This window comes from Microcoleus sp. B3-A4, assembly GCF_036705385.1.
Lineage (GTDB): Bacteria > Cyanobacteriota > Cyanobacteriia > Cyanobacteriales > Microcoleaceae > Microcoleus.
The window spans coordinates 1-57,671 of the sequence record NZ_JAUBUI010000008.1 but is presented as its reverse complement, the minus strand read 5'-3'; the positions used below and the strand labels follow the sequence as shown (position 1 = coordinate 57,671).

The window sequence follows — 57,671 nt, the reverse complement described above, 5'->3', positions numbered from 1 at the left end:
GGCGAGTTACACCTCGACATCAAAGTAGATATTCTCAAGCGCACCCACGGTATCGAAGTAGAAGTCGGCGAACCGCAGGTAGCCTACCGCGAGTCGATTACCAAGCGCCTGGAAGACGAATACACCCACAAAAAGCAATCAGGTGGTTCCGGTCAATTTGCCAAAATCGGCTATGTGATCGAGCCTGGTGAGGTTGGAAGCGGCTTCCAGTTTGAGTCAAAAGTGACTGGTGGTAGCGTGCCGAGAGAATATTGGCCAGCGGTCGAAAAAGGCTTTGAAAGCTGCATCGACAAAGGCGTCTTGGCCGGATTCCCTTGCTTGGACTTGAAATTCACGCTACTAGAAGGCGGTTTCCACCCCGTTGACTCGTCAGCAATGGCCTTTGAAATTGCTGCCAAAGCGGCTTATCGGCAGTCTTTGCCGAAAGCGGGGCCTCAGTTGCTCGAACCGATTATGAATGTCGATGTATTCACACCAGATGATTACATGGGCGACGTGATCGGCGACCTCAACCGTCGCCGGGGGATGATGAAATCTCAGGAGACAGGACAAACAGGAGCGCGGATCAAGGCAGACGTACCGTTGAGCGAAATGTTTGGTTACATTAGCGACTTGCGTACTATGACATCTGGGCGCGGACAGTTCTCAATGTCGTTCTCGCACTATGCTCCTTGTCCGAATAACATCGCTGAAGAAGTGATTAAGGCGGCAAAAGAGCGTCAAGCCGCGAAGTAGTGCATTTGACTCCTGGTAGATGCTATCTGGAGTCAAACAGAAAAATTAGATCCCCGCTTTTTGAAGAAATCGGGGATCTAATTTTTGTAAACTATCGGTTAGAATAAGTCAACAAAACATATTAGATAGTAGAACCACGAGCAGACTTCAACAACATCTTGATTTGTTCAAGACTTAATGGTGGTGAACTACGATGAATCATAGCGTGACAATTTGGGCAAACAGGACGCAAATCTTTTATAGGATCAATTTCATACTCTTCTGCAATTTCTGAAAGGGGTCTTAGATGATGTACATGAATGAAACCTTTTCCCCGTTGCCCAAAAGTTCTGCCAAAATCGAAACCACAAATAGAGCAACTTGAACCGTAATAATCAATACATTTTTGCCGAGCTTTAGGCTCTCGTTCATAGGCGTTGACTGAAACTTGCCGTACTGCTCCCTCACGAAATGTTTGTACTGAATCTACTTCATCAGGAAAGAATCTAGTAGTAGTTACAGATTCCTGAACCTGAAGCGGATTTTGCCAATCCCCCAAACATTTTAGGTAATCATCAAAACGGTCTTCCTCACCAAGATACACATTTATTGCAGCACGAAAGATAGCAAAGAGTTCGACAAAGTTATCAATCACTGGCTGAGCTGCATCTAGGTCTTTAATAGGAAGAACTAGGGATGGACTCAGAATATAAGTACCTTTCCAATCTTTTTCAGGAACCAATTGCAACTTGTTAATGTACTCATCATACTCTAACCCGTCAGCTTCTTCCTGAGTAAGAATAGGTGTAATAGTATGAGAGGTGATTTCATATCTGCCCTGTTTCAAAATCCGACTTACATCTTTCAAATTTTTATTCAAGACTTGGACAATCGGATTGCCTTCTAGCCCTCTTAATCCAAAAAAGTTCACAAATAAACTATCAGAAGTACACTCGAACCTTTGTTGGAAATACCAAGTTTTTGTACCTTTTATAGTTAAGCCAGCGGTTACTATTTCCACTGGCTTGGTTTTTTTTGCTCCAGATCGATGAGCTGGTGTAGTCACTATTCGACAATCTGAGAGTACATCTGTGCCATAAACTTGGTGAATTAGGTCACAAGCTTTTTTAATGAGTATTTTAAGCTTAGGGACAAGTAATTCTTTTAGCTTATCAGCACGCTCTCGATTGTCTTCGACTGAGAAGAGATATTGTTCAGCAGACCCTATCAGTGGCAAGTCAACGATTTGTGACAATTCGGTTTCCTCAACTGAATTCATATTTGCTCTCCGACATGACAAGTGCAACGAAAACTAATCGATATTTTAGCTTTTTTTCGACATATCCTGAAATAGGTCATGCTTCCCCAGCTCCTAAAACTTGTGCTGTGGTGAGTTTCAGCCTTGTAGGGTGCGTCAGGAGTGAATACTTACTGGACAAGGGAAACGCTTATGGACTGACGCACCCTACTATCGTCTTTTAAATGCCGAACAGCTTATGACTCAAATAAATCCCGATCGCACTGCTGGTACAATTGCGATCGACGTTTGCGCTCAATAAAACGGGCAGTATCTCTGTCAGATTTCGTCATCTCTGAGCGATCGCCCTGATGATACCCTGAATTTTTACGGACAAACGAAAGAACACGCGATCGCGATCGCCTTAGAAAATTTAGCCTCTCGCTACCGCCAGCAAGCCGAACAAGCTCAAAATATAGATTGGGACGCGGTGGAAATTTCAGATTCTGGAGAGCCAATTGAAAAGCGTTATCACGTAATTTTGCACTACGAACGAATTGCTAAGGAAGAATCTAAGTTTGAGGCAATGCACAATACAATGATGGGAAATACAGTAGTTGAAAATGCCAAAATTTCAATAATTGAGATCGATCCCGATATCGAAATCGAGGCCAGAGGGCTATCAAAATATTGAACCCTCGGGACTTAGGTGCAGATGGGCATCTTATTCTACGCATCAGCGATCGAAACGTGAGTTTGAGGCGGCGATCGACTAGAAGCGATCGCATAATTTCAAATCCCCAAAATTTCTTTTCTATTACTCCCCCGCAAAATCTGCCCTAAACTTCTCCACAACTCGATTCAACTCAACTGAATGAGAAGCTTTAAATAAAATCCGATCGCCCTTTTCGACAAATCCCAACAACCGCTTTGCTAAATCTTCCCGCCCATCCTTGGCTGTAATATCTCCTATCTCCACAAAAGGCAAACCCGCCGCACCCGCAGCCATCGCCGCTGCTTCCTCAAAATCAGCAAAAACAAACAAAGCATCCAGATGCAAATCTCGCGCCGCCGTTCCCACTTGTCGGTGAAATTCGATCGCCCTATCGCCCAATTCCTTCATCGTTCCCAAAACCGCAATCCGGCGCTTTCCCGGAGTATCTGCTAACAGTCTCAGGGCTGCCAACATCGACTCCAAACCCGCATTGTAAGTCTCATCCAGAATCATAATATCATCGGGCAAATCGTAGCGGCGCGCCCGTCCATCCGGTAACTGCACAGACAAACCTTGCTTTAAAACTTCCCAATCAATACCTAAAACTTTTCCTACCGCCAAAGCCGCCAAATAATTTACAGCATTGTGCCGTCCTGACAGTGGCAGCGGCAATTCCACACCTTCTACTAACATTGTATCAGGATTGAGCAATTCTCCGCACAAATCCCCGCATTCTAAACCATAAGTTAAAGTTTTTCCCTGCCAAACTTTAGCCGCAGTTGCGATTAATCTGTCACCATCGTGATTTAGAATAGCAATGCTATCAGCAGGCATTTCGGCTAAAAGTTCGCACTTAGCTTGGGCGATCGCATCTTCCGAACCCAGTCGCCCGATATGTGCCGTTCCTACATTAGTAATTACCGCCACAGTAGGACGCGCAATTTGCGATAGCAGCGCAATTTCGCCACTGCCGCGCATTCCCATTTCAATTACAGCATAATTGTGTGAAGGAGAAAGCTCCAGCAGAGTTTTTGGTACGCCAATTTCATTGTTGTAGTTATATTGAGTTTTAAGAACATTTCCCTTCGTTGACAAAACCGCCGCAATTAACTCTTTAACAGTAGTTTTACCTACAGAACCAGTAACAGCAACTATAGGTATACTGAATTGGTCACGCCACCAACGGGCGATCGACTGATAAGCTTTTAAAGTATCGTCAACGCGCAACAGGGGAAAATTAGGCAATTCCTCTTGCCAATCTCGATCGACAATCGCTGCAATCGCCCCCAAATCTCGGGCTTTTGCCACAAATTGATGGCCGTCAAAATTCTCTCCCCGCAGCGCCAAAAATACTTCGCCCCCCTCAAGAGTGCGCGTATCTGTGGCAATACCTATCCCTAAAGCTGTCAAAACGCCCTCAGACACAGCAGGCAAAGGTACAGTTAAAATTTCAGCAAGTTGGGCGATACTTACGCGACAGACCATAACCAGCACTCACATTTCAAATAATTATTTTCATAGCTAATCCTACCTCGCCCGACCTCACATTTAACTGATTGGGGGCTGCCGACCAGGATTGACCTTGACAATCCTAATATTAAATCGTCAGGCAACCAAGAAATTCTCCCGTACCCCTCACAATCTTTACCAATACTTTACAAAGTCTATGGTGATTTAAGGCCTTGCTAATTACCAACAATTCATGTCATGCTGGTGTTGGTAATTAGTTTAAATAAGCAAAAAATATCGATCGGCTTAAGCTGCTAACAGCTTCTACCCCTAGGCCCCACCCGGCTAAAAGCTCGGTTGACTCAATTGTTGCACTTCACCTGCCCATTCATTAAGCTAAGAGCGCTGAAAGCTCCTGCCCTAGCCTCGGAGGGTTAATCCACAGTGAACGACTACAATAGACAGAGTTACGAAGAAGAACAGCTACTTTACAAGCACTGGCTGGAGTTGGTACAACGAGAGCAGCCGGCAGAACTGATCGGCCGCTTTCGCACTTTGTTTATCGAGGGCGTCGGATATCCCGATCGCTCGATCGCCGACGCACTCGAAAAAATAGCACGCTCAGAAAACGCTCAACAAGAATTCAAATACATCCTCAACCGCTGCTGCCACATCCTGATCAACCGCTGGCAAACTTACCCCAGCAAGCAAGCGGCCATCCCTGAATTGATAGCTGTGTTTGAAGAAGCGCCCAAAATATTATTTGGATACAATCGATCGGGGGGGCGAGGCTCCATCCCCAAATTAGTAAATCAATTTATCGAAAGCGAACAGTACCTCACCCTCAAACGCTTAGCCAAAGTCATAACTCACAGCAATGAAGATAGCAGCAACAGCAAAACCCCTGCTAGCCTTGCCCTCGGAACCTTAATTCCCCGTTACCCTTACCTCTACAAACACTGCCTCCTCAGCGACGACAGCACCTACGAACAACAAAAAATCATTAAAAAAATCCAAGCTCAAAAGCAGCAGCAATTTGAGATCAACCTCTCACAATATGTTGCTCACCAAGTGAGAAAAGCCCAAATAGCCCGTCGAGAAACTTCCCTTTCCTTCGGCAGAAATATACAAGTTATAAAAAATCCGACCCTGTTGACCGACCCGGAACTATTCTTTGCCCTCAAACAATTTGTCGGTAAAGTAGAAGGAGCTAATACCTACAGAGAGCTAGCGGGCCGTTTCACGGCGAACGCCAGCACAAATCAGTCCTACCGTTCTTTTAAAGACGACTTGTACGAATACCTGATTTCTTCTGTCACCGATGAGCGCTACGGCAAACGTCTCTTTAACGAAAAATTGTATAAGCAACTACAAAATACCCTGCCCCACAGCGACGATCAAAAGTTTAATGAATTTTTAATGATCAGAACTTGCAGCCAGTTATTGAACTTTTTAGTAGTAGAGAGTCCTGTGCGGCCCAACCACTTTGTCTTCATCGACCTGATCTCAAACCTCGGGCCAACCCAAACCACAGGTTTGCTGCTGAAAATCGTACTAATTTGCGGCAAAGTCAAGCCCTACCTAGAAAAGCGGCTGGCAATTTTGTTCGGTCACTACGAATGCAGTACCCGAGAAGGCGTGGTGTGGTTAGTCAAAGCCCTGGAAAACGTAAACCTAGCTTTGAGTACCAACTTTGGCAAGGTGGATGTATCTTTCCTGCGGTAAGAGGGCGCGGCATAACTTTCTCTGCTTCCACAGCAGGCAAAACATCACACCGATCAACCAGGTTTCTGAATACCCTAAAAGTTTTACCTTTAATTAGAACTACTTAATTAACTCCTGAAACCTACTCAAAAGACATTATTCTATGTTAAAGTACCAAGTGTGAATCAGATTCAGTTGCAGGCTTTGTTCATTGCTACAGAATTGTCTAAAAACTTGCCCTTCTGTATCGGCAGGGGACTCTCCGAAACTGAAATCTTCGCACTGTCTAAATTTTGGAGTTATTCCTCATGTCGATATACGTCGGTAACTTATCCTACCAAGTTACCCAAGAAGACATCACCACCGTCTTCGCCGAATACGGAACTGTTAAGCGGGTACATCTACCTACCGACCGAGAAACCAGTCGCCCCCGCGGCTTCGGTTTTGTAGAAATGTCAACAGATGCAGAAGAAGATGCAGCGATTGCTGCTCTCGACGGAGCAGAGTGGATGGGTCGCGACCTCAAAGTTAACAAAGCTAAGCCCCGCGAAGATGAAGGCGGCCGGGGTGGCGGCAACCGGGGCGGCGGTGGCCCTGGAAAATTTGCTCGCGGAGGCGGCGGCGGCGGAGGACGTTATTAATTTCCTCTGATAAAGATTTGAGATTGGAGAGTTGAAATTGGCGATCGAGCTCACCTAGCTCGGAACCACTTCCGGCCGTTCCGAAAAACCTATGCTCTTCAAATTTCCATATCTACCGGATTAAATATACCAAAAAGCCAAGGGTTCGACCCTTGGCTTTTTGGTATGGGGGTTGACGGTATCAGCCTGAAACCAACTGGGCGAATCCGTTGCAGTACCGTCAGGATTCTAATCGTCAGGTTCGATGGTGCTGCTCAATCCGTGGTTATTGAGCGTTTCAGCGTAAAACTCAGCGTGTTCGAGAGCGCAAACAATCACCAATCCCATCCCGTTAGTATGGGCTTCCATCATCACATTTACCGCCTGTGGCTGAGTCAGACTCGGTACCGTCGCCATCAAAGTCTGCACCACGTACTCCATAGGATTGAAATCATCATTGTGCAGCAGAACGCGGTAGCGCGGTGCAAGCTTGCGGACTGTGGAAGGCTTTTGAATAATTTCGACAGACACTAATCTATACCTCCTGACTTGTAAAATGTTAAAATTTGTCAACAATCTTGAGCCGGATTCCTCCGCTGTGCAAGAGTATGTCACTTTCAGCTATTTTATTGAAATCTGAAAATTCAGACAAGGCAGCCCCTTGGTCGATCGCCAGTTGTGAACGCACCACCAAACCCAGAGGGGGCGTCCTGGGCCCTCCGCAACCACCTTCCTAGCGCCATAATATTAGAAAGGCGAGATCGGTTAAAAATAACAAACTACTACCTGTTGAGTCTCCAGAACTGAGGGAACCTTATATGAAACGCAAACCTAAATCCTACAACGACGACAGATTCAGCGGCGACCCATCCCGGGGAGATGAAGACTCCGGCTCATTTGGCGGACAGTCGCGGCGTCAACCTCAGTCCGGTAAACCCTCTTTCCTCAATTCTGCCACCCTAGGGATTTTAACAGCCGTCTTTATTCTGGGAATTGGGATTGGCATTGCCTTTAGCTCTACAGCTACAATTAGTCCTGAGAACGTAGCCTCCCGTGAATTTATCGATCGCAGCGCCCCGAACCCAGAACTTTGCGTGCAGTTTGGAGCAAGCGCGATGGTGACAGATATGCGCCTCTACGTCACCCTCAACCCCTTCAACGTCTACATCTCGCAGCCGAGTATGCGCCCCGGATGCGTCCTGCGAACCAATAACTGGGCAATTCTGGAACAAAGAAAACTCATAAGCCAAGACCAAGTGCGCGATTGCAAAAATCGCATGAACACCTTTGGCTTCACCGGCCCCCTGGAAGCTCAACCCGAAATTAACTGTATTTACCAAAACGACGGCGCTAAAAACCTGTTCCTCAACCAACCGGGTTCGATAGCTCCAACCACCGAAGGTCAAAATTTCTAAATCCCCGATATAGCGGTTTTCAGTTGAGTCAATTACAGATAGGGAGTAGGACTTAGGCTTTGCCTAAGTCCTTACTTTATTTCATAGAATGGAAAACTGCTCTAAGTAAATTTTGAACAAAGAGGTTCGAGGGAAGAAGGAAGTCTTCCCTCGAACTTCTTCGTTCTTCCTTCTTGCTTCAAAAACCGAACTGGGGGAAATCTTCCGTTAACTGAACTTGCAAAATTTGACCGGGTTGAATCGTAGCAGGTTGAGGAGCAGCCACGTAAGTTGTAGCAACACCACCGGCTGCTCCAACCAACAAACCGATACCGGAAAAGCCGCTCAGCAAGAACAAAGCTAACCCACCAATACCAGTATTTCGCAACAAACTGCGATCGGAAGGCTGAGCTCGTCGGCCTCCCACGGGTTCCGACCGAGCCAAGAGAGGAATATTGCGACCGTTGAAACTAATAGCTTCGACCACAAATCGACTGCCGAGGTTGGTTGTTTCAAACCTACCGATGACTGGCGTATTAGCAGGTACGATCGTATTACCGCGACTGTCGAGAATTCCCCCTTGCAGCAGCAGCACTTCCTGTCGGCTGGGCTTCGCTTGCAGCCGCAAAGCCCGATCGCCGGGGTATAGCAAACTTAGCTCCGTGCCCGCCGGCAACAAGACATTCGCCCCAGCCGCAGCCTGCAAAGGAGCATTCGATCGTCCGCGAGGAAGTGGTTCACCAAAGGTAAGCGTCCGCTGCTGGGTTGCAGCAGCAGCCGTTATTTGAGGCTCTAGGCGGGGTAGAGCAGCAGCTTGTACTCCACGGCGTTCCTCAAGGCGAACATTGACTAAAGGCAGTCTTAGCGGCCGGATTTGGTCATTTGGAGTTGACTGCGGCGAAAAATTGGTAGCGGGATTCCGGGAAGTAGGAGATTCAGGTCGATCGACAGTTGAGTTGGAATCTGTCACCGGCTGGTTTTGCGGTACTTGTATTGCAGGCTGGGGTTGAGTTTCGGAAGTTTCCATACTCGCAGTCGGTTCGATCGAAGGGCGTAACACCCAGCGATTTTCTACCCCAATTCTTTGGAATTGAACTTTCCCCCCGCTAAAACCCACTCCGGGAGCCAAATTGACCAGAATTCTCGCCCTTCCCGGTTGAACTTGACTAACCCCCACAGAACGCACTGTGCCTTCTGGGTATAGCTGAGTTGCATCTACTCCGATGTCCGTATTGGGTAAATCCACAGCAATCTGAGACGGGTTGAGTAGAGAATATGTGGGGGTTGTTCCCTCTGGAAGAGTAATTTCTAGCTGATTTGTCGCCGGATCGAATTTCCAACTTGTGACTGTAGAAGCATTTGCTGGTTCCAGTGTTGCCGGCACCGTCGCAACTGCGGCGACGACTGCTAGACTCAGACTCAGTGACTCGATCGCCAACAATCCCGCTGGTATAGAATTAACAGTCAATTTTTGTAAGTCTTCCCCAAATCGGGTGAGTAATTTTTTGTATGGCATGGCGGCTGGGTGAAATTTTTGATCTGAAATAGATTATGGATGAGAAAATTGTGCCTTCGGATGACGCTGAAAGTTTAGCATTATGGGGATATGAAAAATTTAACTAAATGGAAATTATTGCGATCGCGCTTCGTTCTTAACAACCAGTGGTGTCAGGTTAGACAAGATGAAATAGAATTGCCAAGCGGACAAATTATAGACGACTTTTTTGTTAATGTCCGACCCAATATCGCCCTAGTATTTGCCACGACAGAGCAGCAAGAACTTGTATTAGTGCGCCAATACAGGCACGGAGTAGGCGAAATTTTGCTGGAACTGCCTGCTGGATCTTTCAACCCTGCTGAAGAGAGCGGGAAATCGGCAGCAGCCAGAGAACTTGCCGAAGAAACGGGATATGTTGCTGAAGAAATTTTGGAACTAGCAACCTTATATGATAACCCTGTAAAAGACACCAATTCTATCTACCTATACTTTGCTAAAAATGTCAAGCTTGCCACCAAAATACAATTAGATATTACAGAAGATATTGAAGTAGTTTTAGTCCCCATTGCTGAAGTTTGGGTAAAAATAAAAAACCGAGAAATTTGTGTAGCAGGAAGCATAGCAGCTATTTTTTTAGGATTAGAATTTTTGAATAAACAGCGGTAAGGTGCTGTGAATGAAACCTTACACGCTGTTTACGGCGCTTTGTTCTTAACGAGAAAGAGTGAGAAAATCCCCAGCAGTCAGAGAATTATTAGCCCCAAAAACCTGAGCCAAAACCTGACCAGTCTCCGCAACTTGCAGCAGTGTGGCATTCGCCGTAAAGTTAATTTGCAAAGCCTCAAAACTCAAGCCACCAGCCAGGACAAACTTATCAGTTCCAACAGAAAAATTGAGCACAGTATCCAGACCGCTATTAGCGCTTAACACAAAGCGATCGCTCTCAATACCCCCAATCAAAGTATCATCTCCCCCATCACCAAACAGCCAGTCATCCCCTGCACCCCCATTGAGAATATCGCGATCTTTCCCTCCGTAAATCGTGTCATTACCATCATCACCATTGAGAGTATCTTGACCTTCATTGCCGTATAACAGGTCATCGCCACTGCCACCGTTGATGCAGTCTTGCTGCCCGTCTTCACCCACAGCGCCTCGCTCATTTTCCCCGCGATCGCCACTAATGGTATCGTTACCCTCATCGCCGCACAAAATATCGCTGCCCGAATCGCCGTAAAGCGAGTCATCGCCAGCATCTCCCTGTACTACATCGTCATCCTTGCCTCCGCGAAGCGTATCGTTAGCAACGCCCCCACTCAAAGAATCGGAACTCTCACCGCCGTTGAGTTGATCGTTGCCATCTCCTCCAAACAGCAAGTCGCGGCCGTCCACATCCGACACTAACTGGTTTTGCAAGCCACCGTAAAGCGAGTCGTCTCCCTCATCGCCGACAATCGTATCGGAACCGAGTTCGCCCCAAATCCCGTCGTTATCTTTGCCGCCGTAAACTAAGTCATTACCTTTGCCGGCAAAAATGCTGTCGTTACCGCTGCCGCCACCGATGATATCGCCGGTGTCGTTGCCGAAAATTAAGTCGGCTTCATCCGTGGCAATTGTGCTGCCTTGCTGAGTGCCGTAGTCGCCGAGTATGGTGTCGGCACCTTGATTGCCGTAGAGAGTATCCGAGTCTGTTTCGCCGAAAATGCGATCGCCCCCTTTGCCGGAAAACACCAAATCCCGTCCGTTGCCGCCCAGCAAGGTGTCGTCTTGTTCTTGGCCGTTCATTAAGTCGTTGCCATCACCTCCTGTCAGCAAGTCGAAGCCGTCGGGGTCGCTGTCTAGGGAGTTGAGGACGCCGCCGAACACAGAGTCGTCTCCGCTGTCGCCGGAAAGGGTGTCCGGGCCTTTGTCACCCCAAATCCAGTCGTTGTCGATGCCGCCGTAGGCGATGTCGCCAGCTTTGCCCGAGTAAACGGTGTCGCTGCCTTGAGTGCCTGCAATGGCGTCGCTGGAAGACCCGCCGAAAATCAGGTCGCCGTCGTTGTCTGTCAAGTCGATGTTGTTGCCGTTGTCGCCGACTATGGTGTCGGCACCGCGATCGCCGTACAATGTGTCGGAGTTGCGATCGCCAAAAATGCGATCGTTTTGTTTGCCGCCAAATACGGCATCGTCTTGTTTGCCGCTGTAAACGATGTCGTCGCCTTTACCTGCTGCGATGAAGTCTTGCTGTTGGTCGGCGTAGACGATATCGCTGCCGCCTTCACCTAACACTGTGTCGTCGCCACCAAAGGAGAGAAACAGTTGGTTAGTTTCGTTTCCTGTTAAGGAATCGTTTCTGAGAGTGGCTAGTATCGTGTTTTGGATGTCGATGAGTTGTGCGGCGTTGGAGTCGAAGTTGAGTATTTGCTCTGGCTGGGGTGGGATAAATGTGATCAGAGGGGGTTGGGGCAAGGGGTCGCAACCGCAACCGGTATCGGGTTCGGGTACTGGGTCGAATATAGGGGTTGGTTGCGGCGCTGGTGTTGGTTCCGGGGCTGGTGTTGGCGCGGGTGTCGCCGTCGGTATCGGCGCGGGTGTCGCCGTCGGTATCGGCGCGGGTGTCACCGTCGGTATTGGTTCCGGGCCTGGTATCGGCACGGGTGTCGCCGTCGGTATCGGCGCCGGTGTCGCCGTCGGTATTGGTGCCGGGTCTGGTATCGGCGCGGGTGTCGGCGTCGGTATTGGTTCCGCGCCTAGTATCGGCGCGGGTGTCGGCGTCGGTATTGGCGCGGGCGTTGGTATCGGCGCGGGTGTCGGCGTTGGTATTGGCGCGGGCGTTGGTATCGGCGCGGGTGTCGGCGTCAGTATTGGTGCCGGGTCTGGTATCGGCGCGGGTGTCGGCGTCGGTATTGGCGCGGGCGTTGGTATTGGCCCGGGTGTTGGTATCGGCCCGGGTGTTGCTATCGGCACGGGTGTGGGTATCGGCGCGGGTGTCGGTATCGGCGCGGATGTCGGCGTCGGTATCGGCGCGGGTGTTGGCGTCGGTATCGGTTCCTTAAGGGGAATGAGAGAGACAGTGGCGACTGCCGCACTGGTGGCGCCGAGGTTGTCTGTAGCGCTGTAGGTGAAGTTTGCCCCTGCGAAATTGCCGGACGCCTGGAAGAACAACTGGGTAATTTGCTCGGCTGTCAGGGTTTGACCAGCCGTGACCGCGACTCCCCCGGTTGCGGGGTCGCCCAAGAACAAGAGGCCTTGATTTGCCGGCGGCAGGGTGCTGATGGTGAATGTAACCACTGTGCCGTCTGAGTCTGTGCCTCCGAGCCCGCTAATTTGGACAACGCTGTTGGGCGCTAGCGCAGCGTTGCTACTGTTGGCTGATGGAAGTTTGTTGGGTGTTGCCTGCGCGCTTATGGCGGTGGTGACAGTGGCTCTGGACTCGGAACCGTTGTTATTGCTGGGTTTGGGGTCAAAAGTGGTCGATCGACTCTGGGAAGTATTGCTGATGGTACCCGTCGCTGGAACGACTACAGTTACCTCGCGGTTGATGTTGCTGCCGCTAGTCAAACTGAGAATTGTTGGGAAGGTGACAACCCCTGTCACGGGGTCGTAAGTGCCGTTATCGGATGCGCTGACTCCCGTTAAACCGGGAATGATGCTGTCTGTAATCACTACGTTTTCAGCAGCATTCGGCCCATTGTTGGCGGTAGTTATAGTATAAGTTACGGAACTACCAGCAGGAGCAGATGTGAGACCGCTTTTGGACGTAACCAGATCGGCCACAGGATCGATCGAGGTGGTGACTCGACCCCCCGCCTCACCGGGTACTGCGACTGTCGAGCCGTTGTTGTTCGTCAAGTCCGGGTCAAAAGTGTCCGATCGGCTCAATACAATGTTGGTGATGCTCGTCAGAGTAGGCGGGGGTACAAAAATTAGGCGGCGGGTGACACTGCTGCCGCTGGCTAAAGTCGCGATCGCTGGGAACTCGATCGTCCCTGTGGCAGGATTGTAGGTTCCGCCGTCGGATGCGGTGACTCCCGTTAAGCCGGGAATTAGGCTGTCGGTGATGACTACGTTGGTCGCGGGACTCGGCCCGTTGTTGGTAGTAGTAATTGTATAAAGGAGCGTGTCGCCCACCTTGATGCTGGCCGGAGCCGTTTTTTGGGTGACAACATCGGCCACAGCATCGATCGAGGTAGTGACGGTGGCGTTGGGGTTCGTACCGTTGTTGTTGGCCGGAGTGGAGTCGGGAGTGATGGAGGTACTTCTTGCCGTGTTGCTGATGGAAGTTAGGGTGGGCGGTACTGTGAAGCCGATCGTCCGGGTGACTGTCTCCGCGTTGGCTATTGCCACGGGGCCGAAGGTGACAATGCCGGTTACTGGGTCGTAAACGCCGCCGTTAGATGCCGTGACTCCGGTTAATCCGGGAACTATGCTGTCAGTGATGGTTACAGCTTCTGCAGGACTCGGCCCTAAGTTGACTGTGGCGATCGTGTAGCTGACCGAGCTACCGGGGGTAGCACTCGTAGAGCCGGTTTTGGTGGTTGCGAGGTCGGCGTTGGGCGCAATACTGGTCGTAACCGTAGAGTTAGTGGGAGTGCCGTCTTTGTTGGTTGTCGAGCCGTTGTTGTTAGTGAGGATCGGATCGAAAGTCGCCGCCCTACTCCGGGCCGTGTTGCTGATGTCGGTACGGGTCGCTGGGGCGATGAAACTGATGGTGCGGGTCGCAGTAGCCGAATTTGCCAGCGCCGTCAGTGCTGGGAAGGTGACAATGCCCGAAACTGGGTCGTAAGTGCCGCCGTCCGAGACTGTGACTCCTGTCAAACCCGGAATAATGCTGTCAGTGATGGTCACGTTGGCAGCGGGGTCGGGCCCCCTGTTAGTCGTAGTCAGCGTGTAGGCGACGCTTGACCCGGCCGAGGTGGTCACAGGGCCACTTTTGCTAGTAACTAAATCCGCGACTGTATCGACAACTGTGGTAAAGACTACACCAGGCCCCTCGATTTGCCCTGGCGCGAGTACACCGCTGTTGTTGCTGAGGTCGGGGTCGAAAGTTGAGCTAGTGCTGAATGCAACGTTGGCAAAACTGCTACCGCTGGTTAAACCGGGCGGCAACTCAATTGTCAGGGTGTAAGTCAGAGTCTCGCCGGCATTGAGAACCGGAATTAACGGCCAGGTGACCGCCTTGGTTTGGTTCACGTAAGTGCCGTTGTTGGAGGCACTGAGAATTGGGGGCAATCCGCCCGGACGCAGCAGTTCTAAAGGTATTTCGTCTTGAATCAGGACGTTTGTAGCAGGCGCTGGCCCCTTGTTTACTGTAGTAATCGTGTAGGTAATGCTGCCTTGGGACTTGACGAACTGCGGGCCGGTCTTGATGGTGGCAACCTCTGCGGCGATACTCGGAGGATTGATCGTTTCCACTACCACGTTTTGAAGTTCGTGAATGTTGTTGGCGCCTCCTGTGGAACTGCCAAAACCAAATTTGAAAATTGGCGGTACTGGGCCGTTTTCGGTGGCCAAGTTGGGGATGTCGATCAATGTATTTTCGTAGATGTCGTCGAAATTTTCATCGAAGGCAACAGTGAGGCGAGAGGGATTCACCGGATCGTTAGATGGATTCAGCGTAATTTGAACGGATCTTTTGGCTAAATTGCGATCGCTCGTGAACGTATTGCTGAAGTTAAAACTACTGCCTGGTTCAGGGCCGCTAAAGTCAATGCTCGTAGGAATGTTATCGATGCCGAAGGGAACGATCGCATTTGTTAAAAACTTATAACCTTCTGCTTGATTTCCTCTAAGCGTTACTGAATCAGGTCTGAAAGAACCAATAGAGGAGCCGGGAATCGGAGGTGGCTCGGGGCCGGAGCGCCCTTCTGTGGATGTTGAAAAATTGCCAAACTCGTCAAGCCCAATGCCTAAATAACCTCCCTCAATACCGGGTATATTCGTTCGTGGAGCGTAAGCCAGAGAACCGCCATAACCCCCAGTCCTGGTTGGGCTAACAGTGCCGTCAATCAAGAAGAAACCCAGCCCGTCCCCTGGCTGAGGGCTAATAAATGGGCCCTGAGCATTATATTGCTGGCTTGAACCGTAAGAATAAAAATCAAACTGGACTCTGAGACCGTCGGTTGAAGGAATGGGGTTGTTGTAGATGACAAAGGCTTCCCTATCAACTGCTGCTGGAGTTAATTGCAGAGCGCCATCCCCGGGAGTCGAACCGCCCAAAGCCGGAAGTACGCCGGATACTGTGCCTCCGGTAATGCCGGGGATACGTTGATTGGCTGCTGGAACTCCGCTGGTGGGATTGAACAGTGCCCCGTTGTTTCCCCCGTAAATCCAAGGCCCCCTAACTGTGGAGTTTTTGAAAGTTTCGTTAACTAATGTGCCGAGGGCGTAAGGGTAGGCTTCGAGCACTTCTTTTTCAATGGCGATTCTCGCTTTTATTTCCCCGGTCGCAAATTTTAATTGCCAGTCGCCGCCGAGTGCCGCACTCCCCGTCAAGTTGTCGGAAGCTGCAATATCTGCACCGACCATCAAGCTCAGCCTTCGCACGAAGGCTGCGCCGCTTTCCCCCGCTGCGACGCTGCACCCGAATAACAAGATATCTCCTCTCTCGCTCAGGGCTTTTCCCCACTGCTGGAACAAATGGCTGTAGGTTTCTAAGTTGTCGTTGCAGAGTTCGATCGACCCTAGCTGCACCCCCGCTTCTCGACCGTGAGAAACTATCTGAAGGCTGTCTAAATCGCTGTAATTAGCCAAAATTCTAGTAATTTGCTCGACTCCATCCCGCGTCGAGTCCAGTACAAATACCTCTGTATCGGCTGTTGCTCCTCTTGTCAAGCTGTCGCCGTTCTCTACTCTGGCATCGAGGAACAGTACATTTTTTAGAGTCCGGGCCGCCACAGACTCGGTTGCTCGCAAAAATTCTCTGTGGGGATGTCCAATTCTGATGTCGCCACGAAGTTTCTGGGACAGGAAACACTTCTCTGTTTTTACTTGTTTTATGGGTTTCTTGTGATGATAAGTTGCTGTTGTTCGGGAGTTTCCGCCTGCAATCCTTGCAGTAAAGTCACATATTTGTGGGGTGAGAAAAATTGGTTTGTTGCAGATGCTTTGCATGGTCGAGTTGGCTCACGGATTGTAGATGATGTACGCACTTCAAGATGATAATTATCACCTATGGACAAGGTTTAATTGCAGAGTAAGAGGCTCTGCTGCTTGACTTGGATCTAGAGCAAAAAGCGAATTTTACTCAGCACAAAGCAGTGCTATATTGATATTTGATAGCATTGCCAATATCGCCGGCAGAAGCGCTGAGGATTTGGGGTTTGAATCCCAATAATCTCTCTATCGAGTGATATTTTGCCTTGGGCTTTTTTCTTTTCTGTTAGCGAGTCTATCTGTTACACGCTTATCTCTTACATGGCGCAGTAGATAATAACACAAGTTCTCAAAAATTTACTTGATGAGGTTTTCTGTACATCGTCTAATGCACTTTAATTTGCAGAGAAAATTCACTATTTCTAGACGTATAAACCTGGTTTGAGGGACGAAAAGACTTCTTTGCAGCCCTCGCTCCCGATAAACAACTCGGTTTCTTTGGTTTTGGTGTGCAAGCCCTGTTCACAATAGCAACGAGACATTAATTAGGGAGTTATAGCCGTGACATAATTATGGCGGCCGTGCCCGAAGTGTTATTCAACTGAGATCTTGTACCATTCTCAATAAGCCTTATATGGGGGGTTCTCCTGCCCAGCCCATAAGAAAATTCACTTGGTGTGAAACAGCCCGGAAAGCCTATTCTTGAAAATGGTGCAACATATGAGATTCAATTGAAATTGGCATACCCTGTATCGACGAAGCGTCTTAAAAATTCATGACTTGGAGTCTGGAGATAGCAATCTAGGTTTGAGACTGTTTCGCTACGATCGCAAAAACAGATTAGTGCCGCCCACAAGCAACTTCTCAAGTTGCCAACTTAGAGTCTTCGAGCTGGTTTCTGTTTAGGATAAATGCTCGGGACAATGTTTCGTGCAGAATTTTTCATGATGTTTTGGAGAAACTGATTTGGAGAGCTGCCCCTCAGCTACTTACGATTTTTGTTGGCTAATTTTCTTAACTGCAGGAGTTACGCCCAGAAGACTAGAAACCCAATTTATTCCTAGGTTTTTCGCCGCCCAACCAAAATTTATCATCTAAACTTGGTTTCCGATCGTAAATCCTCAACTAGAAAAACACCGGTCGCAATCCGCCAGTTATGGCAACTGTAACCAAGCAATAATGCTCGATTAGGTTTTAATTGCTGAGTTTTGGCGTGGGTCGTCCAAAACAAGCTCCAACAAGAATCATTACACGTAAGTATATATTAACTCATTGATTATTAAATCCCCAAATAGGCATAGATACAAGCATCAATATAAGCTATATCTTTTCACCGCGAACGTCAAGTGTTCTGGCTTGGTAGTACCGACAATCTTGACAGGGCCCTGAAGGATTGACAGCGCAGCGAAGGTAATTAGAGCGGGCATTATACTCGCAAGTGATATCGCCGATCGGATAACCGAGACCTTGTATGTAGGTGCGATCGGCAGTTGGTAGTTGAGTTCGCAGGGATCTATTGGCTACCGCAAGTCTGGCCGCTGCAATTCTGTCGCTGGCTTGTCCCTGGGCAGAGCGCATCACCCACAAAGAAAGCAGTGAGGGAGCTAAACCTATGAAAATAATCAGGAGAACAGTTAGCACTTTTTCAGAGCTTATGTGGAGAATATTTGTTTTAATTTAGGCGATCGGCAACAGAAAATCATTCCCGAAAAGACGGTTTTAAATCATAAAAGTTCCGAGCCAAGTCTCAAACTATTAAACCGTTAACCGTTTGCTGGCGGGTGAGGAGGGCGCGAGCTGTTGGAGCCGCTTTCTTCGTAAAGGGCATCGCCCGGGCCCAACAAAGCCAGAAGCCCAGGTAGGGTGCGATATTATGTTCAGTCAATTACCCGCAATCAAATAGGTTTGTAGTGATGAATCCAAGTCCTGATAAAAATCAGAGGACTTGGATTCATCACTACAAACGCAAAATCGGTTATTTTACAGGACTAGATATGAGAAACCGGGTCGAGTTCAAAAACAACCAAGTCAGAACATGGGGCAGCTATTGTTTGAGAAACCCCGTTGCTCTCAAAAACCAAAACGGTTAAACCTTAGCAACATCCCCTGCTAAATCCATCAACGAACCCGCACCTTCCACCTTAGCAACATCTAACAAAGTCTTCAAAACCGAATCGGGATTCAAACTAATCGAATCAATTCCCAACTCAACCAAGAAACGAGCAAACTCAGGATAATCGCTGGGCGCTTGACCGCAAATCCCAATTTTGCGATTGTACTTCTTAGCGGCTTTAATGGCAATTTCTACCATTCGCTTGACAGCTTCATTCCGTTCGTCAAAGATGTGCGCGACTAAAGCAGAATCCCGGTCTAATCCTAATGTTAGCTGAGTTAAATCGTTAGAGCCGATCGAGAATCCGTCAAAAACTTGGGCAAATTCGTCAGCAAATATGACATTGCTCGGCAGTTCGCACATCACATACACTTGCAAGCCGTTCTCGCCTTTAACTAAACCGTGTTTTGCCATCTCGGCTAACACTTTTCGCCCTTCATCCGGGGTGCGACAAAATGGAATCATCGGAATCACATTTGTCAAGCCCATTTCGTCGCGAACTCGCTTCAATGCTTTGCATTCCAAAGCGTAAGCTTCGCGGTAATTTGGGTCGTAATAGCGAGAGGCGCCGCGCCACCCCAGCATCGGGTTTTCTTCCTTGGGTTCAAACTGCCGCCCTCCTAAAAGATTAGCATATTCGTTGCTCTTGAAATCGCTCATCCGCACGATAACTGGATTTGGATAAAATGCGGCGGCAATTGTGGCAATTCCGTGGGCTAGTTTGTCGGTGAAGAAATCGGGTTTGTGTGGGTAAAGTGCTGTGAGTTCTGCAATTTCTTCCTTGACTGATTCATCCACCAATTCGTCAAAGTGAATCAGTGCCAGCGGGTGTGCTTTAATGTGATTGGCTATGATGAATTCTAGCCGCGCTAAGCCTACGCCGTCGCAAGGAATTGCTGATAAACCAAAGGCTTCTTCTGGGTTCCCGACATTCATTAAAATTTGAGTGCGGGTGCGGGGTAAATTCTCGATCGCAGTTTCTTGAATTTCAAAAGGAAGCAAACCAGCATAAACTTTGCCTTCGTCTCCTTCCGAACAAGAAACAGTGATTTCTTGATGGTTTTTCAAGATTTGGGTGGCATCGCCGGTGCCGACAATGGCGGGAATTCCCATTTCTCGGGCGATGATCGCGGCGTGACAAGTGCGGCCGCCGGAATTGGTGACGATCGCACTTGCTTTTTTCATAATCGGTTCCCAATCCGGGTCTGTTTTGTTGGTAACTAAAACTTCTCCTGCTTGAAATTCAGCAATTCTGTGAACATCTAAAATCACGCGGGCTTTGCCTTGTCCGATTGATTCGCCAACGGCGCGTCCTTTTGCTAAAACTGCACTGGTGCCTTGCAATTTGTAGTTTCGCAAAATTTTAGCCGATTTTTGAGATTGTACTGTTTCGGGTCGCGCTTGGACAATAAACAATTCGCCCGTATTGCCGTCTTTTGCCCACTCAATGTCCATCGGGGTATAAGTTCCGCGCACTTTAGAGTAGTGTTCTTCGATCAATACGGCCCATTTTGCTAGTTGCAGAATTTCATCATCTTGTATGGCAAATTTATTTTTTTCGGCTGCTATGACGGAGACATTTTTGGTGTATTTAGAACCGCCGATATCGTACACCATTTTGAGTGTTTTGCTGCCGAGTCTTTTGTCTAAAATCGGCAGAAAACCTTGTTTTAATGTTGGTTTAAAGACGAAGTATTCGTCGGGGTTGACGGTACCTTGGACGACGTTTTCGCCTAATCCGTAGGCGGCGGTGACTAATACGGCGTTTTTGAATCCGGTTTCGGTGTCGATGCTGAACATGACGCCGGAGGATGCTAAGTCAGATCGCACCATTTTTTGGACACCGACTGATAGGGCGACTTCAAAGTGGTCGAAACCCCGCTGTTGGCGGTAGGAAATCGCGCGATCGGTGAATATGGAAGCAAAGCATTTGTGACAGCATTCGAGGACGCCAGCGCAAGCTTGGACGTTGAGGTAGGTTTCTTGCTGTCCCGCGAAACTGGCGTCTGGTAAGTCTTCGGCGGTGGCGGAGGAACGTACTGCTACGTCTGTACTGTCGCCGTAGCGATCGCACAATTTTTCGTAAGCATCCGCGATCGCCGCTTGGAGTTCTCGCGGAAATGGTGTGTCGAGAATCAGTGCCCGCGCTTGCTTGCCCTTTTGTCGCAGGTTCTGCAGATCTTCTACGTCTAAATCGGCAAAAATTTCGCGCAATTTAGCTTCTAAACCCGCTGACTGGATGAAGTACCGATAAGCGTGTGCTGTAGTTGCAAATCCGTTGGGAACTCTGACTCCTTGGGCGGTTAACTGTTGAATCATTTCGCCCAAAGAAGCATTTTTACCGCCTACTAATGGGATGTCGGCGATGCCGACTTCATCAAACAACAATACTAAGGCTTTTTCTTTGGGAATTAAACCGGGTTTTTGTTCAATTGCTAAATTGTCGAGCATTGCTTTTTACCTCTCAACTTCATCTCAGTTCTGTCCCAGAACAGAAAAAAAAGACTGTTTATTTTTAATTGTAATTTTGTTGCCAAAATTCTCTGATTTTTTCCTAGGCTGTATCAACCGAGTATTCGATTGCCTCTATTTCAAGATTATCACTTTTTTGTTAAATAGCAAGGCCTGTGGAGATTTTTTATTTGATTGCAAAAAGTAAAGAAACCGCAGTAATGAGTTTATGTAAGGTATCATAAAAGAACTGGTAAAAATATGAATAGCGAAGATAGTTCCCACCGCTTTTTTGGCGTTGAGCGCTCATTGGTGCGGGGATATCGCTCGGATGGTGTTGCTAGCGGAATTGAAAGACAACAAAGGATGGAGTTCGATCGCGCGATCGGCTGACTCCGCCCAAAAACGGATACTTACTTTCCCACAGGAGCCGTGAGTCACCCAAAATTTTAGATTCTAGTTCAACTTCCCCGATTCATCTGTGGACTAAATCTAAAATCTAAAATCTAAAATCGACTGACCGGGGTGCTAGCCCAAAAAAACACAACACCCAGCAGCTTAGTTTTTTGCTGAAACCGAGATCCTAAAAACCGTAAAATTTTGGACTCTGATTGCGTGGATCTACTTAGAGCCAAAAAACAGTCGCATAGAGTGGATTGTAATTATTGAACCGCAGAGTTTTTAACTTGGAGCGGCGGGATTTGGAGCGAGGGAATTATTTATATGCTATAATAGTTAGCTCGACTGCTTTATGACAAAGAACAAGGTATATGATATCAGTTTTGAGCCCCCCCGCAAAGCGAAACGGCTTTAAAGTTCTTCTGGTCGAAGACAATCAAGCAGAAGCCGATCTGATCGAAGAATTATTATTAGAAACAAATGTCAGTAGAGCCGAACCCCAAAAGCTATCAGTAGCTTGTACAGACCGTCTCAGCAAAGCGCAGAAACTTTTGGTCAGCGAACATTTTGATGTGATTTTACTAGATCTTTCGCTGCCCGACAGCCAAGACTTAAATACAATTGTCAAAATACAAGAATATAGCCTAAATACTCCGATTGTCGTACTGACTGCCCGCAACGATGAAGAGCTTGCCGTGCAGTCAATCCAAGCGGGAGCTCAAGATTATTTAGTCAAGCGAAAAATCGACAGCGAAGTGTTAATTAGATCGCTTCGCTACGCAGTTGAGCGACAGCACAACCAAGAAGCTTTGCGAAAAAGCGAAGAAAAATATCGATCGGTAGTCGAGAATTCTCTCGTCGGAATTGCCATTCTGGCTCCTCCTATTTCCCCCTCAGCCCCAGAAAAATGCGAGTGGTTGGAAGTGAACGATGCTTTGTGCAATTTGCTGGGATACGATCGCCAAGATTTTTTGCACGAGAATTGGGATAGGTGGGTTTTTCCTGAAGATGTGCCGCCTACCTTAGAGCAATTAAATAAAATTTTTGCAGGGGAGAGTGAAGGCTATGTTTTAGACCAAAGGTGGCGAAAAAAAGACGGAAAAACAGTTTATACTAGAGTTTCCATGCGCTGTATTCGCGCCCTCGACGGCTCGATCGACCACCTGATTAAAGTAGTGTTGGATGTGAGCGATCGCTACCGTTACGAAGCTCAATTAAAAGCATCAGAAGAGTTTTTAAATCACACGATTAATTCTACTCCTGACCCGATTTTTGTTAAAGATGAGCAGCACAAATGGATCGTATTAAACGATGCTTTTTGCAATTTGATAGGAAAAAGGCGATCGGAACTGATTGGCCAATCAGGATACGATTTTTTACCCCCAGCACAAGCGGCTTTTTTTTGGCAACAAGACGAGCAAGTATTGCAAAGAAGTCTTTCTCAGGAAACAGAAGAAAATTTTACCGATAGCGGCGGCAAAGAACGCATTATATCTACCAAAAAAACAGTTTTTAACAACGCCGATGGTCGTAAAATGTTGGTCGGAACAATGCGAGATGTGACCGAATACAAACGCCAGCAAATTGCGTTGCAGGAAAGCGAAGCTCGATTTCAAATAATGACCGACAACGTGCCGGGAATGATTTATCAATATCGGCTTTATGTAGATGGTAAAACATCTTTTACTTACGTTTCTTCCGGCAGTTGGCAGATATACAATTTAAAACCAGAAGAAATAGAAGAAAATGCCACTTTGGCTTTTGCAACAGTCCATCCAGATGACATCCCAGACTTGCAGCGATCGATCGCAACTTCAGCGGCAACTCAGCAAGCTTGGCAACACCAGTGGCGGCAAGTTATGGGAGATCGAGTGAAATGGCTGCAAGGCGCGTCGAAGCCTGAAAAGCAAGCCAACGGCGATATAGTTTGGGACGGTTTGGTAATGGATGTTACCGAATTAAAACAAACCCAGCAAGACCGCGATCGATTTTTTAATCTCTCCCTGGATTTACTTTGCATTGCAGGTTTTGATGGCTATTTCAAACGCATAAACCCCGCTTGGTCGAATTTATTAGGTTATAGCAGTAATGAAATCTTAGCCAAACCTTTGATAGAATTCGTCCATCCAGAAGACCTAGAATTTACTGTAGCGGAATTAGAAAAACTTAAAAAAAGCCACCCTGTTATTAGCTTAGAAAACCGCTATCTTTGCCAAGATGGTACTTATAAATGGCTGTCGTGGACAGCATCGCCGTTTGCAGAAGAAGGTTTGATTTATGCAGTGGCTCGCGACGTTACGTTTAGCAAGCAAGCTGAAGCTGAATTGCGTAAGAGCGAAGCCACCAACCGCGCTCTTTTAAATGCGATACCAGACATGATATTTCGCTGTCGGGCAGACGGCACTTTTGTAGACTTCAAACCTGCCAAAGATTTCGACAATATCCTACCACAAAAAGCACTAATCGGCAAAAAAGCACAAGACATATTACCGGCTGCTTTTGCTGAGAAAATCTTGTCCGGCAATCAACAAGCGATCGACAATGGCGAGATTCAATTCGTAGAATATCAAATGCCAGTTAATGGTGAACTGTACGATTTTGAAGCGAGAATTGTCTTCTGCACGGAGGACGAAATTATCGCGATCGTCCGCGATATCACTCAACGCAAACGCTCTGAGTCAGTCCTCCAGAGGCAAGCAGCAGCCATGGCCCAAGCTTCCGAAGGTATCGCCATATTCAGTGCCGACAAAGAGGTGATTTATTGCAACGCAGCCCGAGTAAAAATCTACGGTTACGACTCTCTCGAAGAAATCTTAGGTAAAAGTTGGAAAACATTCTACCAAGGTGCAGAGCTGCAAAGGTTCGAGCAAGAAGTCCTGCCGACTTTAGTGCAGAAAGGTTCTTACAGCACCGAAGCAGTAGGATGCCGTCGTGACCGATCGGAAGTCCCTATAGATGTCTCGCTGACAATGCTGCCCGACGGGGAAATCATTTGCATTGTTCGCGATATTTCCCAAAGAAAAAAAACAGAAGCAGCACTGCGAGAAAGCCAGCGGTTCGCTCAACAAATTGCTGGGGCAAGTCCTAATATGTTGTATGTTTATGACTTAATAGAACAAAAAAATATCTATGCGAACGCTTCTATATACCACATACTAGGCTATACAGTAGAAGAGATTCAGGCAATCGGGCCGTGGATGATGTCAACTTTAATGCACCCGGAAGATGCAATCAAAATACCTGATTATTTACAGCAAGTCGAAACCGGTGCGGAAGGGGATATCTTTGAAATTGAATATAGAATTAGGCACAAGGATGGTTTTTGGCGCTGGATTGTCAGCCGAGATACTGTATTTGCAAAAACAGCAGATGGTAAGTTAAAACAAATTCTCGGCACGGGAACTGATATTACAGAAAGCAAGCAAGCAGAAGATGAAATAAAGCTGTTGCTGGCAGCAACTCAAGCCATTAGTCAGTCGGCAGATTTTCACAGCGCCCTCCCACATATCCTGCGGTTGCTGTGCAATGCGATCGGCTGGAATTTTGCGGAAGCTTGGATACCGACTGCTAACGGTACTTTTTTGGAACACAGCGAAACTTGGTACGCTAGCCATAGCGATTTAGATAGGTTCGGGCGCGAAAGTAAAAAAATTAGATTCGCCGCCGGAGTGGCAGTACCTGGACGGATTTGGTCAACCAGAAAGGTAGAATGGATTGAAGATATTTCTCTAGCCAAAAATCATCTTTTTGCCCGATCGCAAATGGCGGCATCAGTCGGATTGAAAGCTTGTTTCGGAGTGCCAATTCACGCTAGATCAAAGGTGCTGGCAGTTTTAATATTCTGCAAGCGCGATCGCTCGATTATGGAACCGCGTATAGTAGAGTTGGTCAAGGCTGTAGCGACTCAGTTGGGCGATCATATTCAGCGCAAACAAGCCGAAGAAGAATTGCGTAAAAGTGAAGAACGCTGGCAGTTAGTTCTCAAAGGCAATCAAGACGGAATTTGGGATCTGAATCTTCAAACAAATGAAGCTTTTCGATCCGCCCGCTGGCAAGAAATTATCGGTTACACAGACGGCGAAATCGAAAACACCAACACCGCATGGATCGATCGCATCCATCCAGACGATCGCTCACGAGTGCAAGCAGCGATCCAAGGTTATCTCGATCGCCAAACCCCCCATTACGCCGCCGAATACCGCTTGCAGTGCAAAGACGGTAGCTATAAGTGGGTGCTCGCCCGCGCTCAAGCAGTGTGGGACGAAGCCGGAAACCCTCTGCGGATGGTGGGTTCGATGACGGATATCAGCCATCGCAAAGCAGCAGAATTAGCTTTACTGCGGGTCACTCAAGCCGTCGAAAGTACCAGCGACGCGATCGTAATCGCCGACTTGAAAGGGCGATCTATTTACCACAATCAAGCCTTCATTCAGCGCTACGGCTACACGGTGGAAGAACTCAATGATATTGGCGATATGGCGGCGCTTTACGTCCGGCATAAAAATTACAAACAAATCTATAAAAGCCTTCGCCAAGGTCGCTCTTGGTGTGGTGAAGTGGCGCTGCAAACTAAGAGCTACGAAGCAGTTACTGCTCTGGTGCGAGCCGACAATATTCAAGATATTAATGGGAATTATATCGGCTTAATTGCAGTAATTACCGATATCACAAAACGCAAAGAATCAGAACTAATTTTGCGCCAAAAGTTAAAGCGCGAACAGTTAGCCGTAGCCATGCTGGAACGCATTAGATCTTCTCTCAATCTCGAAGAAATTCTTACCAAAAGTGTCGAAGAAGTGCGGCATTTTTTGCAAGTAGATCGCACTATTATTTACCAATTCAATCCGGATGGGAGCGGATTTATCGCTGTCGAGTCGGTTGCCGAAAATTTCCTAGCAATTGTAGGAATGGAAATTTATGACCCCTGTTTTGGGGAAGCCTACGTTAGTCTTTACCGAGACGGCAGAATTAGAGCCATAGAAGATGTTTATAATGCCGGCCTGGCCGACTGCCACTTGGCTTTGTTGACTCGGCTCGATGTGAGAGCGAATCTGGTAGTGCCGATTTTGCAAGGCGAAAACTTGTGGGGGCTGTTAATTGCCCACCACTGCACGGGCCCGCGTCCCTGGCAGCAATTGGAGGGAGAGTGCCTAAAACAATTGGGGGTGCAGTTGGCGATCGCCATTCAGCAATCGGTGCTATTTGAACAAGCACAAACCGAAATTGCCGATCGCAAACTTGCAGAAGCCGCCCTGCAATTAGCTAAAGAAGCCGCCGAATCCGCCAACCGCGCTAAAAGCGACTTTCTCGCCAACATGAGCCACGAATTGCGGACGCCTTTGAACGGGATTTTGGGATACATTCAACTGCTCAAAGTCGATAAAAACTTAACCGCAGATCAGCAGGAAAGTCTTAACAACATTCACCAGTGCGGCAATCACCTGCTGATGCTGATTAATGATGTTTTAGACCTCTCAAAAATCGAAGCTAGTAAAATGGATCTGTCGCTGACAAACGTGCATTTTTCCAGTTTTGTTAAAAGTATTATTGATTTGTTCAAAATGCGCTCTGCTCAAAAAGGAATTGCCTTTAATTACGAGCAGGTTTCAGCGCTTCCCGACGGCATTTTGGCAGACGAAAAAAGGTTGCGTCAAGTTTTGATTAATTTGCTCAGCAATGCTGTTAAGTTTACGAACAGTGGCAGCGTTACATTCAAAGTCGGTTATGCAGAAAATTTCCCCGATAATTATCCTCAAACCAACTGCGAAACTTCTAATTTGGCAGCGGAAATTGGCACTCAATGGATCGATTTGACCGCGAATTTAGACGCGCAGCAAATGCCGCTCCCGCCGCTGGGAACAAAAGAAGCGCGCGAGGTGATAACAGCAGACAATACCGGCGATCGTGCCCCTACCCCTAAAATTCGCTTTCAAATCGAAGATACCGGCATTGGCATCGGGCAGAATAAATTAGAAGAAATATTTTTGCCTTTTCATCAAGTGGGCGATCATAACAATTTCGTCGAAGGTACTGGACTGGGACTTTCCATCAGCCAAAAATTAGTCAAAATGATGGGCAGCCAAATTCGCGTCCAAAGTACCCCCGGCCAAGGCAGCATATTTTGGTTGGATCTAGACTTGCCAGCAGTCGCCCACTGTTTGGAACTCCCCTCCCGGCAACAAAAAAGGCGGCTTGTAGGTTTTATCGGCTCCCAGCGGAAAGTGCTAATAGTGGACGATCACGAAGTAAATCGCGCCATGTTGCACAGGCTGCTTTTTCATTTAGGCTTTGAAATTGCAGAAGCTACAGACGGCGAAGACTGCTTGCACAAAGCACAGGAATTTCTACCGGATATAATTTTAATGGATTTGCTGATGCCCGTAATGAACGGTTGGGAAGCTACCAGGCGGCTGCGACAGTTGCCGGAATTAAAAGATACGGTTATCCTTGCTTTGTCCGCTAACGTTTACGAGACTACCAAGCAAGAGAGCATACTTGCAGGTTGCGATAATTTTCTCACTAAGCCGATTCAAACTAACGACCTTTTAGAATTATTGCGGCTGCATTTGAGACTAGAATGGGTTTACGAAGAAAGAGCACAAAGCAAAAAGCGGAGCGATCAAACTGCAAAAGCATCTTCTGAGATTGCTGCTGCTGACTCAACGATGGTGTCTCCTACCTCAGAGTCAGTCTTGGCATTGTTAAGATTGGCTGCAATGGGCGATATTGAAGCTATTCTGGAAGAAACTGCTAAACTCGAACATTCTGACGCGACATTAGTGCCTTTCGTTCATCACCTGCGCCAACTTGCTAAAGGATTTCAGCTCAAGCAAATTCGAGATTTTTTGAAGCAACATTTGTCCTAAAATTGACAGTAGCTAACAGACAACTCAAAATCAGTTAAATCTTGCGCCCTGAGTACCATTCTCAATCAGGGGCTCTGCCCTCCCGCGAAGCGACTTAATTTGCTTGGGCGGCCCGGACTCGCAGCCGGCTCCTCAAAGGGTTATTGCAAAGAGAAGCATCTAGGAAGCAACCGGGTTTCTAGAGCCGCCAAAAATTCATTGAATCCGATTTAACCTCATAACCCATAACTCAAAAATCAAAAATTTGAATTTTTCCCTTGAATATGAACGATAAGAATTCCGAAAGAAGCATCATACTAATTGTCGATGATAACCAAACAAATCTGGACGTACTTTTCGAGTTGTTAAGGAATTACGGGTTTAAAGTATTAGTGGCTCTAGACGGCGAAAGTGCGATCGAGCAAATTGACTACATCCATCCAGATTTGATTCTGTTGGATATCATGATGCCAGGAATTGACGGTTTTGAAACTTGCCGGCGTTTGAAAGCAGACCCGTCAACGCAAGATATTCCCATCATATTCATGAGCGCCCTTTCCGATACGCCTGATAAAGTAAAAGGCTTTCAGACAGGAGCCGTTGACTACATCACTAAGCCTTTCCAGCACGAAGAAGTTTTGAGCCGGATTCAAACCCACTTGACAATCCGCAGCTTGCAGAAAAAACTCGAAGAAAAAAACCTCGAACTTGCCCACCTCAACCAAAACCTGGAAAGACTTGTTGAACAAAAAACCAAGCAATTAATAAACCAGGAAAAAACAGCCATCATCGGACGTTTGACCCAGGGAATGGTTCACAACCTCAAAAGTCCCCTGCAAGTGATCCAGACTAGCGTCGATTTGATTGAAACAAAAGCCACACAAATTCAAGAAGACTCTCTGTTTAATTATACTAAGTATATATTTCAAGCTGTCACAAAAATCAATCAGATCATGGATACTCTGATGATGAAAAGCCGAAACGAGCAAAAGCAAGATTTGCACCCGGTGAATATCAACGATTTAGTGCAGCGAGAAATTCAGCTATTGGAAGGCAACCTGTATTTTAAAAATAAGATTAGAAAAAAATACTTTTATGACGAAGAAATTGCCAGTATTCCATTAATTTATTCTTATCTTTCTCAAGTATTTTATAATTTAATCAATAATGCAATGGATGCTATGTGGGAAAAGAAAAGCAGAGAAATAACTATCGTGACTCGGCAAGACGAGTCGAACATATACATGGATATTGCAGATACGGGATGCGGCATATCCTCTGAAGATTTGCCAAAACTTTTTGACCCTTTTTACACCTCCAAGCCACCTAAAGGCGAGGAAAAAACCGAAGGGGAACCGACAGGAACTGGTCTAGGACTTTATACTTGTATCGAACTTTTAAAACCTTTTAACGGTGAGATTGCTATTAGCAGCAATGTCGGTCAAGGCAGCGTGTTTACAGTTGTGCTGCCCAAACCTCAGAAAGATTGAGCGACTCAACCGAGTTAAATTGTGTCCGTTAGACAACTGTAATTAAGTTGGTAATTAGGTGGGTAGCAAGGAATGCCAGTCTTGGTTACTCGCTCAAGAGAGGACTTGCATTGCTCAATACAAACAGGCGCTAATTGCGGGCAATTAACCGGACACAATCGAGCGAGCATATCTTGTAAATCAACGGTAATTCTCGTAGCTTAGTAGTTATACCATTTTGAAAAAATAATGCAACTTTAGGCAAGCTTTAAACGGCTATTTAAAATCTAAAGTTTCAAAGGCTATCAGCAATGCAAATCTTGATTACTCGGCGCTATTTTGACTTGCCTCTTGCTATTTCCCTGCCAAAGGTTGTAAATTAAAATAGAGTTGAGTTGCAATATTGGTAAGAGTGTCAGTAACTCAGGGCTAAAGCCACTGAGCTTGTAAGAGAGAGCTCTCGCAAGCTGTACTGACCAGCCTAAGTCTTAACTGACTACGTTATTTAGGTCATAACACCGGAGAATGCGACGCTAGTTTTCCGCTCTGTTGTTTACAGTTAAACAGTTTTAAAGTCCCTGAAACAGTGCTGTAAGCGTGACAAGCCTTTATAACATTGGCGAAGCGAACTTTACCCCGAAAGGGAGATTGAGGCAACCATACCTCACTGGAGAGGTTGATTAAATTCCCTCTCCAACCCCGCAAGGGGATTCAAGGCGATTGAAATCGCCGCGCCGTTTTCCACGAGCGGGCTCAAGCCGCGCTCGTTTCCCACTTACCGAAGTTTTTTTATGATAGTTTTGGGCCACTAGGTTTGGGGCGAGGCGGAAAACTTGCAGCGAACAACTCAATTCTACAAATAAATCTGCGCGGTCTGCAAGCACACAGCGCACTCTAAAGGCTGCGGTTCAAGTTCCCCAATCATGAGTTAGGTAGCTGCATCCGCTGCTGAGATTTTATAATTACTAAAAAATAGCAAAAGGATACCAGTAAAAAAAATGCCACTGTACGCAAGAACCAAACCGCGATAGTCATCAGTCATTCCAAATCTCCAATCTCAAATCTAAAATATAAAATGGTATGACATCTGTGTTTGAGTCAACTTTAACGCCTGGTTTAAAAATTCTTTTAGTAGAAGACTGTGCAGAAGATGCAGAACTCATTCAAGAACTGCTGTCTGAGGGCCAACTAGGACTATCAATTGATGTCACCAATGTAGTTCGCCTCCGGGAAGCGATAGAAATTTTAAGCGATAAAATTTTTGATGTAATTTTATTAGATCTTTCACTTCCTGACAGCCTAAAATTTAATACTTTTTTCCGACTGCAAGATTGCGGTATAAATATTCCGATCGTCATTCTGACAGCCGCCGATGACGAAGAACTGGCTGTCGAGTTAATTGCCGCCGGCGCCCAAGATTATTTGGTGAAAAGACAGGTAGACAGCCGGCTGCTGGTGCGGACGCTCAGGTGCGCGATCGCCCGCCAGCAACGGCAAGCAGAATGGCAAAAAAGTCAAGAAAAATACCAGCAGGTTGTTGGCAATATCAAAGAAGTCGTTTTTGAAACAAATACTGCTGGCAATTGGACTTTTCTCAATCCGGCTTGGACGGAAATTACCGGATTTACCGTTGATGAAAGCTTAGGAACTTCCTGTTTGAGTTACATTCATTCTGAGGATCAATACCGCTATTTAAATTTGTTTAGAGATCGGAGACCCAATCAAGAAGCACCCTGTTGTTATCAAAGTCGATATGTTACCAAACATGGCGAAATTCGGTGGGTGGAAGTGCAAGAGTTTTTTATTTTGGGCGGGAACGGAGAGGCGCAGGGGACGACAGGAACTATCAACGATATTACAGATAAAATTTTAGCTCTTTCCGAACTAGAAGCTAGTAAAAAGTTTTTGGATTCTACGATTGATGCAGTTGCAGACCCACTTTTTGTCAAGGATGAACAGCACCGTTGGATACTGTTAAATGATGCTTTTTGCAAGCTGATCGGGAAGCAGCGCGAGGAACTGCTGGGCAAATCGGATTATGACTTTTTCCCAAAACAAGAAGCGGAGATTTTTTGGCATACTGACCAACAAGTGTTTAGGACGGGTAAAGAAAACGAGAGTGAGGAAATATTTACGGACGCCAACGGTGCAAAGCACATTGTGTCTACTAAAAAAACTGTCTTTGAAAATACCGATGGCAGTAAAATTCTCGTGGGGATAATTCGAGATATCACTCAGGATAGGCGCAAACAATTAGCCCAGCAAGAAAGCGAAGCTAGACTGCGGCAACTTACTGCCAATTTGCCGGGAATAATTTATCAATTTCGCCTATCAACCGACGGCCAAAAAAGTTTTCCTTATATTTCTTCGGCTAGCCGCGATTTATATGAATTGGAACCAGAAAATATTCAGCAAAATCCCCAACTACTTTTTAGTTGTATTCATCCAGACGACCGCCAAAAATTTGAAGAATCAATTGCTGTTTCTGCGGCAAATATGCAGCTTTGGTACCAGGAATGGCGCGCGATTTTCCCGTCGGGAAAAATTAAGTGGTTGCAAGGGGTTTCGAGACCGGAACGAGTTAATTTTCCCACAGAAATAGGGCAGGAAGGCGATATAGTTTGGGAAGGCATGGTGCTGGATATTACTGATTTAAAACATACCGAAGCAGCTTTACGGGAGAGTGAAGCCAGATTTCGCTCGCTCGTTGAGAATATCCCCGGCGCTATCTGCCGCAGCTTGTATGATGCTGATGAGACGATGGTATTTATTAGCGATGAAATTGAGGGAATTAGTGGTTATCCTGCTGAGGATTTTATCGGCAAGAACTGCTGGAGTTTTACTAGCATTATCCATGAGGCAGACAAGGAAATGGTCGATCGACAAATCAGCGCAGCAGTAGAGTCGAAACAGCCGTATAATCTAGAATACCGGATTGTTTGCGCTGACGGCACGGTGCGGTGGATGTCGGAAAGAGGTAGACCAACTTACAATCTAGAAGGGCTAGTTTTGTGGCTCGACAGAGCGATTTTTGATATTACCGATCGCAAACAAGCCGAACTGACTCTGTGCCTGGTAACTCAAGCTGTAGACAGCGCTAGTGATGCGATCGCGATCGCAGATTTGGACGGTTATTCCGTTTATCACAATCAAGCATTTATTCAGCGCTACGGCTATACAGTTGAGGAACTCAATAATGCTGGCGGCCCAGCAGTAATGTACCCCAAATCTCAAGATTTGAGAAAGTTATTTAGGGTGATGCGGAAAGGTTTTTCCTGGGAAAATGAAATAGAAATTAAGAGTAAAAATGGCGACATTAGAGAAACTTTCTTGCGAGCTAACTGCATTAAAGATAGCGCTAGTCAACCGATAGGAATGATAGCCATAATTGCCGACCTCACAGAAATAAAACGCACCGAATCGGCATTAAAACTCAGTCAAGAGCGATTGCTGTTGGCGGTTTCAGGCAGCTCTTTGGGGCTGTGGGATTGGAATATAGCTACTGGCGAAACTTATTTCGACTTTTATTGGAAATCAATGCTAGGCTATGCAGAAACCGAAATTGAAAATAACCTCAAAGGTTGGGAAAGTTTGCTGCATCCAGAAGATCGAGTAAAGGTAATGGAATGTTTAAATTCCTATTTGGAAGGTGAGACTGATATCTATGAATTTGAATTTCGGATGCTCAACAAAGCGGGCAATTGGCAGTGGATTCTGGCTATGGGCAAGGTAGTCGAGTACGACGAATGGGGTGCGCCGTTGCGAATAACAGGCACTCATAAAGATATCAGCGCCCGCGTTGCAGCAGAAGCCGAAAAAACGCAGTTGATCGCATCTCTGCAACAACTTGCCGAACAGTTGCAAGCAGCGCAAAAAATAGCCCGCATCGGCAATTGGGAATCCGATAGGGAGACAGGAATTATTACTTGGTCGGAAGAACTGTTTCGAGTTTACGGCCGAGAATTGAATCGGCCGCCCACAATGGAAGAACTTTTAGAGCAAATTCATCCCGATGACAAAGAAAGGTTTTCACAAGTTGTGCAAAAGGCAGTGACAGAAGGGACAGCTTACGACATCGACCACCGCATCTATGTTCCATCAGGAGAAATCAGGCACGTTAACGCTAAAGGACAATCTGTTAAAAATGAGTTGGGTCAGGTGGTGAGGCTGTTTGGCACGGCAATGGACATTACCCATCGCAAAAAAGCCGAAACTGCTTTGCAAGAAAGTGAACAGCGATTTCGAGCTGTATTTGAACAAGCGGCGATCGGTATTGTGAAAGTGTGGCCAGACGGTCAATTTTTGAAGGCAAATCAAGGGTTTTGCAATATTGTCGGATACTCAGAATTGGAGCTGAAATCACGAAATGTTGGGGATATTTCTCACCCCGAAGATGTAGCAGCCGATGTCGAGTCGCGTGACAGACTGTTAGCTGGGGAAATTTTTAATTATTCCCTTGAAAAACGCTTTATTCGCAAAGACGGTTCATTTGTTTGGGCTAATATGACTGTATCTTTAGTGCGGGATGGGTTTGGGGGACCTAGCTATGTAATTGGTGTGATTGAAGATATTAGCACTCGCAAACTTGCCGAGGCTATCTTGCGCCAGCAATTAAAGCGAGAACGCCTGGTAGTAGGAATGCTGGAACGCATTCGCTCTTCTCTCAATTTAGAAGAAATTTTGACAAAAACTGTTGCTGAAGTACGGCAATTTTTACAAACAGACCGGACAGTTATTTATCAGTTTAATCCCGATTGGAGCGGTTTTGTAAATGTCGAGTCAGTGGGCAAAAATTGGCTGGCTATTCAGGGAATAACTATTAACGATTCCTGCTTTGAAGACAGCTATGCTTCTGCTTACGAACACGGTCGTGCTGTAGCGGTCGATGATATTTACCAAGCTGATCTTTCCGAGTGCTACATTAATTTATTAAGTCAATTTCAGGTGCGGGCTAATTTGGTAGTGCCAGTTTTGCAAGGCGAGAAGTTGTGGGGGCTATTGATTGCTCACGAGTGCGCTGGTCCCCGCCACTGGCTGGAAATTGAGGTCGAGTGTCTCAAACAAATTAGCGTGCAGTTGGCGATCGCGATCCAGCAATCAATGCTGTTTGAGCAAGCACAAAGTGAAATTGCCGATCGCAAACAAGCCGAGTCAGCTTTGCAGGAATCGGAAGCGCGAGAACGTTCAAAAGCGCTAGAGTTAGAAGCAGCTATTAACAAACTCAGAACGACTCAAGCTCAGCTCGTTCAAAATGAAAAAATGGTGAGTTTGGGTCAGTTAGTTGCTGGTGTTGCTCACGAAATTAATAACCCTGTTAGCTTTATTCACGGCAATCTCAATCCGGCTCGCAATTACACTTTAGATTTGCTGGAATTGATTAAATTTTACCAGCATTACTGTCCTAATCCTCCAGCCCAAGTCTTGCAGAAGATTGAGGAAATAGACTTGGATTATATTGCTGAGGATTTCCCGAAATTGTTTAATTCGATGCAAGTAGGAACCGAGCGAATTGTCGAGATAGTGAAATCGCTGCGTAATTTTTCCCGATTGGACGAGTCCGCAGGGAAGTCGGTTAACATTCACGAGGGAATTGATAGCACTTTGATGATTTTGCAAAACCGATTAAAATCTCACAGCAGTCATGGAGAAATTCAGATAGTTAAAGATTACCAAATATTGCCACAAATTGAATGTTTTCCTGGCGAGTTGAATCAGGTGTTTATGAATATTTTAATTAATGCGATTGATGCTTTGGAAGAACGGGATAAGCAGCGTCCGATCGAGGAGTGCGATCGACATCCCAGCACGATCGCGATTCGCAGCTATCAGGCGGCTGCCGGCTTCGTAGCGGTATCCATTGCGGATAACGGGCGGGGGATACCGGAGTCAGTGCGATCGAGGCTGTTTGACCCGTTTTTCACGACTAAACCTGTGGGCAAAGGTACGGGTTTGGGATTGTCGATTTCTCACTCGATTATCGTCGATCGCCACGGCGGCAGATTGAGCTGTATTTCCACACCGGGAGAGGGAGCGGAGTTTTTGATTGAAATTCCAGTGCGGCCGAATTTAACTGGTACGAAGTCAAATTTGGGGCAATAAATTAGCAATTGGTAATTGGAAATTGGGAAGCGAAAATGAGTAATATCTCACATCTTGCACCATTCTCAATGACAGGCAAGATGCCTGTTCCACAAAGAGTGAATTTTATTGTGGAACAGGCATCTTGCCTGTTGCTAAACAAGTAATTGAGAAGGGTGCAACATCTCAGTAATATCAAATACCGTAGCATCGGAATTCAACCCTTAAAGCGAGCATTATCCTTGCTCCTGGTCACTGGATCGCGTCCCGCTCGCACTGCACGCGGAAAATTATTATTCCGATGCAAATGTCAACAATATGAGTTATGAGTTCTAAATTATGAGTAAACAATTAAACGCGATCTTACTAATTATTAATTACCAATTACCTTCAAGTTTTACATAAAAATCGGGGAAGATTCCGAGTTATTGCTAGCGTGACAAATGCGATTTTTGCCTTCTGTTTTGGCTTGATAAAGGGCGCTGTCAGCGCTGCGAATTAGGGTGTCGGGAGATTCCTGGGCAGAAGGAATCGCTGTCGCAATGCCACAACTGAGGGTAACGTAGGGCCCGATCGACGATCGCGCGTGGGGCAGTTTCAAGCTGGCGATGCCGTCGCAAATTTTCCGGGCGACAGCGTTTGCCCCTTCGGCGCTAGTGTTGGGCAGCACTACGGCAAATTCTTCCCCACCGTAGCGGGCGGCCAGATCCCCAGCCCGGTTGGTGGATCTGGCGATCGCCCCGGCAACTTGGCGCAAACAATCGTCCCCGCCGAGGTGCCCATAAAACTCGTTGTAAAGTTTAAAAAAGTCGATGTCCAACATAATTAGAGACAGGGGCAGTTCCTCTCTTGCCAATCTGCGCCACTCTAATCTCAAAACGCGATCGAACTGGCGGCGATTGGCAATGCCAGTCAGTCCGTCAGTAGTTGCCAGTTGCTGCAATTTTTGATTGGCTATTGCTAGCTTGCGGTAAAGTTGAGATTGTTCGATCGCGATCGCCACTTGATTTGCCAAGTGCTGTAAAAAGTCTATTTCCCACTGCTGCCATTCCCTGACACCGCTGCAATTGTATGCTGTCAGCATTCCCCACAAACTATTGCCATTTTCTGCGATAGAATCCGGCAAATTTTTACCCTGGGTCTGCGGTTTGCCACTCGCGTGGTGCCAGATATAATTTTCTGCTGCATCTTGATTTTTCTCGACTTCCCAAACAGTGGCTTCTTGTGTTTCTTTTGTCGTTTCCCAGTCGCCTGATTGCCAAATTGGCACGCTGATAACTGCTGCAATTTCACAATCTGCCAGCAATTCTTTGCAACTGCCAGCCAAGGGGGCAGTGCTGACATCTGCTATTGCTTGTACCGACTGGGATTCGACTAAAACAAAGCATGACACCGCCAAAGCAGCACTAATATTGTGGTTTTCAATATAACCTTCTGGCAAACCGTCACCAGCGACGATCGCACCTTTTTGCTCTTCCCCGTCCAATTGAGACACCCAATCCTGACAGCGATAAATTAAAACGCGGTCTGTTTGGAGAAATTGGCGCACTTCTGCAACGGTATTTTGGAGAATGCTTGCCGGATCTATTGACGATCGAATATGTTCGATCATTTTGCCCAACAGCCGCTGTCGGAGAGCCTGCTGCCGCAATTGTTCTTCGATTTGCTGGCGTTCGATCGCGTAATGGATTGCCCGCACCAGCAGAGTTCTGTGAAATCTTCCCTTTACCAAACAATCTTGAGCGCCCCACCGCAATACCGACCGGGCCATATTTTCATCGTTGATATCTGTCAGCACCACAATTGGCAATGTGGGCCATCGCCCTTTCAAAACTGCGATCGCCTCGCTTCCCCTCAAGCTGTCTGACACTGACAAATCTAATAGTACGGCGTCAAACTTGTCTACTTCCAGACGCGCAACTCCTATCTCCAGAGACTTAACAGTTTGGAGAAGAAATAGAGACTCGCTGAATGACCCTAGAAGGTCTTCGATCATTGTCGGATTTCCCAGGTCATCCTCAACCAACAAAATTTTCAGACATTGGTTACGTGTTAACACAACTATAGCGTTTGGAGCGGTTCTAAGGCCACTTTTTTGTTTTGAGAGCGATACTTGCGATCGGCCAATATTTCTGCTTATCAAATTCACTATACCCTCAAACTATGGATTTAGCCCTCCATTAAAGTTTACATATCCGGCGGGAGTGAAACGATTTCAAACCAATACTCGCATAAAGTCTTCATTACTTCAAGCAATCCTTCAAAAGTGACTGGTTTGGATATGAAAGAATTGGCTCCCAAGCGGTAGCAAAGCAAGATATCTCCTCTGCGGTGGGAAGTTGTGAGCATTACAACCGGAATTTGTTGCAAATGGGGGTCAGATCTGATCGAAGTTAGTGTTTCGCGCCCGTCTAGCCTCGGCATATTCAGATCCAAAAGTATCAAGTCTGGCTGATGCCAATTGCTGCTAGCAAAATATTGACCGCGACGGTACAAGTAGTCTAGCACTTGTTCTCCATTTTCCACAAATTCGCTCGTAATTGCTAATCGAACTTCTCGCAGTGCTTCCTCCATCAAAAAGCGCGTATCCTCGTCATCGTTTGCTATTAAAAGAGTAAATTTTTTCTTTTTATAATTCACGGCTTTGCCTCACTACGAACGTCTTTTGTGAGGTTGCGGGACTTTGAGCCGTGTCTGAGTACCTGCAAAGCATCTCTTGCCATCATCCGGTAAATCTGGCTGAGAACACTGAAATTGTGTTGCAGCAATTTACCGTTTTTCTCCATTTGCAAAGGTTTGCGAATCATGCTTGTTTCACTTGGCAGTCTGTCCGAGAAGCGGCAAACTGCAAACACATCACAAATCCTTGTCCGCGAACTACGAGGGAAACTACTGCATCCCAAAGCAAGATGCTCTGGATACGGTTGAAAAAAATTAACAAGTCTTGCGCGCACCGCTGATTTATAAGTTGTAGAAGGAGAGAGCTAATAGATATATACTGATAGATTTTTAGCTCGATGTCATCAGTGAATATGCTACAGTTTATCAGCCTTTTTGTAAAGAACAAGTAAAGATATTTAAAGCTTAAGTAAAGGACGGGTGACTGCTTCAGGCGGACTGCTGACTTCACTTTGTTATAGGAATAGAAAAATAAAAAGTCGAGCCTTGATTGGGTTCTGATTCTACCCAAAGGCTGCCGCCGTGCCGATCGACAATTCTTTGACAAATCGCTAAACCGATACCAGTTCCCGAATACTGTTTTTGGGTGTGCAAGCGCTGAAAAATCTGAAAAATTCGCGGATGGTACTGTGAGGCAATCCCAATACCATTATCCTGCACTGAAAACACCCAGCTATCCCCCTGACGCGAAGCGTCCACCTGCACCACCGGCGCCTCACTGCTGCGGTACTTAATGGCGTTACCAATTAAATTTTGAAACAGTTGCAGCAGTTGAAAAGAATCACCTTTTACCCTTGGCAAATTCCCCCTAGTAACTGAACCTTGATTTTCGCGGATGGCCAAATGCAAATTAGCACAAGCATCCTCAAAAACCCGATTGCAATCTATCATCTCAAAAGGTTTCTGACTGCGACCGACCCGCGAATACTCCAGCAAGTCATCAATCAGCGCCTGCATCCGATCGCAAGAATTAACAATATTGCGGATAAATTTATTCCCTTGGGCATCAAGTTGGTTGGGAAAGCGTTTTTCTAATAGTTGAGCGTAACCAGCAATCGTGCTCAAAGGCGCTTGCAAATCGTGAGAAGCCACGTAAGCAAACTGTTCTAGTTCGGCATTAGAACGAGTTAATTCTTGAGCGTAGCGGGTTTGAGTGTCTAAACTCGCTTGCAGGAGTTCTTGTACCAGCTTGCGTTCGGAAATATCCTCGATCGCACAAATCAAATACTGCAGCGTCCCTTTGACATCGCGCATTGCCGAAACAGTAACATTGACCCAGCGCACAGCTTCATCTTTGCATAGCAACCGCTTTTCCACAGAAAAAGTTTGAATCTTCCCGGATAACAGCGAGCGCAAGTATTCTCTGTCCGCTTCTCTGTCATCGGGGTGAGTAATTGCCTCCCAGTTTTGCTGTAACAATTCGGATTCTGCATAGCGAACAATTTGACAAAAGCCGGGATTTACCCGTATAAATTTACCGCAAAGCGCGGTTTTAGCTATGCCGACCGCAGCTTGCTCGAATATCGCGCGGAAGCGTTCTTCGCTGTCTCGTAGGGCAATTTCTGCTCGTTTACGCTCGGTAATATTACGAAATGTTACTGCCAGACCATCGTTTAATTTGACCGCCACAATGTGCAGCCAAACAATTGTATCTCGCTCGTGTTCGTAATAAAATTCTTGGTCTACAGTTTCTCCTGTTTCTACTACAGAAACATACAAATCAAATAAGCCGTTATTGCTAACTTGGGAAACTTGGGCTAACAAATTCTTACCAACTATCTCATTTAATAGAAGACCATAAAATTTTTCGGCAGCAGCGTTGATCAAGAGCCACTGGAAATCTACAATATTTCCCTCACTGTTGCGGACAGCAGAATAAGCCACCACACAGTCTAAGGAACTATTTAATATGCTAGCAAGCAGCGATTGCGACTGTTGCAGTTGATAATTTTGTTCTTTTAATTGCTGTTGCAGTTTTTGCAAGCCGACTTGCTTGTCGATGCGTGCTAAAACTTCTTCTACTTGAAATGGTTTAGTAATATAGTCGGCTCCTCCTACTCGAAAAGCTTGTAATTTATCGTTCATTTCATCTAATACACTTAAAAATATCACCGGAATTTGTTCGGTTTCCGGTGTCGCTTTCAGCCTCCGACAAACTTCATAACCGTTCATTTCCGGCATTCTAATGTCGAGCAAAATTAAATCGGGGCAATAGGTGATCGCAACATTCAACGCCAGTTGACCGCAAATAGCTCGGTAAACTTGATATCCCTGGGATGTTAGCAGTTTGGATAAGAACCGCAGATTGCTCGGTTGGTCATCAACCACCAATACTTTAATTTCGCTATTATCCATTTATTTTAAACTCGATTGAGTTAAATCCATGATCTTGTCGAGCCTGTAATCGGCAAGCAAATCTTTTAAAGCGTCAGCTAAAGTTGGATGACTTTCCCAGATGCGATCGACAAGTTGAATCGCCAGCTCTTCATTAACATCATTAGCTGCATCGTAGAGTTCCTGCACCCAGCTTTGAGGCATCTGAGCCAGCAGCCCTCCGAAAAATGAATCCGGTTTTTCGCTCACACAATAACGCCGTAAAGCCCCGGCTGGGAGGCCGGGCAACTCTTGATACAGATAGCGCACTCCCAAGTAGCAAGCCATCTTATCAAACAGGATTTGTTCTTGAAAAGGTTTCCGCACAAAATCGTCGCAACCTGCGGCAATAATGTCGCCTTTTTTTTCCTCAAAAGTGCTAGCAGTCAGAGCAATAATTACAGTTCGCCATTGAGTTTGTTTCTCTTTACCTCTAATTTGTCGGACAGCATCAAAACCGTCCATTACCGGCATTCGCGTATCCAGCCAAATTAAATGAGGCTGCCAACTTTCCCAAAGTTCAACAGCTTGGTAGCCATTTTCTGCTTCTCGGACTTCAAAACCAATTGGTTGCAACATTTTAACCAGCAGCAGCCGATTTTCTTGATTGTCGTCAACAGCTAAAATCCGATAAACCGGTTGATTTGCTTCTAGTCCGATCACCCGCTGCAATGTCGCCACTGTTATTTCAGACGAAATAGCCGCACATACTCGGATATTAAATTTAAAACTTGTTCCCTCACCTAAAACACTTTTTACCCAAATATCCCCGCCCATAATCTGCACGTAGTTTTTAGTAATTGTCAAACCCAACCCCGTACCATCAGCCGCTTTTCTCCCCGCTTGTGTTTGCACGAAAGCATCAAATAAAGTATCAATTTCTGCTGTTGCTATGCCAATTCCCGTGTCTTCAACTTCAAACAAAATTAACAAGGGTTCGACTGAGGTAGAGTTAGGATGACTTTCCGATTCTGCCGGCTGCTGCGGCTGGTTGCTTTCCACGCTCACGCGCAGCCAAATACGGCCCCCGTCGCGAGTAAATTTCATGGCATTTCCCAGCAGGTTAATTAAGCAGACGCGCAGCTTTTTTTCGTCAGCTTTTATATATTGGGGAACATTTGCCTGAACGGAAAATTTCAGTTGCATTTTTTTTGTTTCAGCTTTGATTTGAAACATTTCTTCGAGAGAGTCGAGGAGTTGATAAAGGTCAAAGCTGCGTTCATCTAAGCTAATTATCCCTGCTTCTATTTTCGACAAGTCTAAAACATCGTTAATTAGTTCCAGCAAATGTTGACCGCTGCGGTTAATAATTCGGAGATTTTCGAGATTTTCGTGGCTGAGCAAAGAGTCGCGGCTCATGACTTGGGTAAAACCCAGGATGGCGTTCAGGGGCGTCCGCAATTCGTGGCTCATGTTGGCAACGAATTGACTTTTTGCGAGCGATGCAGCGGCCGCTGCTTCTTCGGCTTTTTTGCGTTCTATTATTTCTTCTTGCAGTTCTTTATTGCGATCGAGCAATTGTTTTTTCAGTCTTTGGATAGTCAGTTGGTGTTCGATTCGCGCTAAAACTTCTGCTACATGAAACGGTTTTGTGACATAATCTACCCCTCCAACTTGAAAGGCGGTTACTTTGTCCAATACTTCATCTAAAGCGCTGATAAAAATAACAGGAATTTCTGATGTCTTCGGATCTGCTTTGAGCTGCGTGCAGACTTCGTAGCCATCCATTTCCGGCATTTTGATGTCAAGCAAAATCAAATCGGGAGAACCAGAGCGCGCGGCTCTGATGGCCATTTTACCGTTAATTACGCCGCGGACTTTGTAGCCCCGATCGGACAGCGTTGCTGATAAAACTTGCAAATTTTCTGGCGTATCGTCAACAATTAATATGTTGCCTTTATTTTCTTCTATTGGATTTTTGCTCATCGATTGCTATTTTTTGTTAATTTAATAATTGTTGATTTTAGGAAAACTGGTTAAATACTCATTATAGCACTCCCTCTTCAACCAACAGTTTTGATATTTACAGAACTTACCGTAGCTGAGATTTGAGATTGGAGATTAAAGAATTGGGAATGACTGATGATTACCAGGGTGTGGAGCTTGGCTACAAGTAAATTACCCGATCGCCTGCGGGCGAATTTACAAATAGGGGAGCGACCTAAACCATCAATAATCCTGAGCCTGCCCCTATCCCTTCTTCTGTCATCGTTCAACAATTTCTAAACTCCTCAATCAAATCGATAATCCGATCGCATCGGAAGTTATTTGCCAAATCGGCGATCGCGCTGCGGAAACTAGCATTAATAGAAGGAATCGACAACAACAGCCGAAAAATCTCCTCGTTATCAACCGCATCCGCCGCAGAATACAATTTATCAATCCATTCAGCAGGCATAGCTTCCAAAAATGAAGTATTGAGGGTAAAAGCCAAATCAGCCGTTTCAGTTGCCATGGAAACCTCGGCGGACACCGCCGCATCAGAACTTAGCGAAGCTTCTCGATCGTAAACATAGCGGACTCCCAGATGCTTAGCCATCTTTTCCAGAATCACTTGCTCCCGAAAAGGCTTCGCTACAAAATCATCGCAACCAGCAGACAAAATCAGCGATCGCTCCTCATCAAAAGCACTTGCAGTCAGAGCAATAATCACCGTTGCTTGACCTTTCAAATGCGCTTTAATCTGTTTAGTAGCTTCGTAACCGTCCATCACCGGCATCCGCATATCCATCCAAATCAAATGAGGTTCCCAACTCGACCACATTTCCACAGCTTGAACGCCATTTTCAGCTTCCTGCACCGCAAAGCCGAGCGATGTCAGCATTCTGACTAACAGCAAGCGGCTTTCCAGGCGATCGTCAACAGCTAAAATCCGGTATTCTGGCTGTCCGGGTTCAAGACCCACCACTCGGCGAGCTGTTTGAGCCACCTGAATTTCCATTTCATTAGGGAGGGAAACTTTAACATCGAATTTAAAAATGCTGCCGCGACCGAGGGTGCTTGTTACCGTCATCTTCCCTCCCATTAACTGAACGAACTGTTTGCTGATTGGCAAGCCCAAACCGCTTCCTTCTTGAGCTTTTTTCCCGCTTTCTGTTTGCGCGAAAGGTTTAAACAAATTGTCCATTTCTTCCGCAGAAATTCCTGAACCAGTGTCTTGCACTTCAAATAGCAAACAGCAATTGTCACTTGGCGAAATCTCAGGGTATTTTTTATTTTTTAGCAGCTCATGTTTAATTCTCAAATTAACACCACCTTCGGCAGTGAATTTAATAGCATTTCCAACCACATTTATTAATACTTGTCGCAACTTGCTTTCGTCAGCTTCTATATATTGAGGTAGGTCTGGTCGGCAATCAAAAATTAACTGCAAGCCTTTTTTTTCTGCTTGCAGTTTCAGCATATTTTCAGTATTTTTTAGCATTTTGTGCAAGTCGAAGGTACTGTTATTAAGTGTCACCAGCCCGACTTCAATTTTTGACATTTGCAGAATATTGTTGATCAGAACGAGCAAATGTTCCCCGCTCTGGCTAATAATTCCTAAGTATTGCTGTTGGTCGGCACCGAGGTTTGGGTCGCGGGCCAGCAGTTGGCTGAAACCGAGAATTGCGTTGAGGGGAGTCCGCAATTCGTGGCTCATATTCGAGAGAAATTCGCTTTTTGCCCTGTTGGCTCTGTCGGCTTCTTCTTTGGCTTTTTGCAGGACTATTTCAGCTTGTTTGCGTTCGGTAATATCGCTAGCAGTGCCTGTGGTGCCGATGATGTTTCCTTCAGCGTCCATGCGCGCGATCGCCTTGGTATTTACATCAATCTTTCGACCGTCTTTTCCTAATACTATATTTTCGTACTGAAACACATTTTTTCCCGTCAGCAAGCGCTGCTGAAGTTCCCATTTCCAGTCTATTTCTCCAGGAGCCAAGAAATCGCTAAAAGAACAGCCGAGCATTTCTTCCGGCTCGTAACCGTATATTTGTTTAACTGCTTGGTTCACAAAAGTAATTTGTCCTTGAGCATTGCAAGACCAGATAATATCTTGGGAAGTTTCAACTAAATGACGGTATTTTTCTTCGCTCTCAGCTAGGGCTATTTCTGCCAGCTTGCGTGGGGTAATGTCCATCAAAGTTGTGAATAGTTTTGTCACTTGCCCTTGGTGGTTGACAACTACTTCTCCTCTGGCTTCGATGTAGCGGATGAAGCCGGCTTCACTTATTTGTGATGGGCAATTATCCGCAGCAATTTTTGGTTCTGGGCGCAGAATTCGATATTCCAAACTGTAAGATTGCCCGCTAGCAATAGCAGTGTCGATCGTTGTTTGCCACTTTTGTCGATCGTCGGGATGCACGTATTGCGAAAACTCAGCTAGTGTTGGCGCAGGCTGGGTTGGATCGAGCCCAAAAATCCGAGATAACTCTTTCGACCAAGTAGTTGTGTTGGCCGATAAATCGCATTCCCAATTACCGACACGGGCGATTCTTTGCGCTGCTGCTAAAGAAGCCGCTACAGCTCGGAGTTTTTCTTCGGCTAATTTGCGATCGCTAATATCTTGAATCACTGAAATCACGCAAGTTTCGCCATGAATGTCAATGATTTCTGCTGACAGCAGCCCGGTTCTGAGTTCCCCTGTTTTAGTGCGAAAGTCAAATTCGTAGTTGAGAATAATTTGTTTTTCGTCTAACATTTTAAACAACTCGGCGTGGGCTTGTATATTTTCCCAAAGATTCAAATCAAGCGCCGTGCGATCGAGGATTTCTTCGGCTGAATAACCGATGGTCTGGCAAAAAGCCTCATTAATTTCTAAATAACGACCGTCATTAAGTCTGGTAATAGTAATCGGGTTGGGAGAAGAACGAAAAGCTTTAGCAAACTTTTCCTCAGACAAGCGCAGTTGTGCAGTCCGCTCCTCGACTAAAGTTTCCAATTCTTGATTTAGCTTTTGGAGTTGAGCATTTTGTTCCGCTAATTGCTTCTCCATAAAATAGCTGTTGATCGCTTCTTTTACCGTCAACTTCAAATCTTCGGACTGCCAAGGCTTCGATATATATCGGTACAATTTAGCATATTTAATAGTATTCGCCACTGCTTCGAGGTCTGCTTGCCCCGTCAGCATAATTTTGATAGTTTTTGGGGAAATCCTGTGAATCTGCTTCAGCAATTCGTCCCCTTTAATATTCGGCATCAGATAGTCGGAAATCACTGCTACGATTTCGCAGCCCTCAGTCAGTAATTCCTCTATTAACTCTAAAGCATCTTCGCCGCCTTCAGCGGTTTCTAATAAGTGTTCTTCCCCCAGGGTTTTTTTTAACTCAATTTTCAAACTTTCAAGAATTATCGGTTCGTCATCCACGCAAATAATCACAGGTTTATTGTTCATATTTTTGTCAAGCCCGATTTTATAGTTTCTACTAATTCTTTGCGCTCCCACGGCTTGTACAAACAACGGTGCAAGTTTGCTTGCTCTTTAACCCGTGCTATTGCTACTTCGTCGGCTTGCCCGGTCAGCATGACTTTCACAATTTTGGGATATTTTTGGTGAACCATAATCAAAAAATCATCTCCTTTAATACCTGGCATTAACCAGTCAGATACTATGACCAAAATATCACTTTCATCTTCTTTTTGAATTTCCTCGATAATTTCCAGAGCTTCATCTGCATTTTCTGCTACTTCATAGAGGTAAGCATCCCCAAATTCTTTTTTAAGTTGAATTTTTAAACTATTTAAGACCACAACTTCATCGTCAACGCACAAAATTACTGGTTTAGGCATAAAAATTTACTACTATTAAATTTTAAAGTGGGGGGCATTTTCCTCTTTTTTTATTGCTATCAAGGGATTCCGATGGGCAAGGATATAGTAAATTTTGTTTGACCGGGCACGCTTTCTACTTGCAGTTCACCTTGGTGTTTTTCCAGAATTTTTTGAACTATATCTAATCCCAAACCACTGCCTTCTCCGGGAGGTTTAGTTGTGAAAAACGGCTCAAAAATTCTCGGCATAATCTCTGGTGGAATGCCGGGACCACTGTCGGTAATACTGACTGATATTGCGTTCGCTTGGTGTTTGACATCAATTTTTAACACTCCTTTGTTGCCCATCGCTTGTAAAGCATTGTGAACCAAATTTGTCCAAACTTGATTGAGTTCATCAGGATAGCATAGCACAGAGGGCACATTAGTACCATAGTTTCTGACTACTTCCACACCGTGTTTGATTTGGTAGTGGTAAAGCGTTAAAACAGTATCAATACCCTCGGTAATATTAGCGATTACTTTAGAAGCCGACTGATCGTAACGAGAGTAGCTTTTCAAAGCAAAAACGATTTTGGCTGCCCTATCCGTAGCCGTAGCAATATTTTTAGTGCTTTTTTGTACCGTAGCAAATTGGTAGGCAGTTTGTACAATATTTCGACTTTGGCTGTCTTTCAACAAAGGCAAAAAACGTTCTACATTATTGCCGATGCCGATATCTAATAAAGTACAGGCAAGACTGGCGGCGTCGTCAATGTTTTCTGATTCTAATTGCCCCTGCAAAAGTTTTTTTAACTGACGTTTTTCTTTACTAGATAATGTATCTGTTTCTTTGCTGGACTTATGTAGCAAAGCAAAGAAATCATCCCGCCGTTCCGGGGATAGTTCTTGAAAAAATATTGGCAACTGCTGCAATTGTTCGGTCAAGAAGTCGGCGATGTTCTGCACCGAAGAGCGAATCGCCCCTAAAGGAGAATTGATTTCATGAGCAACTCCGGCAATTAACTGTCCGAGGGCTGCCATTTTTTCTGATTGAATGAGTTCTTTTTGAGTCCGCTTCAGTTCTTCTAAGGTATGAGATAACTCTGCATTTTTTTGGCACAGCGCTGACTCGGCTATTTTGCGGGCGTTGATGTTGCGGGCAACCCAAATGACTGCATCTTTTGAAAACAGAGAAATGCAAGCGGAAAACCAAATTTCGCGGTTACAAACTGTTAAGCTGTAGTCAAAATTGATAGTTTGTTGTGTGTCTAACACTTGCTGAACTAACACCCACCAATCATCCGGGTTGTCGTCGTCAAAAAAATGTTCGATGGTCAAGCTGACTATATCACAATCAGGCTCAGAAGCGGCTGCCACATTCGTTGGCAAAACTTCTATGTTCCGCTGACTGTCTAGCACGAGAACGATGTCGGTCATCGCTTCAAAAACGGCGCGGACTTTCCTTTCAGAAAAGTGCAATTTTTCTTCGAGCAATTTTCTACCGCTAATTTGTTGCTGCAATTTTTCGTTACTGGCTGCTAGTTGAACCGTGCGGTCTAGAACTCGCTGTTCGAGTTCCGTGTTGAGGCGGCGAACTTCAGCTTCAGCGGTGGTGCGGTCTTCTATTTCCTTTTTTAACTGACTGTTGGCATTAATTAATTCTAAAGTTCGCTGTTTGATTTGTTCTTCCAAATTATCATTTAAGATTCGCAATTTTTCCTCGACTTCTGTTCTACGCAACGCTTCTTTTTGCAATTCTTCGTTCATTTTGTTCAACTCCTGAATTTTGTCGGCAACTGTTTCCTGCAAAAGCTCGACATTGGCGTGCATTTCTACCGGATCTAAGGCCTGCAGCAGGCTAATTTCAGTCACAATTCCGGCTAAATATCCTTCCTCGTCCACCACCACCAAGCGCCGGATGCCGTGCTGCTGCATTAACTGGTGAGCCTGCCACAATGTGGCTTTTACCTGCAACGGTATCAGCGGAAAACTCATCGCGGCAGTGACGGGAGTACGTGCCAAATCTAGTCCAGAAGCTTGGAATTTAACAATGTCGCGTTCTGTAATTATGCCCACAGGTTTTTGATTTTTGTTGTCGCTTTCAGTGCAAATAACTACGCAGCTTTTCCGCTGGGTTCTCATCTGTTTTGCCACTTCTAAAACTGAGGCGCTGCTTGAAGTAACTATTAATTGTGCAGTCATAATTTCTTCGGCGCGCCACATTTTCAGCAAGTCTGCCGGCTTGAGGATTTGACGGATGCTTTCGCAGGTGATAGCGCCTAGCAAGTTGCCACCTTCGTCTGTGAGGGGTAAATGACGGATTCTTTTCGATCGCAATATGCTCAATACCTTGAAGATATTCCCCGCTTTATCGAGGGAAAGGGCGATCGGGTTTTCAGTCATTACCTCAGAAATTGCCACCCCTGCTAGCGGTATTTCGCTAGCAGTTATTTTCACAACATCGCCCTCTGTAAAAATTCCAAGTAATTGCTGCTCAAACGCGATTAAAATGCAACTGGCACTCGCCTCAGTCATGGCAGCAATTGCGACTTTCAAGGGTGTGTCTGGAGGCAGCACCGGGGGTTTGGGGTCGATCGCCTGTTCTAGCAAGCTTTGGGTATCAGAAGCTGTTGTTGACATGGGCAAATCAAGGGGGATAGATGCAGGCGGAACCTGCACTTAATACCATTTTAGATTTCCGATTTTACAGTCGCGGTACGGCCACCGCAATCCTGGTTTGACATCGGTCTAGAGTTGCATTTTTAGCCGCGCATTGGTAGAGTTTTTAGTACGATCGCGCTAAACGGCGATCGGGATTGACACAATACACGTCCTTTGACCGATAACTGATGTTACTTCTATTTTACCCAAATGTTTTTCCACACTTTTTTTAACAATCTCTCGTCCCAACCCGCTGCCTTCGGTGGCGGGTTTTGTGATAAAGAACTGCTCAAATATTCGTGACCAAATTCCCCAAGAATTCAGTTGCCACTGACGAGCAGGCTCTGATTTTCAGCTCTCATCTCTACTTTTAAAACTCGGCAATTATCTATAGATTGTAAAGCATTGTGCATCATATTTTTTATCCAAACTTGTTTTAAGTTGTCGGGTTCAGACAACAACTTAGGCAGTCAAGCTTGATAATTTATGACAAATTCTCCTCTTTGTTTTAGTTCTTTTAATCAAGACTTAATAGACCAGTAATATTGGCAGGTGGTTTTTTTTACAGTTATAAAAGGTTATATTTTTCTTAACTTAAAAAAAAGTGTGGCTCTCTCTCGCCAGTTATATTCTTGCGAAGCTGTGAATAAATGGTAGAGACTATCTTCCTGACTCAGCAAGTTAAGCACCCTTTGATGAAATATTTGATGGCAGTGCAAGTTTATGGATGCCTTTAGTTGAGCAAGCAGGTTGCTAGATTCAGAAATTTCGCTTTTTATTTCTGTAATTTCTTGCCCTACCAAATAGGAATATTAAGATTTTTGCCACAATAACCGATAACTTCAAACTCAGCGTTTTTGAGAGCACTTTAATAGCTTTCTCGGAATATTTGCCGGGTTCCCTGGCATGAAACTTGCTGTGAGCGATACAAGCTGCTACTAAATATAATATCCTGTCTCAGAGGCTGTGGGCATTGAACATCGATAACTGTAGCTAGGTGTTGCAGTAACTAGCAGCCCAGAAAATCATGCTACCCGCAATTGTAAATAATAACCCTGCCTTTGCGCGCAAGCATTCAAGGCAGGGTTATTATTTAGTATTCCGAATTCTCAAGGGTGAAGCGAGGACGCTGCTGCCGACTTCGGCTGCCCAGCAGTGCACTACTCGCCCAATCGAGTGATTTTAGCGCTGCGTTCGGCCAACATCAGCACTACATAAATAGTCATTACATAGCCGGCGGCCAGAATGGGAATAATTAGAGGAATATCGCGATAAATCATAATTAGAACCAAAAGTCAAGGACGAGGAGGAGCAGGACAAGTTCAAGACCTACTACATTAAGTCAGTACGCAAGACCATGCCTTGGTTCTGAAGGCTGTTTTTCCATATCAAGCCTGCGGGAACATTTAGGCGTTCCCGGTCATCTATAATGATTTACTGCTTTACAGATGCTTAAACAGCCTAAAACCATCCACTTTAGCTGCTTTGAGCTACCGTGCACATAAGATGCGCTACTCTTAACTTCTGAAAACTTTTAGCCGCGAGGAACTAAAAATCTGTCCCAGAAATTTGGGCTGCGATCGACTAACAAGGCTGGCTCTACGAAACTTTTACAGGCACCTAAAAGCTACCTGCCAGTCTGGCTGTACTTAATGTATAGAATTGTTTAAATCCTTAATACCCATAATAACACAGGGTTTCTGGGATTTAGAGATTTTTTGGCAGTGTCCTTAACAATTCGATACAATAGGGGCAACCCCTCTGACAGCCGGCTACTCACCTCTGGCAGGCGGGTAACTCCCATCGGGTGGCAGATGACAAATAACTGCCGATCGCCTAGATTTTTCTTTTCTATTGCAGAGAATTACCTTAAAATAAAGATATGATATGTAAAATTTTGTTACTTTACGGCTTGAGTCGGCGTATCCATGATCTCTAGCACTCTCCTATTTTCCTCGGTTGAAGAAGACCTGCGACTGTTGACAGAAAACTTAAAACAGTTAGTGGGTGCCCGTCATCCCATCTTGTACGCGGCTGCAGAATACTTATTCGGCACAAAGGGAAAACGAGTGAGACCCGCAATCGTTCTGTTGATGGCCAAGGCGACTATGCCCGATCGGGAAATCACGGAAAAACACCGCCGGCTCGCTGAAATCACGGAAATGATCCATACAGCTAGTCTCGTACACGATGACGTGGTGGACGAGTCGGATCTGCGGCGGGGAGTGCCGACGGTTCACAGTCGGTTTAACAACCGAGTGGCAGTATTGGCGGGAGATTTTCTGTTTGCTCAATCTTCCTGGCATTTGGCAAATCTCGACAACCTGCCAGTAGTCAAACTGCTTTCAGAAGTGATTATGGATTTAGCTGAGGGGGAAATTCAACAGGGACTCAATGGATTTGACACCAGCTTGTCGATCGAAGCGTACCTCGAAAAAAGTTATTACAAAACAGCGTCTTTAATTGCCAACAGTTCCAAAGCAGCGGGCTGTTTGAGCGAGGTTTCAGCGGAAATAGCAGACGATTTGTACAACTACGGTCGGAACATTGGTTTGGCATTCCAAATAGTAGATGATATATTAGATTTCACCGCTTCAACGGAAACTTTGGGGAAACCAGCAGGCTCGGATCTCAGAAGCGGTAATCTGACAGCACCCGCACTATTTGCCCTAGAAGAAAAACCTTACTTGGAAGTTCTCATAGAACGCGAATTTGCCCAAGAAGGAGATCTAGAGCAGGCCCTGGCACTGGTAGAAGATTCTAGAGGCATAGAGCGATCGCGAGAACTAGCCACAAATCACGCACAAAAAGCCGTCGAATACTTAGCTGCGCTGCCCCATTCAGAGTCCCGTCAAGCTTTGATTGATTTGGCTGAATACGTTTTGAGTAGACTTTATTAGAGGTTAAAAAGTTACAGTTTATTGGTAATGGGGAATTAGTAATGGGGAATTCCCAATGCCTAGTTCCCTGTTACCAATTAATAGAAAATTGAGTTGTTTAGGCAATATCGGGCGGTGGAGCCGATCGATACTGTTGCAAGTAAACGTTAATTAAACTCTGTACTTGCTCGCGAGGGATTTCCGTCCCGACTTCCTGATTTCCGGGACTTTCAAAAAAAACAATGCTGTCAAGACCTTCCAGAGCTATCATTTGAAATAAAATGTGAGTGACAGGCAAAAGCACCGGTCTGAGGCGATCGCCCCCAGCCGCCGCAGCTTGTGACGCATCTTTAAGACTGTTCCAAGCATAAATCACCCTCTTCTCCCGTCCCGGTTGCTTGAGATTGCTCAAAACCACGATCGCCCAACTTTGGTCTACCGCTTGCAGGATCGAGTATTCCAGGTGCTGTAGCTGTTGGGCAATTAACACCAGGGCCGGGGCGATCGCCTTTAAGATTTGTGGCGTCGAACCGTCGGGCGGAGCTTTTTCGATCAATGCTTGAATCTGTTGGTCTAAATCCATCAGTCAGTTCTTTGATATCTAAAATTAAAAATTTCAGGTTAGCAGGTCCGCATCCAAGTATATATTACCCAGCACTGCCCTATTAAAGATAAGCTGACACCCATCTAAATTTAATATTTAGCACCCTAGAGTCCTTGTAGCGAGCATTGGGGCAAAAAAATTAAGTGCGTAACAGCTTACATAATGTCATCCAAAAAGTCTAACCATAGGGCGCTGAGCGCTAGCGCTGTCAAGGTGTCTTAAATCTGAACCCGATAAAAAGCCGAAAACGGCTATTTCACGTTCGGATTTTTCACACTTAAAGCAATAAAAACTGCTTGGGGGAGCTGGGTTTCAAAATCAAAACGCCCAAAGTTAGTAACTTCGTTGTTTACTGAGTCCACCGATGCTTGCGGCGCACTCTACAAACTCAACCTTTGTGCCGCATAGCACCCTACAAACTACTACATTTCAAACGTTTGAGGGACTTTTAGCCCAAGCGTTTGAGCCACTCAACAGCGAGCTGGCCATCAGTACCCAGCCCGCTCATGAGTGCAATCTATGTGTTTGCGTCATTGTAGCCGTTGGGTATTGGCAATAAATATTATTTATGACGAGTAGTTTATTTGAGGAAGAAGATTTATCGATCGCCCGCTATGACATTTCAAGCCTTTGAGAGCTTTCTTCACCACTCATGAGCCGGCTGGGTGCTGATGGCGCACCTTACCCCAGATGGCGACTCAAACAATTTGTTGGCCCTACTCCTATATATCTATTGTTCCTATTTATAGTTGGTCGATCGTCCTTGACGCTACCCATACCTGCCGCTGGACCTCGGCCTCATCAGCTACACCCCTAACTTTTTCGTTCTTAACTGCCCCAGAGTCACCTTAAATGTAACGAAATATTACAAGATGACGCTAAGGCAGCATAGAGGCTTGACAGCAAAGAATTAAGCGGCTACTCTGATATACATACCCGGGTAAGTCAATTCACTGTCATATGCAAGAAAAGCAAAAAGTTACATTGTATCTTCCACCAGAACTGCATCGCCAGCTCAAAATCCGAGCCGCAGTCGAAACTGAACCGATGTCATCAATTGCAGAAAGGGCAATTGTCTTCTACCTAGGAAATCCCGAACTGGTTGACGAAGTAGAAGCCTCCTACGGACAAACCCATCGGGTATACAACTGTCCAGAATGCACGGGTTCAGTAGTAATGCGAGATGGAGAACTGGCATCCGTAACGAGTCAGCCGAGCGTATTGGCTGAACAGGATCTTCCAGTAAAGCAGGTGTCGGGCGTCAGTGCCAGCACGGCCAAACCGGGAGAGGAAGAATTGGTTCCCTGCTAAGAATGCCTTGCTTCCCCACAAAGCTAAAACTGAAATTTTCAGTAAGACGGCGAAGGGCAGCATTGAGATTCAGCAAAGATAGCACCGTCTCTAGTGGGTCGAGGACTATGCAAGAAGAGATCAGTATTCTAATCCAAGCTCAATATCCTCTGATCTACCTCGTGACATCCGAGGAAGAGCGGTGTGAGCAAGCAATTTCGACAATAGCTCAAGCAAAACCACAGCGACGAGTATTTATCTGGACTGTAACTCACGGCATTGTGGAGTATGGTCAACCCCGCACCACCACCCAACACAACACCGTCTCGCCAGAGGCAGCAATTGAATGGGTGATCAGGCAGCGAGAACCCAACACTAACGCTAGCATCTACATTTTCAAAGATTTACATCCTTTTATAGATTCTCCTCCGGTAACGAGGTGGTTGCGCGATGCGATCGCCAACTTCAAAGGAACGCAAAAGACAATTATACTGATGTCTCCTTTGCAGCAAATTCCGATCGAGCTAGAAAAGGAAGTAGTGGTATTAGACTTCGCGTTGCCAGACATGAAGGAACTAAACCAAGTATTGTCTGGTCAGTTGGAGCAAACGAAATCGCGACGCATTACCACAGAAGCGCGAGAAAAACTTTTAAAAGCAGCCTTGGGATTGACCAAGGACGAAGCTGAAAAAGTTTATCGTAAAGCCCAAGTTTCGACGGGGCGTCTCACCGAAGAAGAAGTAGACATAGTTCTTTCTGAGAAAAAGCAATTAATTCGGCGCAACGGCATTCTAGAGTTCATTGAAGAAGACGAAACCCTAGATGCAGTCGGCGGTTTAGAAGAGCTGAAGCGGTGGCTGAGACAGCGTTCCAACGCCTTTACAGAAAGGGCGAGAGAATACGGTCTGCCCCAACCAAAAGGGATGTTAATTCTCGGCGTACCGGGATGCGGAAAATCGCTGATTGCCAAGACCACCTCCCGCCTCTGGGGACTGCCCCTGCTGAGGCTAGATATGGGTAGAGTCTACGACGGCTCGATGGTGGGTCGCTCGGAAGCAAACCTCCGCAATGCCCTCAAAACCGCAGAATCCATATCTCCAGCGCTCCTCTTCATCGACGAACTAGACAAAGCCTTTGCAGGAGGCACTGGTTCGGCCGACTCAGACGGAGGCACATCCAGCCGCATTTTCGGTTCCTTCCTCACTTGGATGCAAGAAAAGACTTCCCCAGTCTTCGTAATGGCAACAGCCAACCGAATCGAGCGGTTGCCGGGAGAATTCTTGAGGAAAGGCCGATTCGACGAACTCTTCTTTGTTGATCTGCCTACCAAAGAAGAACGCCAAGATATATTTAAGATTCACCTGTCAAAGCGGCGTCGGGAAATTACTCGCTTCGATTTAGAGCAACTTTCCAATGTTTCCGAGGGCTTTTCAGGTGCAGAGATTGAGCAAGCGCTAGTAGCCGCAATGTACGAAGCCTTCGCTCAAGATCGAGAGTTTACGCAGCTAGACATCATCGCGGCCATTAAATCCACAATGCCACTGTCTAAAACAATGACCGAACAGGTCACCGCCCTGCGAGATTGGGCTAGACAGCGTGCACGGCCCGCTGCGTCTTCCGTCGCTGAATACCAGCGAATGGAATTCTAAAAGCTTTCTCCTGGTCCAAACAGGAGCAAAGGCTAGCAACAGCTAGCAGTTCGATTCAAGAGCCGCCCAGCGGCACCGTTAAATCCAGACCGTTGTTGTTTCTCTCTCAGTTTTATTAGGAGGAAATCCAATGTCTCACTTTAGCACTCTGCGTACCAAAATCACCGATGCCGAAATCCTGAAAGCTTCACTGCGCGACTTGGGCATTTCAGTCAAGTCAGAAGCTGATGTTCGTGGCTATAACGGTCAGCGCGTTCGCTCCGACATCGTAGCGATTCTCGAAGGCGAATATGACCTAGGTTGGTCTCGCAATAGCGATGGTTCCTTTGACCTGATTGCCGACCTCTGGGGCGTCGCCAAAAAACACAATCAAACTGAGTTAATCAACTCCATTAACCAGAAGTACGCAGTTAACAAGACCTTGGCCGCAGTCAAGCAGCGCGGTTTGCAAAATGCCAACGTTAAGCTGGTAGTGCAAAACTAATTGATCTGCAGGTTTCCAAGCTCGCGGGTTAACCAAACAAACGGGTTAACCCGTTTTTCGATCGCTAGGATGTAGAGGGGGGTCTTTGGACCGCCACATACTTTTTTAGCACCCCCAAGCAACAGCTTTCAGGTTGAAAGCTGCTTTATGCTTTAATGGTCGGCTACCTAATGCTTCGGGCAATCGTCGATCGTTTGTTGATAAATTTCAAGTATGCGATCGACTTTGCGTTCCCAGTCAAAATGCTGCCGGACGCGCTCCCATCCAGCGCTACCCATACTCTGCCGCAACTCCGCCGACAGGGCGAGCTTCAGCATCGCATCAGTCAGTCCCTTCACAAAGCCTTCTTTAGAAGCTGGTTCTACTAAACTGTAGTTTAGACTAACCAAAGATGAGAACGGTGACAAAAGTAGAACTTGAGCCACCGCGCTGGGAGAGAATGAGGGTGAAAAACAAAACCTATCCACTCCTTAAATGATTGGAGTTTAGACTAAGCAGGTCAAAAAGTGCGCTCGCTGTGAGACTAGCGAACAGTTATCAAGAACGGCAATGGTCGCTGGCGAAAAGCTATCAAACTCAACCATAAAATAAATACCAGCGACCGTTGACGTTCTCGGAGACTTGCAATTGGAGTTTAGACTAAGCACAAATTTACCCAGCTAACGCTGAGCATAAATTGTGGTGAATAAGCGAGAGAGATTCCCAGGTTAACTGATGGATTTTGGTGATTTTTGGAACCGACCTTTACCCTTTTTGACCACTGGATAGCGGCATCTGGGAGTACGAGGTTTTCCTGTTTGCCATCCGTCACAATTTCCTCGCCGTTTGGGAGCAACAGCCGGAGTCCCAATTCTGATTAAAAGTGGAAGCATTGATTGTACAACCCTTCCCGGCGTCAATTCAGGCAGAGACTTTTGCCAGGGTAAACGAATTTCTCTGACGACATCTTTAGCTAACCATAATTGCCAGGTGAGTAAAGGCATCAAATCGCTCCATCGTTCGCACTGTTCTGGGGTGCTTAGCTTGGGCACAGTCCAATGTAAAGTTTGTTTATAGTCATTTCAAATAAGTAGGGTTTGCTGAAAAAGTTATAAAAAGCAGGGGGTGGGAAATGAACAAGAGACCCGTCTTCCTCACATAATAAGCCCTGCTTTACTTCGATTATTTAATTCATAGCTCAAGTTAATCCTTCTCGATAAAATCATAATATTTGGAAAAAATTGACACAAAAAAAGACAGTAAAACTGCCTTAGCAGCTTCACCAGGTTGATCACTAAAAAGGTCAGAGTAATGGAAGTTTCAGAAGTATTAGGTAGTTTAGCCATGACTCTATTCAGACTGAATCTTCTTTTGCCTTGTCCAAATTTTCCCTCAATTTCGTTGCGAATGCGCTCATCTTCTTGTGCTTGTTTTTTAGCTTCTCGACTGACTTGGGTAGGCGGTCTTCCTAGCGGAGTACCGCTTAGTCGAATTCCTCTTTCTTTACACCAAGCTCGATTGACTCGGGTGCGATAAATTTTATCGGCGTGAACCGATTCCGGGTAAACTCCCGTATATTCT

The 57,671-nt window shown here is 46.0% G+C and carries 33 protein-coding genes (1 of these 33 running past the window's edge); 14 read left to right on the top strand and 19 right to left on the bottom strand.

The annotated features are described in order from the left end of the window. A protein-coding gene (fusA, locus tag QUB33_RS06425; protein WP_333348683.1) for an elongation factor G crosses the window boundary here: on the top strand, window positions 1-735 show its final stretch. It extends 1,350 nt beyond the left edge of the window; the window shows 735 of its 2,085 coding nt (coding positions 1,351-2,085); the start codon falls outside the window, past its left edge; its stop codon occupies window positions 733-735. 121 nt (window positions 736-856) lie between these two features. On the opposite strand, the gene QUB33_RS06420 is transcribed toward fusA, so the two are convergent. Further along, entirely contained in the window at window positions 857-1,993 is a 1,137-nt protein-coding gene (locus QUB33_RS06420; RefSeq protein ID WP_333348681.1) for an HNH endonuclease, read from the bottom strand. Window positions 1,994-2,441: 448 nt separating this feature from the next. Between QUB33_RS06420 and QUB33_RS06415 the strand changes: the two genes are divergently transcribed. Then, entirely contained in the window at window positions 2,442-2,645 is a 204-nt protein-coding gene (locus tag QUB33_RS06415; RefSeq protein ID WP_333348679.1) for a hypothetical protein, read from the top strand. 123 nt (window positions 2,646-2,768) lie between these two features. Here the strand turns inward: QUB33_RS06415 and QUB33_RS06410 are convergent, their stop codons facing one another. After that, a complete protein-coding gene (locus tag QUB33_RS06410; RefSeq protein WP_333348677.1) occupies window positions 2,769-4,151 on the bottom strand; it encodes a UDP-N-acetylmuramoyl-tripeptide--D-alanyl-D-alanine ligase in 1,383 nt (460 codons plus the stop codon). Window positions 4,152-4,559: 408 nt separating this feature from the next. Between QUB33_RS06410 and QUB33_RS06405 the strand changes: the two genes are divergently transcribed. After that, window positions 4,560-5,840: a hypothetical protein gene (locus QUB33_RS06405; protein WP_333348675.1), complete on the top strand. Its 1,281-nt coding sequence runs from the start codon at window positions 4,560-4,562 to the stop codon at window positions 5,838-5,840. A 287-nt stretch (window positions 5,841-6,127) separates the two neighbouring features. Continuing rightward, window positions 6,128-6,460, top strand: a complete 333-nt coding sequence (locus tag QUB33_RS06400) for an RNA-binding protein (protein WP_190743136.1) — start codon at window positions 6,128-6,130, stop codon at window positions 6,458-6,460. A gap of 228 nt (window positions 6,461-6,688) precedes the next feature. Here the strand turns inward: QUB33_RS06400 and clpS are convergent, their stop codons facing one another. After that, the gene (clpS, locus tag QUB33_RS06395; RefSeq protein WP_190658451.1) at window positions 6,689-6,970 is read right to left on the bottom strand and encodes an ATP-dependent Clp protease adapter ClpS; all 282 of its coding nucleotides are present in this window, start codon (window positions 6,968-6,970) and stop codon (window positions 6,689-6,691) included. Between the two features lie 287 nt (window positions 6,971-7,257). Between clpS and QUB33_RS06390 the strand changes: the two genes are divergently transcribed. Next, entirely contained in the window at window positions 7,258-7,854 is a 597-nt protein-coding gene (locus QUB33_RS06390; protein ID WP_190736215.1) for a DUF3172 domain-containing protein, read from the top strand. A 178-nt stretch (window positions 7,855-8,032) separates the two neighbouring features. Here the strand turns inward: QUB33_RS06390 and QUB33_RS06385 are convergent, their stop codons facing one another. Then, a complete protein-coding gene (locus tag QUB33_RS06385) occupies window positions 8,033-9,349 on the bottom strand; it encodes an AMIN domain-containing protein (RefSeq protein ID WP_333348672.1) in 1,317 nt (438 codons plus the stop codon). Window positions 9,350-9,439: 90 nt separating this feature from the next. Between QUB33_RS06385 and QUB33_RS06380 the strand changes: the two genes are divergently transcribed. Further along, window positions 9,440-9,997: an NUDIX hydrolase gene (locus tag QUB33_RS06380; protein WP_333348670.1), complete on the top strand. Its 558-nt coding sequence runs from the start codon at window positions 9,440-9,442 to the stop codon at window positions 9,995-9,997. A gap of 45 nt (window positions 9,998-10,042) precedes the next feature. On the opposite strand, the gene QUB33_RS06375 is transcribed toward QUB33_RS06380, so the two are convergent. The 3 genes from QUB33_RS06375 to ppsA form a co-directional block, all read right to left on the bottom strand. Continuing rightward, window positions 10,043-16,426 carry a DUF4347 domain-containing protein gene (locus QUB33_RS06375; RefSeq protein WP_333348668.1) on the bottom strand — a complete coding sequence of 2,128 codons (6,384 nt, stop codon included), beginning with the start codon at window positions 16,424-16,426 and terminating at the stop codon, window positions 10,043-10,045. 1,302 nt (window positions 16,427-17,728) lie between these two features. After that, a complete protein-coding gene (locus QUB33_RS06370; RefSeq protein ID WP_333348666.1) occupies window positions 17,729-18,049 on the bottom strand; it encodes a DUF6464 family protein in 321 nt (106 codons plus the stop codon). Between the two features lie 445 nt (window positions 18,050-18,494). Next, window positions 18,495-20,972 carry a phosphoenolpyruvate synthase gene (ppsA, locus tag QUB33_RS06365; protein WP_333348664.1) on the bottom strand — a complete coding sequence of 826 codons (2,478 nt, stop codon included), beginning with the start codon at window positions 20,970-20,972 and terminating at the stop codon, window positions 18,495-18,497. A 261-nt stretch (window positions 20,973-21,233) separates the two neighbouring features. Between ppsA and QUB33_RS06360 the strand changes: the two genes are divergently transcribed. From QUB33_RS06360 to QUB33_RS06345, 4 genes are all read left to right on the top strand, one after another. Beyond that, window positions 21,234-21,365, top strand: a complete 132-nt coding sequence (locus QUB33_RS06360) for a hypothetical protein (protein ID WP_333348662.1) — start codon at window positions 21,234-21,236, stop codon at window positions 21,363-21,365. A 377-nt stretch (window positions 21,366-21,742) separates the two neighbouring features. Then, entirely contained in the window at window positions 21,743-28,237 is a 6,495-nt protein-coding gene (locus QUB33_RS06355) for a PAS domain S-box protein (RefSeq protein ID WP_333348660.1), read from the top strand. Between the two features lie 263 nt (window positions 28,238-28,500). Further along, the gene (locus QUB33_RS06350) at window positions 28,501-29,706 is read left to right on the top strand and encodes a hybrid sensor histidine kinase/response regulator (protein WP_333348658.1); all 1,206 of its coding nucleotides are present in this window, start codon (window positions 28,501-28,503) and stop codon (window positions 29,704-29,706) included. Between the two features lie 1,059 nt (window positions 29,707-30,765). Continuing rightward, window positions 30,766-35,784, top strand: a complete 5,019-nt coding sequence (locus QUB33_RS06345) for a PAS domain S-box protein (RefSeq protein WP_333348656.1) — start codon at window positions 30,766-30,768, stop codon at window positions 35,782-35,784. A 376-nt stretch (window positions 35,785-36,160) separates the two neighbouring features. Here the strand turns inward: QUB33_RS06345 and QUB33_RS06340 are convergent, their stop codons facing one another. The 9 genes from QUB33_RS06340 to QUB33_RS29635 form a co-directional block, all read right to left on the bottom strand. Further along, a complete protein-coding gene (locus QUB33_RS06340; RefSeq protein ID WP_333348654.1) occupies window positions 36,161-37,822 on the bottom strand; it encodes a diguanylate cyclase domain-containing protein in 1,662 nt (553 codons plus the stop codon). 128 nt (window positions 37,823-37,950) lie between these two features. Further along, entirely contained in the window at window positions 37,951-38,403 is a 453-nt protein-coding gene (locus QUB33_RS06335) for a response regulator (protein WP_190658422.1), read from the bottom strand. Next, on the bottom strand, window positions 38,400-38,570 hold the full coding sequence (locus QUB33_RS06330; RefSeq protein ID WP_190658421.1) for a hypothetical protein: 171 nt from the start codon (window positions 38,568-38,570) through the stop codon (window positions 38,400-38,402). The genes QUB33_RS06335 and QUB33_RS06330 overlap by 4 nt, the downstream gene beginning before the upstream one ends. Before the next feature lie 319 nt (window positions 38,571-38,889). Next, window positions 38,890-40,797, bottom strand: coding sequence for a PAS domain S-box protein (locus QUB33_RS06325; RefSeq protein WP_333348650.1), 1,908 nt, complete (start codon window positions 40,795-40,797; stop codon window positions 38,890-38,892). After that, window positions 40,798-42,741 (bottom strand): response regulator, encoded by a 1,944-nt coding sequence (locus QUB33_RS06320; protein ID WP_333348648.1) that lies wholly within the window; start codon window positions 42,739-42,741, stop codon window positions 40,798-40,800. A 286-nt stretch (window positions 42,742-43,027) separates the two neighbouring features. Beyond that, window positions 43,028-46,186 (bottom strand): PAS domain S-box protein, encoded by a 3,159-nt coding sequence (locus QUB33_RS06315; protein ID WP_333348646.1) that lies wholly within the window; start codon window positions 46,184-46,186, stop codon window positions 43,028-43,030. After that, window positions 46,183-46,581 carry a response regulator gene (locus QUB33_RS06310; protein WP_333348644.1) on the bottom strand — a complete coding sequence of 133 codons (399 nt, stop codon included), beginning with the start codon at window positions 46,579-46,581 and terminating at the stop codon, window positions 46,183-46,185. The genes QUB33_RS06315 and QUB33_RS06310 overlap by 4 nt, the downstream gene beginning before the upstream one ends. A 59-nt stretch (window positions 46,582-46,640) precedes the next feature. Then, the gene (locus tag QUB33_RS06305) at window positions 46,641-49,184 is read right to left on the bottom strand and encodes a CBS domain-containing protein (protein ID WP_333348642.1); all 2,544 of its coding nucleotides are present in this window, start codon (window positions 49,182-49,184) and stop codon (window positions 46,641-46,643) included. Between the two features lie 159 nt (window positions 49,185-49,343). Then, the gene (locus QUB33_RS29635) at window positions 49,344-49,502 is read right to left on the bottom strand and encodes a hypothetical protein (RefSeq protein WP_445299509.1); all 159 of its coding nucleotides are present in this window, start codon (window positions 49,500-49,502) and stop codon (window positions 49,344-49,346) included. 1,631 nt (window positions 49,503-51,133) lie between these two features. Here QUB33_RS29635 and sds point away from each other — a divergent pair. Further along, window positions 51,134-52,105: a solanesyl diphosphate synthase gene (sds, locus tag QUB33_RS06300; RefSeq protein WP_333056988.1), complete on the top strand. Its 972-nt coding sequence runs from the start codon at window positions 51,134-51,136 to the stop codon at window positions 52,103-52,105. Window positions 52,106-52,202: 97 nt separating this feature from the next. Here the strand turns inward: sds and QUB33_RS06295 are convergent, their stop codons facing one another. Next, on the bottom strand, window positions 52,203-52,667 hold the full coding sequence (locus QUB33_RS06295; RefSeq protein ID WP_006635784.1) for a hypothetical protein: 465 nt from the start codon (window positions 52,665-52,667) through the stop codon (window positions 52,203-52,205). A 981-nt stretch (window positions 52,668-53,648) separates the two neighbouring features. Between QUB33_RS06295 and QUB33_RS06290 the strand changes: the two genes are divergently transcribed. The 3 genes from QUB33_RS06290 (at window position 53,649) to QUB33_RS06280 (ending at window position 56,111) form a co-directional block, all read left to right on the top strand. Further along, window positions 53,649-53,999 (top strand): hypothetical protein, encoded by a 351-nt coding sequence (locus QUB33_RS06290; RefSeq protein ID WP_006635783.1) that lies wholly within the window; start codon window positions 53,649-53,651, stop codon window positions 53,997-53,999. A gap of 107 nt (window positions 54,000-54,106) precedes the next feature. Further along, window positions 54,107-55,627: a stress-responsive protein Ycf46 gene (ycf46, locus tag QUB33_RS06285; protein ID WP_190658409.1), complete on the top strand. Its 1,521-nt coding sequence runs from the start codon at window positions 54,107-54,109 to the stop codon at window positions 55,625-55,627. Between the two features lie 130 nt (window positions 55,628-55,757). Next, window positions 55,758-56,111: a DUF1257 domain-containing protein gene (locus QUB33_RS06280; protein WP_006635781.1), complete on the top strand. Its 354-nt coding sequence runs from the start codon at window positions 55,758-55,760 to the stop codon at window positions 56,109-56,111. Window positions 56,112-56,278: 167 nt separating this feature from the next. Here QUB33_RS06280 and QUB33_RS06275 read toward each other — a convergent pair whose 3' ends face one another. Then, complete coding sequence (locus QUB33_RS06275) at window positions 56,279-56,536, bottom strand: hypothetical protein (RefSeq protein WP_333348639.1); 258 nt, start codon at window positions 56,534-56,536, stop codon at window positions 56,279-56,281. A 708-nt stretch (window positions 56,537-57,244) separates the two neighbouring features. Next, window positions 57,245-57,671 (bottom strand): transposase (locus tag QUB33_RS06270; RefSeq protein ID WP_333348637.1); only part of this gene is annotated, 427 nt, incomplete at its 5' end.

What these genes read in the sequence shown, in the direction of transcription:
- QUB33_RS06305 (WP_333348642.1), bottom strand. Translation starts at nt 49,184, where the DNA reads ATGTCAACAACAGCTTCTGATACCCAAAGCTTGCTAGAACAGGCGATC.
- ppsA (WP_333348664.1), bottom strand. Translation starts at nt 20,972, where the DNA reads ATGCTCGACAATTTAGCAATTGAACAAAAACCCGGTTTAATTCCCAAA.
- QUB33_RS06345 (WP_333348656.1), top strand. Translation starts at nt 30,766, where the DNA reads ATGACATCTGTGTTTGAGTCAACTTTAACGCCTGGTTTAAAAATTCTT.
- QUB33_RS06350 (WP_333348658.1), top strand. Translation starts at nt 28,501, where the DNA reads ATGAACGATAAGAATTCCGAAAGAAGCATCATACTAATTGTCGATGAT.
- QUB33_RS06380 (WP_333348670.1), top strand. Translation starts at nt 9,440, where the DNA reads ATGAAAAATTTAACTAAATGGAAATTATTGCGATCGCGCTTCGTTCTT.
- ycf46 (WP_190658409.1), top strand. Translation starts at nt 54,107, where the DNA reads ATGCAAGAAGAGATCAGTATTCTAATCCAAGCTCAATATCCTCTGATC.
- QUB33_RS06330 (WP_190658421.1), bottom strand. Translation starts at nt 38,570, where the DNA reads ATGATTCGCAAACCTTTGCAAATGGAGAAAAACGGTAAATTGCTGCAA.
- sds (WP_333056988.1), top strand. Translation starts at nt 51,134, where the DNA reads ATGATCTCTAGCACTCTCCTATTTTCCTCGGTTGAAGAAGACCTGCGA.
- QUB33_RS06315 (WP_333348646.1), bottom strand. Translation starts at nt 46,186, where the DNA reads ATGAACAATAAACCTGTGATTATTTGCGTGGATGACGAACCGATAATT.
- QUB33_RS06310 (WP_333348644.1), bottom strand. Translation starts at nt 46,581, where the DNA reads ATGCCTAAACCAGTAATTTTGTGCGTTGACGATGAAGTTGTGGTCTTA.
- QUB33_RS06325 (WP_333348650.1), bottom strand. Translation starts at nt 40,797, where the DNA reads ATGGATAATAGCGAAATTAAAGTATTGGTGGTTGATGACCAACCGAGC.
- QUB33_RS06375 (WP_333348668.1), bottom strand. Translation starts at nt 16,426, where the DNA reads ATGCAAAGCATCTGCAACAAACCAATTTTTCTCACCCCACAAATATGT.
- QUB33_RS06420 (WP_333348681.1), bottom strand. Translation starts at nt 1,993, where the DNA reads ATGAATTCAGTTGAGGAAACCGAATTGTCACAAATCGTTGACTTGCCA.
- QUB33_RS06360 (WP_333348662.1), top strand. Translation starts at nt 21,234, where the DNA reads ATGAATAGCGAAGATAGTTCCCACCGCTTTTTTGGCGTTGAGCGCTCA.
- QUB33_RS06280 (WP_006635781.1), top strand. Translation starts at nt 55,758, where the DNA reads ATGTCTCACTTTAGCACTCTGCGTACCAAAATCACCGATGCCGAAATC.
- QUB33_RS06400 (WP_190743136.1), top strand. Translation starts at nt 6,128, where the DNA reads ATGTCGATATACGTCGGTAACTTATCCTACCAAGTTACCCAAGAAGAC.
- QUB33_RS06295 (WP_006635784.1), bottom strand. Translation starts at nt 52,667, where the DNA reads ATGGATTTAGACCAACAGATTCAAGCATTGATCGAAAAAGCTCCGCCC.
- QUB33_RS06355 (WP_333348660.1), top strand. Translation starts at nt 21,743, where the DNA reads ATGATATCAGTTTTGAGCCCCCCCGCAAAGCGAAACGGCTTTAAAGTT.
- QUB33_RS06410 (WP_333348677.1), bottom strand. Translation starts at nt 4,151, where the DNA reads ATGGTCTGTCGCGTAAGTATCGCCCAACTTGCTGAAATTTTAACTGTA.
- QUB33_RS06320 (WP_333348648.1), bottom strand. Translation starts at nt 42,741, where the DNA reads ATGAGCAAAAATCCAATAGAAGAAAATAAAGGCAACATATTAATTGTT.
- QUB33_RS06290 (WP_006635783.1), top strand. Translation starts at nt 53,649, where the DNA reads ATGCAAGAAAAGCAAAAAGTTACATTGTATCTTCCACCAGAACTGCAT.
- QUB33_RS06385 (WP_333348672.1), bottom strand. Translation starts at nt 9,349, where the DNA reads ATGCCATACAAAAAATTACTCACCCGATTTGGGGAAGACTTACAAAAA.
- QUB33_RS06390 (WP_190736215.1), top strand. Translation starts at nt 7,258, where the DNA reads ATGAAACGCAAACCTAAATCCTACAACGACGACAGATTCAGCGGCGAC.